Origin of the sequence: Rhodoferax saidenbachensis, assembly GCF_001955715.1 — a bacterium.
Taxonomy (GTDB): Bacteria; Pseudomonadota; Gammaproteobacteria; order Burkholderiales; family Burkholderiaceae_C; genus Allorhodoferax; species Allorhodoferax saidenbachensis.
Window position 1 is genome coordinate 1,133,035 of record NZ_CP019239.1, and the last position, 57,407, is coordinate 1,190,441.

Consider the following 57,407-nt stretch of genomic DNA (forward strand, 5'->3'; position numbering starts at 1 on the left):
ATGCGTGGTCAGTTCTGACGCGAAGTCCCTAAACGTGCTTCTGAAACCATGCACTGTCACAGTCTCATAGCCCATTCTGCGTAGCAGCATGGCCATGGCCATATTCGATAGTGGCTTGTCCGCCTTGCCGCCAGGAAAAAGATACGTACCGTTGGAAAACGGCAGCACTTCTTTAAGAATTGCGAGAGCTTTTTCCACAAGTGGAATCCGGTGCTCTTTGCCCGCCTTCATGCGCTCTTTGGGAATTACCCATATCTTCTTGTCAGTATCGATCTCTGCAATGGTCGCCCCTGTGACTTCTGAGGTGCGCGTGGCAGTGAGGATAAGGAACTCCAGCGCCCAGCGAGCCATGCCTTCTTGTTGCGCCAGTTCTTGGAGAAATTTGGGCATTTCCGCATGCGGCAAGGCGGGGTGGTGCTTGTCGGCGCGGGTTTCAGCGGTGGATTTGGCCAACAGGTGTTCAAGATGGCCTTTCCAGCGGGCAGGGTTGTCGCCGCTTCTCAACTCATGCGCCGTTGCCCAATCAATGACCGCCTCAATGCGGCCACGCACGCGCGTGGCAGTCTCGTGCTTGGTCTTCCAAATGCTATTCAGTATTCGTTTGAGATCTGCGGTGCTGATGCTGGAGATCGGTCGGTCGCCGATGATGGGCGACGCATATGTGGAGAGTGTGTTTTCCCATTGCTGAATGTGCTTGGGGTTTTTCCACTCGTCTCGGTGGTCGGCGATGTATTCGGCCGCGCATTCGTCAAATGTCTTGCCCTTCGAGGCAGCCAAGCGAGTTGCTGTTTCTGCAGCGCGCTTCGCCGTGATTGGATCATCGCCGGCAGCGATCTGTTGTCGGCATGCTTCGGCCTTGGTGCGAGCCACTTTGAGACTGACTGTGGGGTATGGACCAAGTCCAATGGCCATGGGCTTGCCCAGTCGCATGTAACGGTGTAACCACGAGGCGGTCCCAGTTTTAGTGATCTGCAGGGTCAGGCCCCCGCCGTCACCCAGCAGAATCGGCTTTCCAAGTCCTAACTTGATGGCCTTCTGCGCCTCTTTGAGTTTTGCCTCGATCTTTGTGTCGGTGAGTTTGTTGATTGGCCCGCGCAAGACTACTCCTAGAATTCACTTAGGAAGCATAACCGGTTCGACTATCGGACTTTTTGACTCAGCTATCAAATGAGCTATCAATCTAGCCATTGATATGGGTGGAAGTTGCCGATCAAAGATGGACACCCGACAGTGCCGTAAGCGTTCAGGCGCTTGCGATTGCCGCGAATGATGGATATTGATGGCGATTTTTGTGAGCGACGTCCACTCCGCCAAAATAAAAAGCCGCTGCAAAGCAATTTGCAGCGGCTTTTTTCATGTCTGTGCAGTTATTGAGTGATTGCATCAGGCTGCTGCGTTTGGGCCAGAAGCGTTGTGAACGCAGTCAGCGGCACGGGTTTGCAGAACAAATAGCCCTGGTACAGGGTACAGCCATGTTCGGCCAGGAATTCCTGCTGCAGCTGCGTTTCCACGCCTTCTGCAATCACCTCCAGCCCCAGATTGCGTGCCATGCCAATGATGGTCTGGACAATCACGCCGTCGGTGGGTTTCAGGCCAATGTTGCGGACAAAGGACTGGTCGATTTTGAGTTGGTCCAGCGGCAGCTGTGTGAGGTAGGCCAGGGATGAATGGCCGGTACCGAAGTCGTCTACCGAAAAATGCACACCCTGTGCCTTGAGTTGCCCCATCTTTGCAATGCTCTCGTCTACGTTGACCAACACGGTGGACTCGGTCAGTTCCAGTTTGAGCAAATGCGTTGGGGCGCCGGTTTCTTCCAGGATGGACAAAACCTGCGCGACGATTTCCCGTTGTTGCAATTGGCGGGCACTCAGGTTGACCGACAGTTGCAGCGCACTGGCCGCGGGTTGCGTGCGCCAGGCAGCCAGTTGCTCGCATGCTGTGCGCAGCACCCATTGCCCAATGTGCATGATGAGTTCGCTTTCCTCTGCGACGCTGATGAACTCTATCGGTGAAACCATGCCCCGTTCGGGATGGTGCCAGCGGATCAGGACTTCGGCGCCCACCACCTGGCCTTGCAGGGTGTATTGGGGCTGGTAATACAGCTCGAATTCATTGTTTTTGAGTGCCGCGTGCAGATCCCTTTCCAATTGCGCCCGCGCATTGATGGTGGCCTGCATCTGTGGATCAAAGAAGCAGAGGTCGTTGCGGCCATGGGCCTTGACCTCGTACATGGCGATGTCCGCCTGTTTCAGGAGGTCCGCGGAAGACAAGGCGGTGGCTCCAAACAGGGTGACACCCACGCTGGGTGTGCTGTGGTATTTGTGCGCAGCAAGCTGGTAGGGCTGGTTCAGTGCCTCCAGAATTTTCTCGCCGATATGGCGGGCCATGGCTGCGGCTTCCACACTGCGGCTGGACAGATCTTCCAGCATGACCACAAATTCGTCGCCACCGAGCCGGGCTACCGTGTCTTCCGCGCGCATGCAAGTCTTCAGGCGTTGCGCGACCTGCTGCAGGAGCAGATCTCCGATGTCGTGCCCCAGGCTGTCATTGAGTACCTTGAAGTGGTCCAGGTCCAGAAACAGCAGTGCGCCGTAACGACCGCTGCGCGCGTTGGAGGCGGTGGCGTGCTCCAGTCTATCCATCAGCAGTCGGCGGTTGGGCAGGTGGGTCAATGCGTCGTAGAAGGCCAGCTTCTCGATCTCCACCATGGCTTCGCGCAAGACGGTCACATCCTGGTAAACGATAACCCGGCCGCCTTCTGGCGTGCGCCGCACGGTGATTTGTATCGCTTTTCCGCTGGGCAGCGCTTGTTCGTGGGTGCCCTGGGCATTCAGCAACTGGGTCATGTGTCTCTGAATCCATTGCCGGCGCTGTTCTTCGTCGAGCTGCGGGAACTGGTCCATCGCAGAGGCATTCAGTACGGCTTCGAACGGCAGCAGGGGCTGTACGCAGGAGGCCAGCCAAGGGTAGAACTCGAGGAACCGCTGGTTCCAGCTGACCAGTTGATGCTCTGCGTTGAGCAGCACAAAACCGCTCACCATGGACTCCAGCGCCTGGTCCAGTGTGTTTTTGGAATGGGCAATGCCGAGTCTGGCGTGTTGCAAGCGTTGCATGTACCAGATCGCGAAACCCGCAGCGGCCAGGATCATCGCGGTAAATACAAGCGACACGCTAATGATGAAATCACGTTGCGTGCGCCACTCATCGAGCGCTGCCGCTTCCGGAATACTGGCCGAAATCAGCATGTCCTGGTACAAAACAGGGCGGGTGACGACAATGCCCGGCGCACCGGTCAGCCGGGTCGCCATGCGCGTCGCCTGGGTGGCCCCTTGGTGGATACCCGTAAACGGCGGCAGCCGGGTGCCTAGCAGACGCTCCTGATTGGGAACACTGGCGAGCAACTGTCCATCTGCGCGCTCCAGCGTGACCTCCAGGCCACTGATGTCTACCCCCTGTATCACGATCGATGTCAGTACGGGGATTTCGACTTGCGCAACGGCAAGCATTTTCGATGCATCGGCCATCTTGATATAACGCGCCAGGTACAACACCCTTTCAGAACTCGCGAAACTGACAACCGGTGCACTGATCGTCAAGGTCGAGACGGGTTGCGACATGGTTTCAGACAGGAAACCATCGGGCAGATTGACCTGCAGTCCAGAGCCACTGGCATGGGACGAGGCCACGACACGGCCGTTGGGGTCGACCAATGCGACATAACGCACGATGAGGCTTTGCTCGGTCACCCCGCGGATGAGGCGGCTCGCATTGTCTTCATCAATCCATTCCTGCACCAGACCGGAAAGGCCAAGCAGGCTGTCCATGCTGGCCAGTAATACATCCACGCCGAGCAGACTGCGATTGAGTGCGGCCACCGCGCCGCTGACAAAACGTACCTCCTGCTCCTCGCTGTCGGCCAGGGCGGTCTGTCGTGTAGTCCAGAGCAAGGCGGCCGCAGCCAGCGTCAGCGCCAGCAGAAAGATCCCTACCAGTCCGACGGTACCCGCAACCATGCGGTTCCGGTTGGCCAGCATGCTCATTTGGGCGCCGGTGGAGTGGCGCTTGCCATCACCCCACGCACCGGGCCTATGGTCTGGTTCCAGACGTCCGCACATTTGGTGTTGCAGCGTTGGACCCAGCGCGGAAGCACCTGGGACGCAAGAATATCCTGGCGCCTGCGTTCGTCCTGGACGGGCAGGGGCAGTTCCACCATGTGGCCCTTGCGTCCGCCTGTGCAACTGGCATCGCCCTTGTTGCAGCGCATGCCCATGGCAGTTTCACGTTCGCTCTCGGTCCAGATGGCGGTCTCCAGTTTGGGCAGTTCGCGCGCCAACACGGCTTTCAGGTCCGGTACGAGTCCGTTCCAAGCGGTGGCATTGGCACCAAAAATAGCCATGCCCCAACTGACAGGCAAGGGATGGATATGGGTGGTCACTTCGTGTAGCCCCAGAGTATTGCCGGTCATGGTGCCTGTGATGGCGCACTCGGTATTTCCGGAGGCCATGTTCGGCATGAGCTGTGCCAACGGTATCAGCACCGGTACACCGCCCAGCGCGCTGACGAAATCCGATTGCGTGGCAGAAGCGACGCGTGTGCGCCGGTTCGCCAGATCGGCCAGGCTGGACAGCGGGCGTTTGCAGAACACTACTTGGGCGGGGTACACATAGATCGCCAGCATCTCGATGCCGTGACGTTCACGCAGTGATTTTTCAAGGTAGGGGCGGTAGGCCGCCACGCTTTTGCGCAGACTGGCCATGTTGGGGTTGAGCCCCGCAAGGTCGGGTGCGGTGTATTCAGGATACTGCGCCGACAAGGAACTCATCAGCACGGTGCCAAAGGGAATCACCCCCAACTGGATCATGCGCAGCATGTCTCCACCTGGCACACCGGCCCGGTCAAAAGGAACGATTTCTGCGGTGTATTTGCCGTTACTCAGCCGTGCCAGCTCTTTGGTCCAAAAAGGCTCTTCATTGTTGACGTATTGGTTGATGCCCGCCAGGCCGCCCACAATGCGCAGCTTTTGCGATGGCTCTGTCTGTGCCTGTACAGGGCTGGACACAGCAGCTACCAACGCACACAGCAGCGCCAAAGAGCAAGCCTTGCGAGCGGTGGTAAAGAAGAAGCTGTGCATGGATATTGGGCGTCAAAAATAGGCAAATTCTGGCAGATTGCTGTCCACCCCTGGTCGGTTTCTACCGGGCCTTACAAAAAAGCGCGCAGCCAAGGCGCAACACCTCGGTGCACGAGGCGCACTATGGGCGGGCCGGGGTGTCCAACACGCAGGCTTCCAGTTCGCGGAAGGCTTCACTCACATAGTGGCTCAGGCGCTGCAAATCAGGTAACTCTTCGGTGGCAATCAGGCCAAAGAACAACTGGTCTGCATAGCTGAACAAGGTGATGTTCAGCAGGTTGCTGGGCGGCAGGGTGCTGATGGGGTGCATCTCTTCCATCAGGGCGCCCTTGATGTAGAGGTGTTCCTTGGGCCCCGGCACATTGGAGACCAGCGTGTTGCCCATAGGCGGCAAGGTGTTGCTGAGCTTGAGCACCTCGGCGATTTGCGCCACCAGTCCGCTCACGATGGTGTAGGACTCAATGGCCTCTGGGGCGACCCGATCGACCAGCGTGCGCACCCCGCGCAGGGAAAACCCGATATTGCGCAGGCGCACATACGGGTCGTCGGTAGGCGGAGAGAGCTCGACCTGGATGATGCCGATCTTGTTGCCTGCCGTCTTCTCGCCTTCCTGGCGCAGGTTGACCGGCATCTGGATGGTGATAGGGCGCTTCAGATGGACGCCCTGGTCATCCAGGTAGTGGCGCAGCGCGCCATCCAGACAGGTCAAGGCCACGTGGTTCAGCGTAGAGCGGGTGCGTTGACGCACGCGGTTGACGCGCTCCATGGAGACGGCTGCTGTGGCAAATTGCCGCCCCGCCGTGACCTGCCCGGTGAGGGGCGTCTTGGCGCTGGACACAAAAGGCAGGGCAATGGCATTTTTGGTCAGCGTGAAGCTTTCCAGCGCCAGCATGGCGGTCAGTCGCCCCAGGCCCAGCACGCGGCGGCCGTTACTGGTTAGCTCTTTCCAGAGTGTTTGGAAGATTTCTTGCTTGCGCTTTTGTGCGTGTGCGCCATGGCCCGCATGCGATTGGGTCCAGATGGGCGTCAGCGTCGTGTCGTCTGGCGTGGATGTCAGCCCTTCGGCCGTCCAGCGCGCCATGGTCACGCCGTCGGCATACGCATGGTGCATCTTCTGGTACAGCGCAAAGCGGCCATTCTCCAGGCCATCAATCACGTGGATCGCCCACAGCGGGCGCGAGCGGTCCAGCATGGGGGCATGCAGGTCGGCGACAAACTGGTAGAGCGCGGCCCTATCGTTGCTGCCAGCGGGCAACTGGTGGTAGAAAACATGCTGAGTCAGGTCCACGGTCTTGGCCGCTTTCCATTGCGGCAGCGCGCTCAGCGAAAAATGGATGACCCGGTTGAACGGTGCCTTGACCTCGGTGTGGGTCAGAAAGTCCCGGTAAATGGACTTGGCGAAAGTGGCGCTGGACTTGGGTGGCCTTTTGCAGATCAGCAAACCCCCTACGTGCTTGGGGCTGGCCTGGGTCTCTGCGATAAAAAAGCCCAGGTCGAGAAGCGAAAGAGTGCGCATTGCGTGTCCGTGAAATACTGGCCCCGGAAAATGGGGCAACAGCCTGCATTGGGAAGGCACCCATGCATCGGAGCAACTAGGGAAAACGTGAACAGCGTGCGGGCCCCATGACCCGCACGCCCATGCGGGGCTACTTGGTCACGATGGCAAAGGTGCCCGGCGCCTTGTCGATCAGGCCAAAGAAGCGCACCAGATCAATCTTGCTGCCGCCAATCTTCAGGTCGTCGCTGAGCAGTGTGTCTTTCACCCCCGCAGTCCCGGCGATCATCTTGACGAAGATGTCACGGGTCAGCGTCAACGTGGCATTGGCGTCGTCTGCGGGTGCCGCCTTCTTGAAGTGCAGCACCGAGTTTTCAATCCACAACACATACGACTCCTTCAAATCGGTCAACACCAGGTTGACCTTGAGGTTCTTGCCTTCGGCATCGGGTCCGTTCAGACCGGCGGCCATGGCTTCGAGGAAACGCTCGATGGGGGTTTGCAGCAGCATTTCCATCAACATGGCCTTGGAGGCCCCCTTGGCAGGCGGGCCATTGCGCAGTTCCAGCGCGGCCGTGAGATAGCTGTTGCGCCAGGTCGCGGCCTCTGCCACGTAACCCATCTGGTCATAGGTCTTGGCCAGTAACTCCTTGGCAGTTTTGCTCGATGGGTCACCAAAGACGGCGTGGTTCAGCAGCTCGGCCGCCCAGCGGTAGTCACCCTTGTCATAGGCCGTTTGTGCCGCCGCGACGGCCTTGTCGGCGCCGCCGATCAGCTCCAGATAACGCTTGGCCGACTCCTGCGGTGGCAGGGGGTTCAGGTTGGCCGGATTGCCGTCATAGGCACCCAGGTAAAACTGGTACACCGCCTTGACGTTGTGGCGCAAGTCACCGTAGTAGCCACGCGCGCCAAAGTATTCGGAGAGCGACTTGGGCAGCTTCACCAGGTCAGGAATTTCCTTGATGGTGTAGCCGGCGTTGATCAGGCGCACCGTCTGGTCGTGCGTGTATTTGTACACATCACGGTGCATGGTGATCAGCTTCTTGATATTGGCATTGCCCCACTCCGGCCAGTTGTGGGAGGCGATGTAGACATCGGCCTCGCGCACCTGCTCCAGCGCGTGGTCCATGTAGTTGGACCAGCGCAGCGCGTCGCGCACCTTGGCACCCCGCACGGGCAGCAGGTTGTGCATTTGTTGGCTCAGATTCTCTGCGCCGTCGTACAGCCGTTTCGCGGGAATGCTGAAGGTCATCTCGGCCGGGCATTCCGCGCCTGGGGCGTTGTAAAACACAAAGCCCACACCGTCGATGTCCATTTTCTGTTCCGGTTGGGTGACCAGCACCGTGGGCGCAATGATGCCTATGGTGCCGTAGGCCACATCCTTGCCCAAGCCGGTGTCCACATTGCCTTTGGCGTTGCGTGGCAGGTCGCGGCCAAACTGGTAGAGCGAGCGGCGCGCCATGGCCGTGCCCACCAGGATGTTTTCGCTGGTGGCTTCTTCCATGAAACCTTCGGGCGCCACCACAGGAATGTTGCGCTCGGCCACTTCCTTGGGCGTGACCACGCCCAGCACGCCGCCAAAGTGGTCGGCATGTGCGTGGGTGATGATGACCGCGGACACCGGCTTCTTACCCAGGTGTTGATTGGCAAACGCCAGTGCCGCACTGGAGGTCTCGCGCGCAGTCAACGGGTCGACGACGATCCAGCCTTTTTTGCCCTCAATCAGCGTCATGTTGGCGATGTCAAAGCCGCGCAACTGGTACACCCCTTCGGATACCTTGAACAGGCCAAAGTTGGCATTGAGCTGGGCGTGGCGCCACAGGCTGGGGTTGACGGTGTCTGCTGCCTTGCCATCGAGGAAGTTGTAGGCATCAAAGTCTTTCAGTACCGTGCCGTCTGCCGTGGTGATCTTGCCGCTAGGCTTGGCGATGAAGCCGCGCTTGGCGTTTTCAAAGTCCTGCTGGTCGTCCAGCTTGAGCTCCTGCGCAAACAGGGCATTGGCCTTGAGCGTGGTCTCGGAAGCATCGCCCGCTGCACCGCCGATGCCGGTGTTCTTGCTGCAGCCAGCCAGTATGACGAGTGCTGCAAGCAAGGTGGCGTTGAGTGTGTTGATCTTCATGGGTGTTTCCTCGAAAATACGGGGTTTAGTGTGCGGCGCGAATCAGGTCTGCGGCCTTTTCACCAATCATGATGCTGGGCGCATTGGTGTTGCCACCAATCAGGGTGGGCATGATGGACGCATCGGCCACACGCAGGCCGGCGATGCCCTTGACGCGCAACTGCGCATCGACCACGGCCATGGCGTCACTGTCCGGGCCCATCTTGCAGGTGCCCACCGGGTGGTACTGGGTATCGGCACGGTTGCGAATGTCCTGCTCCATGGCTTGTATGTCGTCCACGCGCACCGGGTACATCATCTTGCCGCGCACGGGCGCAAAGGCGCTGGATTCGATGAGGCGTTGTTGAACCTGTCCGCCCTTGAGCAGCAGTTGCATGTCGCGCTCGTCTGCCAGAAAGCGTGGGTCAATCACCGGGGCAACGCGTGGATCGGTGCTTTGCAACCCTACGGTACCGCGGCTGTAGGGGCGCAACACATCCACGTGGCAGGAGATGCCGTGACCCAGATGCGGCTTGCGCGCGTGGTCATCCACCGAGGCCAGCACAAACACCAGTTGCAGGTCGGGCACGGCCACGTCCGGATGGGATTTGAAAAATGCACCCGCTGAGGCGATGGCGCTGGTGACCATGCCGCTGCGCTGCTTGCGCCACTCCATGATCGCCCCCAAGGCCTTGCCAGTGCCGCGCAGTGACACGCCAAACGACGCAGTGTTGCTGGGCACACTCCAGCTCTGTACGTAGTCGATATGGTCCTGCAGGTTCTGGCCTACGCCGGGAAGGTTGTGGGTGACTGCAATGCCCAGCTTTTGCAAATCCTGCGCCGCACCGATGCCGGAGAGCTGCAACAACTGTGGTGAGCCAAACGCACCGGCAGAAACAACCACTTCGCGGCGCGCGCGTACGGTCTGTAACTGGTTACTTTGGTAGAACTGCACGCCGGTCGCACGGCGGTCCTGCACATTGATCTTTGCGGTGACCGCACGCGTGATGACCTTGAGGTTGGGGCGGTTCAGGTGGGGCGTCAGGTAGCCCTTGGCGGCGCTGCAGCGCTCGCCGTTCTTGTGGGTCACCTGATACAGGAAGGCGCCGTCTTGCTGGGCACCGTTGTAGTCGGGGTTGAGCGCCATGCCGTTTTGCGCAGCGGCATCCAGAAACATCTGGCTCAACGGGCTGTCAAAACGCGGGTAAGTCACGTTGAGCGGGCCGCCCTGGCCATGGAAGCTGTCCTGAAACTGCTCGTTGTTCTCCGAACGTTTGAACAGCGGAAGCACATCGTCATAACTCCAGCCCGGGTTGCCCAAGCCCGCCCAGTGGTCGTAGTCCCAGCGGTTGCCGCGCACATAGAGCATGGCATTGATGGAGCTGGAGCCGCCCAGCGTCTTTCCGCGCGGCTGGTAGCCACGGCGTCCATATAGGCCGGCCTGCGGCACGGTCTCATAACCGTAGTTGTTGATCTTGGTGGGCACCATGGCCACCACGCCGGCCGGTGCGTGGATCAGCACGCTGCTGTCCGGGCCGCCGGCTTCCAGCAGGCAGACCGTCACGTTCGGGTCTTCGCTCAGGCGCGATGCCAGTACACAACCGGCCGAGCCCGCGCCCACGACCACATAGTCAAATTCCATCTCTGCCATCACATGTCTCCCGTTCTTATGCTGGTGGATTGTGAAATCCGGCCGATAATTCGTCCAATGCATTTGATATTTCATATCAATGCGCTGAATGCATAATGCTTCGGTAGAAACACCCATACGCATGGATTTACGGCGCCTCAAACACTTGGTCACCTTGGCCGATGCACGCAACTTCGGGCGTGCGGCCTTGTTGTGCCACGTCAGCCAGTCGGCTTTCAGCCGCAGCGTGCAAGCGGCGGAAGAAGAGTTGGGACTCAAGCTGTTTGACCGTGGGTCACTGGAAGTGACCTGTACCGATGCCGGTGCCTTTGTGGTGGAACGTGCGCGCAAGCTGCTGTTCGAGAACCATTGCCTGGAGCGGGATGTCAGTCTGTACCGCGAGCGGCTCATCGGTGATCTGGCTTTTGGCGTGGGGCCGTACCCGGCCGCCACACTGCTGCCACGCCTGCTGGTGGAAACCCGCAACCGCTACCCCGGCGTGAATGTGCGTGTGGAGGTGAACAACGCGCGGTACCTGCTGGACCATTTGCGTGCGGAGGAACTGGACTTTTATCTCGCCGACCTGCGCAATGTGCCCCATGCGGTCGACCTGTCTTTCACCCGCATTGGCCGGATGGTGGCAGGCTTTTACGTGCGTGCAGGCCATCCGCTGCTGCGCGAAGCCCGCGTGCAGGCGCCGCAACTTCTCCCGTATGGCTTGGCCAGCGTGCGTGTACCGGAGTCGGTGTCGCAGGCCCTGGGCGTGTTGTTTGGCCTGGAAGATGGCAAACACGCGCCTCTGGCGCTGGAATGTGACGACCTGCATTTGCTCAAAGCCATTGCGATGGAGACCGATACAGTGCTGGCCTGCACCGATGCCGCCACCCGGCAAGAGGTCGAAAACGCAACGCTGGTGCGCCTGGATGTAGCGCAACTGCCGTCCCTGTTTTCCGACATGGGCGTGGTGTCGCTCAAGGGCAGGAGTTATTCCCCGATGGCCCAGTTCGCGGTGGACTACCTTACCGACCTGGGTGCCTTGCAAGCGATGGACTGACAACGCACCTCCACGCTGCAATTCCCCGCACAATCAGACCCATGCGCAAACACTTCTCTGAAACCACGGCACACCAGCGGATTGCCTATGGTGCGGCGGCGGGTGCTGTAGTGGCGCTTCTGCCCTTGCCATTGGCTGCGCAATCGCATGGCCTGCTGGCATGGACGGTGGGGGCCACGGTGTATCTGGGGCTGGCGTGGTGGCTGGCGCTGGAGTTTGATGCCGAACGCACCCGTGCCCGCGCGCAGATGCAGGATGCGTCGGCGCCCGTGTTGTCGGTGTTGCTGCTGCTCTCGGTGTTCGCCAGCATGGCGGCTACGGCCATCCTGTTGCAGCACGTGAAGGACCTGTCTTCCGCGCAACGCATGGGGCACTTCGCGCTCACCTTGATGGCGCTGGCGGCATCGTGGCTGTTGATGCAGACGGTTTTTGCCTTCCGTTACGCCCACATGTATTACCAGGAAGAACTGCGCGGCCACCCCAACGGCGCGGGCCTGGACTTTCCGGGCAAGCTGCCGCCCGATTATTTTGACTTTCTGTACTACGCCCACGTGGTGGGCATGACCTCGCAGGTGTCGGATGTGGTGGTCACCTCGCGCAAAATGCGCCACCTCACGCTGGTCCACAGTGTCAGCGCCTTCGCCTTCAACATGCTGGTGCTGGCGCTGTCCATCAACGTGATGGCCGGCGCCATTCAGTAAGTTATTTTTTCCGCTTGGGCAGCGTCACCAGCCCGGCAGACAGCGCGGTGCCGCAGACGATCACCAAGCCACACAACACCATCCACGGTGTGACGGATTCACCCAGCAAGACCACGCCGTACATCACGCCAAACACCGGAATCACAAAAGTCACCGCCAGCGCGCGCGCCGGGCCGGCCTGTTCGATCAGGCGGAAGAACAGGATGTAGGCCAGACCCGTGCACAACACGCCGACGGCGATCAAGGCCATCCAGCGTGTGCGCGGGGCACCTGGCTTGGCCATAGCCACAGGGAGGGCAGCAACAGGCCCAGCGTGGCGCCCAGTTGACTGCCGGTGGCCGTGACCAGCGGCGGCAGGCCGCTCAGGTAGCGCTTGGTAAAGCTGGCCGAGATGCCGTAACACAGGCAGGCCAGCAGGCAGGCCAGCACGGCCCAGCCGGTGGACATGCCGGAGGCATCGGGCTTGAAGCTGGCTTTCTCCGACGCCAGCAGCGCCACACCCAGAAAACCAATGGCCAGCCCCAGAATGCGCGAGCCGTTGGGCCGGTCCTTGAGCCACAGCCAGGCGATCACCGCGCCGAACAGCGGCACGGTGGCGTTGAGGATGGACGACAGCCCGGTGGTGATGGACAGCAACGCGTAGGAAAAGCAGGCAAACGGAATGGCCGAGTTGGTCAGGCCGACCAGAAAGGTCAGCTTCCAGTGCTGGCGCAACTGCGGCCCCAGGCCGCGCCACAACACGATGGGCAGCAGGAACAAGGAGGCCACGGCCACGCGGACTCCGGCTGTGGGAATGGCACCGAATTCGAGGGCGCCCATGCGCATGAACAGAAAGGAAGAGCCCCAGATGGCGGCCAGCAAAATGAAGTCTTGCAGCCAGGGTTTGCGGGAGGTGTTGGTCATTGTGTGAATTGTGCCTGTTCAAGTTGTAGCAAGGCCTGCTTGCGGGGCAGGCCAGCCGCGTAGCCGGTGAGTGAGCCATCGGCGCCCAGTACGCGGTGGCAGGGCACGATGACGCTCAGGGGGTTGCGGCCTACGGCGGCACCCACGGCGCGCACGGCCAGCGGTTTGTGGATGCGGGTGCTCAAGACGCCGTAGCTGGTGGTGTCGCCCGGTGTGATCTGCAGCAGCGCCTGCCACACCGATTGCTGAAACGCCGTGCCACCGCGCAGATCCAGCGGCAGATCAAAGACCTGGCGTTGCCCAGCGAAATATTCCTGCAGTTGCTTTGCTGCGCGCAGCAGCACGGGGTGTTGTGCCTGTACGGGCCAAGCAGTGCTGTTGGGCAGGTGTTTCTGGTCATGGAACCAGACGCCCGCCAGGCCGGCGTCAGACGCGGCCAGCAGCATGGGGCCCAGCGGGCTGGCGGTGCTGGACTGCACCGTGGAAGGGTGAAATTTCATGTCAAATGACTCCTGAGTCCTTATGGAATATGCGCAAGCAGCTATGAATTTGATAGTGCTGTTCGGGCGATGGACGGATCACTGGGAGTGGCCAGGCTGGCCCAGGCGCGGATGACGGCATAACTGCGCCACGGCTTCCAGGCTTGCGACGCGGCCTCCGCCGCCTTGGCCGCTTTTGCTGGGTGTTGGTTGTCTTGCACGCCCAGCGCCTTGTGCAGGGCCACGTCGCCTGCCACAAACGCATCGGGCCAGCGCAGCGCGCGCATTGCGATGTAGTTCGCGGTCCATGGCCCAAGGCCGGGCAGGGCCTGCAGGGCCATCAGTGTGGCTGGCACATCGGCGCCGGGCGACAGGCGCAACGTGCCCTGTGCCACGGCTTCGGCGAGTGCCGCAATGGCCTTCTGGCGCTGGCGCGTGATACCCAGCTCGCCCAGCACCTCGCCCGGTGTGGTGGCCAACACCTGCGCACTGGGGAACACATGGCTGAGCCCCGCCACCGGTGTGGTGATGGGCGTACCCAGTCTCTGCACCAGCCGTGAGCCCAGGGTGCGCGCCGCCTGCACGGTGATCTGTTGGCCCAGGATGGCGCGCACGGCCAGCTCGAAGCCGTCTACCGTGCCTGGCACACGCAAACCCTCCATGCCGGGAAAGCTGTTGCCCAGCGCGGCGTTAATGGCCTCTGGGTCCGCGTCCAGGTCCAGCAGCGCGCGCAGGCGCGCCAGCACGGCGGGCAGGGCGTCGACCAGCGACTCGCTCACGCGCATCTCCACCGTGCAGCGGGCAGGCACAAACTGCACCTGTACCCAGCCGTGCAGTGTGCGCCCATCGGTCTCCACGGACAGCGTGCGTGCCAGTTTGGCGCGGGCCAAGTCCACCACTTCCACGCCGTTCAGGCTGCGGTTGCCGAAGAACTGCAAGATCGCGGCGTGGTCATAGGGCGGGCGGTAGGCGGCGCGCACGGCTATCGTGGCCTGGGCCGGATGCGTACCGTCCTGCCCGGCTTTGCGCAGCGCGCGCGGCTGCAGGCGGTAGCGTTCGGCAAACACGGTGTTGAAGCGGCGCACGCTGGCGTAACCACTGAGCAGGGCAATGCGGGCGATCGGCAACTGGGTATCGGTGAGCAACTGTTTGGCCGTCAGCAGGCGCCGGGTCTGCAGGTACTGCAGCGGTGATACGCCCCAGTGCGTCTCGAAAATGCGCCGCATGTGGCGCTCGCTCACGCCCAGGCGCGCAGCCACTTGGGCCAGTGACACCAGGCCGTCGCTCCACTGGTCGGCCGTGTCCAGCAGGCGTGCTGCCTGCCCGGCCAGGATGCCTGATGCATCCTGGATGGACCAGGGCTGGCCCGAGGCCACCGACGCGGGCGCCAATTCAGGGCGGCAGCGCAGGCAGGGCCGAAAGCCTGCCGCCTCGGCCTGCGCGGCCAGCGTGAAGAACTGGCAGTTCTCGCGTTTGGGCGTGCGCACGCGGCACACCGGGCGGCAGTAAATGCCGGTGGTGGTCACGCCGGTGAAAAAGCGCCCGTCAAACCGCGCGTCCTGGGCCTTGAGGGCCAGGTAGTGGGCGTCGTCGGAGGAGGGGGCGGCTGCGGGGTGCATGGTGGGGATGATACGCAGCCGTTCGGCTAAAAGTAGCCGTTTTCGGACACGCCCCTCGCAGTGGTCCGGCCTACAATGCCAGCCACACGCCGGGCCATGGCCCAGGCGACAGCACACACAGGGTTCGCATGCAAATTTCAGCCAGTATTTTCAAAGCCTACGACATCCGCGGCGTGGTGCCCACCACGCTCACGGAAGAGGTGGCCTTGGGGCTGGGCCGTGCCTTTGGCACCGTGGCCCGCGCCCAGGGTGAAACCACGGTGGCCGTGGGGCGCGACGGGCGCCTGAGCGGCCCGGCCCTCTCGCAAGCGTTGATGCGCGGGCTCGAAGAAGCCGGTATCACCGTGATCGACGTGGGCATGGTCACCACGCCCATGTTGTACTTTGCGGCGCACACGCTTGCTACCTCCGGCATCCAGGTCACCGGCAGCCACAACCCGCGTGATTACAACGGCTTCAAGATGGTGATGGCCGGGCGCGCCATTTATGGCGACGAGATCCAGGCCCTGCGCGAAATCATGGAGCAAGAAAGCTGGACGTTGCAAACTGGTGGTGCGCGCAAGACGGTGGATGTGTTGGCCGCCTACACCCAGCGCATCGTGGGCGACATCAAGCTCACGCGCCCGATGAAGATCGTGGTGGACTCGGGCAACGGCGTTGCCGGTGCATCGGCCCCCGGCATCCTGCGCGCCATTGGCTGCGAGGTGCAGGAGTTATTCAGCGAGGTGGATGGCAATTTCCCCAACCACCACCCCGACCCCAGCAAACCCGAAAACCTGCGCGACCTGATGGCCGCCCTGGCTGCCGGTGATGCCGAACTGGGGCTGGCCTTTGACGGGGATGGCGACCGCCTGGGCATCGTTACCAAAGGTGGCAACAACATTTACCCGGACCGCCAGATGATGCTGTTCGCGCAGGACGTGCTCTCGCGCGTGCCCGGCGGCACCATCGTCTATGACGTGAAATGTTCCCAGCGCCTGGCGCCGGCCATTGAGGCCGCGGGTGGTAAGCCTCTGATGTTCAAGACCGGCCATTCGCTGATCAAGGCCAAGATGAAGGAAATCGACTCGCCGCTGGGTGGTGAGATGAGTGGTCACATCTTCTTCAAGGAGCGCTGGTTTGGTTTTGACGACGGCACCTATGCGGGTTGCCGCCTGCTGGAAATCCTGAGCCGTTCGCCCGATGCCAATGCTGTGCTCGATGCACTGCCCACCAGTTTCTCCACACCCGAGCTCAATGTCGCGTGCGCCGAAGGCGAGCCCCACAGCCTGGTGGAGCAACTCGTGGCCAAGGCAAGTTTTGCCGCACCAGCCACGATCAACACGATTGACGGCCTGCGTGTGGACTGGCCCGATGGTTTTGGTCTGGTGCGTGCCTCCAACACCACGCCGGTGCTGGTGCTGCGTTTTGAGGGCCAGACCCAGGCCGCGCTGGAGCGCATCCAGACGGCCATGCTGGCGCTGTTGCATTCCGTCAAACCCGATGCCCATGTGGGCCAGGCGGCGCATTGAGAGGATTTTTTATAGACTCCGTTCGCCCTGAGCTTGTCGAAGGGCTTCGACAGGCTCAGCCCGAACGGGGAAGGTGATCTTTTGAAAGTTCTTATCGTCAAGTTGTCCTCGCTCGGGGACGTGGTGCATGCGATGCCTGCGGTGCAAGACCTGCGCAAGGCGTATCCAACGGCCCAGATCGACTGGGTGGTGGAGGGCGCGTTTGCGCCGCTGGTGGCGCGCTGTGAAGGTGTGCGCCGTGTGATTCCCTGCGACCTGCGCCGCTGGCGCAAGTCGCTTTTTGCACAGACCACCCGGCAGGAATGGCGCGCGTTTCGCGCCAGCCTGCAGCAGGAAAGTTATGACGCCGTGATTGACCTGCAGGGCCTGACCAAATCGGCCTTGGTCTCCTGGCTGGCACGCACCACGGTCAAGGGCCTGCGTTACGGACTGGACAACCAGACCGAGGGCTCCAGCTTTGAAGCCCCCGCGCGTTGGGTGGCCGACAAGGCCATCCATCTGGAGCCGCATGTGCATGCGGTGCAGCGCTCGCGCCTGCTGTGTGCGGCGGCCTTGGGATATGAGCCTGCGGGTTCTGCGCGTTTTGGTTTGTTGCCCGGCGATCTGGCGGTGTCGCCCCCTGTGGCGCTGCATCTGGGCCAGAGTGCCAATGCATTTGCGCCGCGCAAGCCTTTGGTTGCGTTGGTGCATGGCACCTCGCGTGCCGACAAGCAGTGGTCGTTGGCCTCCTGGATCACGCTGGGCCAGCGTCTCAACCACAGCGGTTTTGCCGTGGCCTTGCCGCATGGCAGCGCCGCCGAAAAAGCCACCAGTGAAGCCATCGCCGCCGCATTGCCTGACGCCTGGGTCTGGCCCGCCATGGGGCTGGACGCGCTGACCGACACGCTGGCCCGTTGTGCCGGTGTGGTGGGGGTGGACAGCGGTCTGAGCCATATCGCCGTGGCACTGGGCTTGCCGCATGTGCAGATCTACAACTTTGACACCGCCTGGCGTACCGGCCCTGAATATCCGCGTCAGGTCAGCGTGTTTGCCACGCCGCAGCCCACGGTGGACAGCGTCTGGCAGGCCTGGGAAAGCCTGGCCACGCCGGTGTTGTGTCGGTGACCCATCGGTGAACCAGCGATGATCCGTTTCCTGTACGCCTGCGCGCTCACGCTGATGCAGCCGCTGGTGCGGCGCAAGCTGGCCCGGCGTGCCCTTGACGAGCCGGTGTATGGCGAGGCCGTGGAAGAACGTTTTGGCCACTACACCGCGCCTGCAGAAACCACGTCCAATCTGATCTGGGTGCATGCCGTGTCGCTCGGTGAAACCCGGGCCGCTGCCGTGCTGGTGGCGCAATTGCGTGCGCAACTGCCGGGCATGCGCCTGCTGCTGACCCACGGCACCGCCACGGGGCGTGTGCAGGGCCGCAGTCTGCTGCGGGACGGTGACCTGCAGGTCTGGCAGCCGTGGGACACATCGGCAGCGGTGGCGCGTTTTCTGGCCCACTTCCGCCCGCGCATAGGTCTGTTGATGGAAACCGAGGTCTGGCCGAATCTGGTGGCCGGGTGTGCCACAGCCGGGGTACCGCTGTGTCTGGTCAATGCGCGCCTGAGTGACAAATCGCTGCGCCAGGCCGAGCAACTGGGCTGGCTGTCACGCCCTGCCTACCGCGGCCTGCGCGCCGTGTGGGCCCAGTCCGAAGCGGACGCGCAACGCCTGCGCAGCCTGGGCGCACCCGTCATGGGCGTCATGGGTAATTTCAAATTCGACGCCACGCCCGATGCCACCCAACTCGCGCAGGGCAAAGCCATGCGCCTGCAAAGTGCCAAACCGGTGCTGGTGTTCGCCAGTTCGCGCGAGGGCGAAGAGGCCATGTTGCTGGAGAAATTCAAGCAAAAAGTGCCTCTAGCCACCGTGGATATTGCGCAAGCAGCTCCTGAAACCATAGCAAATACGGTGCATTGGTTGATCGTGCCACGCCATCCACAGCGTTTTGCCGAGGTGGCCAAGCTGTTCGAAGACGCGGGCCTGCGTGTATCGCGGCGCAGCAACTGGGTGGATGGTGTACCTGCAGAAGCGGATATCTGGCTGGGTGACACCCTGGGTGAAATGGCGCTGTACTTTGGCCTGGCCGATGCCGCCCTGCTGGGCGGCAGCTTTGCGCCATTGGGTGGGCAGAACCTGATTGAAGCGGCAGCCTGCGGTTGCCCCGTGGTCATGGGGCCGCATACCTTCAACTTTGCCGAGGCAGCACAGTTGGCGCAGGCCGCTGGGGCCGCATTCGTGGCCACCGACTTGGCGCAAGCCGTAGACCAGGCCATCGCACTGGTGCAGTCACCCCAAGCGCTGCAGCAGGCCGAGGACGCCGCCCTGGCTTTGGGCTTGGCGCATCGGGGTGCTGCGCAACGCACCGCCGAAGCGGTGATTGCCTTGTTACTTGGCTAGCTGCTCGTTGATGGGCTGCAGGTCGCTGGCGCTCAGGGTGCCTGCGGCTTGGCGCAGCTTGAGGCCGCCCACCAGCACGTCGTAACGCGCCTTGGCCAGTTTGGCCTTGGTGTCGAACAACTGGCTTTGTGCGTTGAGCACGTCGATGTTGATGCGCACGCCGACCTGGTAGCCCAGCTTGTTGGCATCCAGTGCGCTTTGAGTGGAGGCTTCGGCTGCTTCATAGGCCTTGACCTGGGCCTGACCGGTTTGCAGGCCAAAGAAAGCGGTGCGGGTGCCCAGCGCCACATTGCGGCGTGTGGCTTCCAGGTCGGTGCGGGCCTTGTCTTCCAGCGACAGGGTTTCGCGGATGCGGTTCTGCGCCGAGAAGCCAGCAAACAGTGGCAGGTTGAAGCTCAGGCCCACGGCCGCCACATTGGCGCGTGTGTCGTAGGTGGTCGGGCCGGTGGAGGAGCCGTTGCTGTTGGACGCGGTGTAGCTGCCGGTCAGGTCCAGCGTGGGTTTGTGGCCGGCTTCGGCCTTTTTGGTTTCCAGCTTGGCCACGTCCAGCGCGACTTCAAGTTGTTTGATGCCAGGGTTGTTGACATCGGACTGGCTGACCCATTGCTCCACATCGGCGGGTTCTACGGGGGCCAGCACCACAGGAGCTGCCAGTGGCTTGGGTGCTGCGTTTTGCAGGCCCACGGTCTGGTTGAGGGCAATGGATTTGACGCGCAGGTCGTTCTCGGCGGCCAGCTCCTGGGCGACCACCAAGTCGTAGCGGGCCTGGGCTTCGCGCGAGTCGGTGATGGTGGAGGTGCCCACTTCGAAATTGCGCTTGGCAGATGCCAGCTGTTCGGCCACAGCCGCTTTTTGGGCTTTGACGAAGGTCAGGCTGTCGGCGGACGCCAGCACATCAAAGTAAGCCTGGCTCACACGCACGATGAGGTCCTGCTCGGCGGCCGACAACTGGGCCTGGGCCAGAGCTGCCTGCTTCTTGCCCTGCTCGTACGTGGCAAGGTTGGCCGGGCGGTACAGGGGCTGGGATAGCCCCAACGTGGCCGATTGGCTGTTGTAGCTGAAATTGCTGCCACTGGGCAGTCCGGGGCGGGGCAGGACTTCCTGGTTGTTCTGGCTGGCGCTGGCGGACAGGCCTACGGTGGGCAGCAGCAGCGCCTGGGCCTGGTCGGCCTTGTACAGGGTGGCATCGTACTGCGACTTGGCCGACTGGAAGCTCGCGTCGTAGCTGCGGGCTGCGTTGTACAGGTCGGTCAGGCTTTGTGCCTGTGCGGTGGCCGCAAACCCACTACCCAGCGCGAGCAGCAAGGGAATCAGGCGGTAAGACGTGGGCAATTGGGGGCGGGACATGGGGTTCTTTCGTGGAGCTAATCGGGAGTGCGCAAATCAGGTGCGGGCAAATCAGTAGCGGGGTATCGAGGGGTCAACCTCTGCAGACCAGGCATGGATGCCGCCGGCGATATTGGCGACATGGGCAAAGCCGTGGCTCTGCAGGAAATGGGCCACCTGCATGCTGCGTCCGCCGTGGTGGCACAGGCAGGCGATGGGTTGCTCCGGGTCCAGTTCCGCCAGGCGCGGGGGAATGGTGCCCATGGGAATGGTGAGCAGCGTAAAGCCATCGGCCTGCACGCTGGCGATTTGCAGTTCATGCGGTTCACGCACATCCAGCACCACCGGCTCTCCGTGCGCACGCACAGACGCCAGCCAGTGGGACAGTTCTGCAGGGCGGACTTGGGCAATCATGGGCAATGTGTATCCAGAAAGATCAGAACGTGAAGCGCGAAGGCTCTGCGAAGTCGTGCAGGCGCGGCGCTACCGTGTCCCAGGGGTGGGTGGTGCGGTAGTCGTTGGCGCCGGTGCGGGTCACAAAGGTGGCGCGCATCATCGGCTCGTCACCCACGATGGCGCCCAGACGGCCGCCCACCTTGAGTTGGGCCAGCAGGGCCGGTGGCACTTCGGCCACCGAGCCGCTCAGCAAAATCACATCAAATGGGCCTTCAGCGGCCAGTCCCTGCGAACCATCGCCCTGGCGCACTTCCACGTTGGCAATACCTGCTTTTTGCAGGTTGGCGCGCGCCATCTGCACCAGTTCGGGCAGCAGTTCCAGAGACACCACACGCTGCGCGCGGTGCGCCAGCAGCGCGGCCATGTAACCCGAGCCGGTACCGACTTCGAGCACGGTCTCATGGATCTGCACATTCAGGTCCTGCAGCAGGCGCGCTTCCACGCGGGGCGCCAGCATGCATTCGCCACCGGGCAGGGGGATTTCCAGATCGGCAAACGCCAGGCCCTTGTGCGCCAGCGGCACGAAGTCTTCGCGCTTGACTACGGACAACAGTTGCAGAACGTCAGCATCCAGCACATCCCAGGGGCGGATTTGCTGTTCGATCATGTTGAAGCGGGCTAGTTCGGTGTTCATTTCAATACTCCAGGCTGAGGGCGAGACATTCAATCAATTTTAGCGGGCAGGGTCTTGGGCTTGCCGCTGAACAGGCTCTTGGCCCAATGGGCCAAATCATCCATGTAGCAATACACCACGGGCACGACGACCAAAGTCAGCAGCGAGGAGGTGATCACCCCGCCAATCACGGCCTGGCCCATGGGTGCGCGCATCTCGGACCCTTCGGTCAGTGCAAAGGCCAGTGGCACCATGCCGAAGATCATGGCCAGCGTGGTCATCAGGATGGGGCGCAGGCGCACCTTGGCGGCCAGCAGCAGGGCTTCGGAGCGCTCCATCCCGTCTTCACGGGCACGGATCGCAAAGTCCACCAGCAAAATGGCGTTTTTGGTCACCAGGCCCATGAGCATCACCACGCCGATGATGGAGAACATCGAGAGCGTGGATTTGAACATCATGAGCGCCAACACCACACCAATCAGTGTGAGCGGCAGCGCTGTCATCAGTGCCAGCGGCTGCAGAAAACTCTTGAACTGGCTGGCCAGGATCATGTAGATGAACACAATCGCCAGTACCAGGGCCGAGATGGCATACCCAAAGGCCTCTGCCATGTCCTTGGTGGAGCCGCTGAACTTGTAGCTGTAGCCGGGCGGCATGGCAATGTTGTCCATGGCGGTCTTGATGTCGGCCGACACTTCGCCCGCCGAGCGGCCCGAGACGTTGGCGGTGATGGACACCTCGCGTGTCAGGTCACGCCGGTTGATCTGGTTGGCGCCGGTGGATTCCACCACCTCGGCCACCTGGTTCAGGCGCACGATGCGTGGGCTGCCATCGGCATTGCTGCCCACGGTGAATGGCAACTGGCTCATGTCGCTGGTGCTGTTGCGCGCGCTGGGGGCCAGGCGCACGTTCACGTCATAGGTCTGGTCGTCGGGTGCGCGCCAGTTGCCCACCGTCTGGCCGGCCACCAGGGTGCGCAGGGCGGTACCAATCTGCGTCACCGACAGGCCCAGGTCTGAGGCCACGTCGCGTTTCACCTGCACGTCCAGCGTGGGTTTGTTGGGTTTGGCGCTGGAGTCCAGGTCCACCAGGCCGGGGATGTCGCGGATTTTTTCCAGCGCCAGCGTGGTCAGGCGTTCCAGCTCGCCGGTGTCCGCACCCTGGATGGAGAACAGGATTTGCTTTTGCCCGCCCACCGAATCCATCAGGCCCGCGTGCGTAACCGTGATGCCAGGCACCTGGCGCAGGCGTTCACGCAGCTTGACCGACATGTCCTCCACACCGAGTTTGCGGTCTTTGCGGTCCACCAGGCGGATGTAGATGCTCGCGTAGATCTTGCCCTGGGCATTGCCCGTGTTGATGGTGGACAGCGTGTAACGCACCTCGGGGAATTCGCGCACGATGGCTTCGACCTGTTTGGCCTTGGCTTCGGTCACTTCGAGCGAGGAGCCCACGGGGGTGTTGAAGTTCAGCGTGGTTTCCGAGAAGTCGGACTTGGGCACGAACTCGGTGCCCAACAGCGGCACCATGAAAATGCTGCCCACAAAAATGCCCAGTGCCAGGCCCACCGTGGCCAGCTTGTGGTGCAGCGACCAGCGCAGGATGCCCTGGTAAGCATCGGCCAGGCTTTCGGTGGCATCGTCAAACCAGCGCGTCACGCGGCCAATGGTCTTGTCGTACGGCGTGACAGGCGGGCCGCGTTTGCCATGGTTGTCAATACTCGGGTCGTGCCAGATGCTGGAGAGCATGGGGTCCAGCGTAAAACTGACAAACATCGAGATCAGCACCGCGGCCACGATGGTGATGCCAAATTCGTGAAAGAACTTGCCAATGATGCCGCCCATGAACCCAATGGGCAGGAACACTGCCACGATGGACAGCGTGGTGGCCAGTACGGCCAGACCAATTTCCTGTGTGCCGTCCAGCGAGGCCTGGTAGGGACTTTTGCCCATTTGCACATGGCGCACGATGTTCTCGCGCACCACGATGGCATCGTCAATCAGCAGGCCCACGCACAGGGACAAGGCCATCAGCGTGATCATGTTGATGGTGAAACCAAACAGGTTCATGAACAGGAAAGTGCCGATCAGCGCGATGGGCAGGGTGAGCCCGGTGATGACGGTGGAGCGCCACGAGTTCAGGAACAGGAACACGATCAGCACCGTGAGCACCGCGCCCTCAATCAGCGTGCGCCGCACGTTGTCCACCGAAACACGGATCTGGCGCGAGCCATCGGCAATGGGTTCGAGCCGCACACCCGGGGGCAGCTGCTTCTGCATCTCGCCCAGGGTCTTGATCAGGCCGTCGACTACGGCAATGGTGTTTTCATCCTGTGACTTTTGCACGGTGAGCATGAGCGTGCGCTGGCCGTTGTAGAGCGCCAGGCTTTCCACTTCCTGTGCACCATCGGTCACGCGCGCCACCTGGTCTACACGCACTGGCGCGCCGTTCTTGCGCGCCACAATGATCTTGCCAAAGTCCTCAGGGCGTTGCATGCGCGCCTCGATCTGGATCACCCGCTCCTGTTCGGCGGAGCGGATGGCGCCTACCGGGAGGTCCTGGTTTTCGCTGCGCACGGCGTTCACCACCTGGTCGGGCGTGATGCCAAAAGCCTCCAGTGCCTGCGGGTTCAGGTAGACATTGATTTCGCGCTTGGTACCGCCCACTACTGTGACCGAGCCCACGCCGCGCACGTTCTCCAACCGTTTCTTGAACGTCTGCTCGGCCCAATTGGTGAGTTCCACTGCAGACGGGGCCTTGGTTCCATCTTTGCTGTCGGGCAGCACGGCCACCGACCAGACGGCGCGTGCGGCCGGGTCAAAGCGCAACACGCGGGGTTCTTTCACCTCGGTACGCAACAGCGGTTTGATGGAGGCCACCTTCTCGCGCACGTCTTCGGCGGCTTTGCGGCCGTCTACATGCAGGCCAAACTCGATCACCACCACGCTCTGGCCTTCGTAGCTGCGCGAGGTCAGGGCATTGATACCGGCAATGGAGTTGACGCCTTCTTCAATTTTTTTGGAAACTTCTGTTTCCACAATCTCGGGCGAGGCGCCGGGGTAGTCGGCAATCACCACCACCACGGGGAAGTCGATGTTGGGGAACTGGTCGACCTGCAGGCGCTGCAGGGAGAACAGGCCCAGCACCACCAGGGCCAGCATGACCATGGTGGCAAACACCGGATTCTTGAGACTGACTTGGGTGAACCACATGGCTTATGGCGCCACCGCTTTGGTTTTCACCAGCGTGCCTTCGCGCACCGTGCCGACCGAGCCGACCAGCACACTTGCGCCGTCGCCCACGCCTTCAATGCCCACCATCGTCTGGCCTGCGACGTCGCCGCGCGTGCCCACATTCACGGTCCGGTGCACGACCTTGCCGTCGACCAGCACTTGTACATAAGGCTGGGGCTTGTCGGTGCGCACGGCGGTCAGCGGGACGGCCAGTGCGTTCACGGCGCCTGTAGCCAGCAAGCCTTCGGCAAACAGACCCTGGCGCAGTCCGGCTTCGGTGTCTATGGCCAGGTAGGCCAGCACGGCGCGGCTGCCTGCCACGGCGCTGGGGTTCACGCGCACGACGCGGGCGTTCAGGGGTTTGGCGGCGCCTTCCACCGTGAGTTGCGCAGCTTGTCCGACCTTCACGCTGAGCGAATCGGCGGCGCTCAGGCTGGCTTCCAGCTCCAGGCGGCTCAGGTCCACAATCTCCACAATGCGCGCATCCACGGCGACACGTTCGCCCGGTTGCGCTAGGCGCTGGGCGATCTGGCCGGCGATGGGTGCGCGCAGCACGGTGTCGTCCAGTGACTTGCTGGCTACGTCGGCACCGGCCTGCGCAGCACGGTAATTGGCTTCTGCGGAAGACAGTGTGGCGATGGAGGAGTCGAGTGCAGTTTTGGAGATGAAACCCTGCTCTACCAGCGAACGGTTGTTGTCAAAGGCGCGCTTGGCAATATCTACCTGCGCCTTGGCACTTTCGGCTTGTTGTTGGGCCTGGCGCACACGCGCCTGGGATTCGGTGGCGTCCACGCGGGCCACGACCTGGCCGGCTTTCACAAAGTCACCTTCACGTACGGTCAGGCCTTGCAGTTCGCCGGCGACGCGGGCTTTCACGAAAGCCGAATTCACGGCCTTGAGCGGGCCCGAGATGGCCAGGCCCTGTGACAGTTGCACGGTTTTCACGACCACCAGGTCGGTGGGCGCCAGTTCTATGGCTGTCTGCGTTTTTTGGGTGGCCTGCTGTGCTTCCAGGGCCGCTTTTTGTGCCTTGCGGTCGGACAGTATGCGCAGCGCGACTGCGGCAAGAACGGCCAGGACCAGGCCAATCACAATCCATTTCATCCAGCGTTTCATGTCTACCTTGTTGTTTTAATTGGAGAGTGGAACCTGGGGCGTGGCGCTGATGCCATGCAGAATGGTTTGCACCTGTACCGCGATGTATTCCTCAGGCACCAGGTCCAGGCGGGCGTCGCCACAGGCGCCTTTGGAGTGTTTCCACATCGTCAGGAAAATCATGGCTGCTGTGATCGCATAGACACCGTATTGCATGTCGATGGGGCGGAACTCGCCGCTGTCCACACCGCGCTGCAGTATCCGGCGGATCAGATCATCTCCGGGCTGTATGACTTCTTGTTGAAAGAAGGCGGCCAGCTCGGGGAAATTGCCAGCCTCGCTCATCATGAGTTTGGAGATGCCCGAGGCCTTGGTGGAGCCAACACGGCCCCACCAGGTCAACATGCAGTAGCGCAGCAATTCGGCACTGCTGCCCTGGTAGTTTTCCAGCTCTGTCGCCCATTCGCCAAAGCGCCCCGAGATGTTTTCGCGCACTACGGCCTTGAACAGCTCCTCCTTGCTGGAGAAATACAAAAACAAGGTACCCTTGGACACCCCAGCGCGCTTGGCCACCTCTTCGGCGCGGGTCGCCGCAAAGCCTTTTTCCACAAACAGGTCCAGCGCGGCGGCCAGCAGTTCGCCCGGACGGGCTTCCTTGCGGCGCTCACGCTTGGCCCGCACGGTGGCGGCGATCTCACAGAAATTGAGGGGGGAGGCCATGAATAATTAATGACTGATTGGTTATTAGTGTAGCTTTGCCTACCAGGAGTGTCAATCGAAGCGCCGCAAGCGTGGCTCGGTCTTCGGTAAATTTAAGCAAAGCCCATGTACTTTATAGAGCCATGGCGCGCCGCGTAAGATTCGCATGCCCCGCACGTCTTGCGGACCCTACTGGAGAAGCCCATGTCCCCTTCCCTGCCAACCATTGTTCTGGGCGGCGGTTGTTTTTGGTGCACCGAAGCCGTGTTTGTGCAGGTCCAGGGTATTACCGACGTGGAGTCGGGCTACAGCAATGGCCACGTGCGCCAGCCCAGTTACGAAGACGTGTGCACCGGCACCACCGGGCACAACGAAGTGGTCAAGCTCACGTATGACCCGGCGCAGATCTCTACGCGCGAGATTCTGGAAATCTTCTTTGTCATCCACGATCCCACCACGCTGAACCGCCAGGGCAACGATGTGGGCACCCAGTACCGCAGCGGCATTTACTTCACCACGCCTGAGCAAGAGGCTGTGGCCCGTGAGGTGATCGCGGACATGGCCGCCAGCGGCGTGTACAAGCATCCGATCGTTACCGAGGTCGTGCCCATGGACCACTACTGGCCGGCCGAGGATTACCACCAGGACTTTTTTGCCCGCAACCCGCACCAGGGGTATTGCATGGCCGTGGCCGCGCCCAAGGTGGCGAAATTCCGCAAGACCTTCGCGCGGCTGCAAAAGGCGTGATGCCCTGCCTTGTGAGTTGGTCAGGATCGGGCAAGCCAGGCGTCATTGTTCGAAGGTAGACTGAGGCGTGGCGACAAAATCGAACTCCCCCGGTCTGCTGAGCAAGATGGTGCAACTCATGCGTGCACCGGCTCGGCCGAACGCGAATGACGATGATTCGGTGCAGTCGCCCGACGCCGAGAAGGAAAGACTGGCGCTCAAGGAGCGCATCGCACAGCGGCGCCAGGACGATCTGGTGCGCAGACGCGAATTCAATTACCTGCGCCAGGTGCGCTCCATGACGCCGCAAGGGCTGGGAGGCGGGGTGCCTCGGCCTTCCGTGTTCACCAACAGCTCCGGCTTCAACCACGAAGACCAGACGCCGCAGGCGCGTGAACGCACAGTGCGCAAAATCGACGCGATTGAAGCGCACATGGCCCAGAACTGGGCGCAGAGCAAACGCGCCGACGTCACCGCCACGCGGCCCCCAGCGCCCGTGGTACAGCCGCCCCCAGTGCCGTCGCCCAGAGTCCCACCCGCAGAACTGCCGGTGTTGACCGATGCGATGGACTCGGACATGGACCTGGATTTCACCGGCATGTTCTCCGTGCCGCAGGATGTGGTGGTCACTGAACCGGCCAGCCTGGCCCCGCTGCCGCTCGTTCCCGCCGCACCCCCTGCGCCCAAGGCCAAAGCGCCCCTCGAACAACCCGAAGACGCACCGCCCAGCGACTTCTCCAGCAGTTTCTCCAACAGCCGCCTGACCTCGGTAGAGCTGGGCGAGGAACTGGGCAACCCGGCGCTGCAGGAGGCCGCTATCCGTTTTGCCGATGGTGACGATACTGGCGCTGAAGCCGTGCTGTTGCCGGTGGTGCAAGCCGCAGATGCCGACGCCGACGTGGCGGAAACCTGCGCCACGGCTTTGCTGGACCTGTACCGCGCCACCGACCAGCCCGCCAGTTTTGAAGTGGTGGCCATTGAATATGCACAGCGCTTCGGGCGCTCGGCGCCCGAGTGGTTCTCGGTGCCCGACCGGCTGCGCCGCGTCGCGGCAGTGGCTCCATCGGCACCACCAACGCCTGCAGGCGCGTCTGCGCTGGCCGGATGGGAGTGCCCTGCCGCGCTGACGCTGGCGGCTGTGGAGTCTCTGCGCAAGGCGCATACCGGCACACAAGTCCGCCACGTGCGCTGGGATGCGCTGCGCAGCATTGCGCCCGATGCGGCCCGTGCCCTCGCCGACCTGTTCACCCAATGGGCCAGCCAACCCGTGGATCTGCATTTCAGTGGGGAGGCGGTGCTGGCCAGCGTGCTGCAGGCCGCCACTCCCGCGGACACACCCGGTACCGACCCGCTGTGGTGGCACCTGCGGCTGGAGGCCCTGCGCATCCAGGGCCAGCATGAAGATTTTGAATCGGTGGCGCTGGACTATTGCGTCATCTACGAGGTGTCGCCCCCGAGCTGGCTGGAGGCGGATTGCACCTGTGTGCACGCATCCCATGGCACTGCGCCAGCCGAGATAGCGGCTGGACCCGACAGCATCTTCCCGCCACTGGAAGACACCCAGCCGCCCCCCATGCCGTTGCTGGAGCTGCGCGGCGAACTGCGGGGCGATGCGGTGCAGGCGCTGCAGGAACTGCGTGCGCGACTGCGCCCGGGCGAACCCATGGTGATCTCCTGCGCCCATTTGATCCGCGTCGATTTCTCTGCGGCTGGCAGCATGCTCAACTGGTTCTCCACCCACCTTGCAGAAACCGGCCCCGTCGAGTTGGTGCAGGTGCCGCGCCTAGTGGCGGCCTTCTTTCACGTGGTAGGCGTGGCCGGTGTAGCGGGCGTGTCTACGCTGCGTAAATAAGGCCCAACGCGGTTGGCAGCGCTAGTTGCGTCGCATGCCCGCTACCAGCTCTGTCACGTTGTTGCGCATCATCTGCAGGTAGGTGGCGCCGGGTTGGTCGGCGGTAGACAGGGCATCGGCATACAGGCTGGCACCCAGAGTGGCACCGGCATCCTTGCTGAGCTGGGCGATGAGTTTGGGGTTGCCCATGTTTTCCACAAACACCGCGCGGATCTTTTCCCGCTGGATTTGCCGGATCAGCTGGGCCACCTGTTTGGCGCTGGGTTCGGTTTCGGTGTTCACGCCCTGCGGAGCCAGAAACTGCACGCCGTACTGCGCGGCAAAGTAACCAAAAGCGTCGTGTGAGGTGATGACCTTGCGTTTGGCTTGCGGGATGCTGGCGATCTGCGCTTTGGCCCAGACGTCCAGTATCTGCAACTGTTTCACATACGCCTCGGCGTTGGCTTGGTAGGTACTCGCACCTGCGGCATCCACTTTGCTTAAGGCTGCTGCGATGTTGCGCACGTACAGCGTCACGTTATTGGGGTTTTGCCAGGCGTGGGGGTCGGTTTCCTCGTGGGCATGGCTGGCATGGCCTTTTTCTTCTTCCATGTGGCGCGCCTTCACGCCCTTGGCCGCCACCACTGCTTCTCCCTTGTAGCCAGCTGACTTGATCAGCTTGCCCGCCCACGGCTCGAAGCCCAGACCGTTGGTGACCACCAGTTTGGCGGCCAGCAGCGTTTTGGCGTCTGCGGGTTTGGCTTCAAATACATGCGCGTCTTCGTTGGCACCCACCAGAGTCGTAACGGCCACGCGGTCGCCACCCACCACGCGCACCAGGTCGCCCAGGATGCTGAAGCTGGCGACCACCGGCAGTTTGTCGGCCGCATGGGCGTGGCTGCCCAGCAATGCCAGGGCGGTGGCGCTCGCCAGCAGAAGGCGGCGGGGCAGTACAGAGAGGGGGAAGGTGTCTAGTGCGGTCATGGTCATCTAGGTGAAGTGAAGGAAAAGAGAAATGGGTTGCGTTAAGCCACGCGGTGTGAGGTGGCCCACCAGCGCGGCAACCAACCGCCCGGTGCAAGCAGCAGTGATATGGCGTAGAGCGCGCCTGCGCAGCCGATGATGGTCGGGCCAGAGGGGGTGTCGAAGTGGTAAGACAACAGCAGCCCGGCTACCCCGGCCACTGCCGCCTGCAGGCTGGCGTTGCGCAGTTGCGCGGGCAGGGTGTCGTGCCACAGGCGCGCGCTCACGGCGGGCAGCATCATCAGCCCCACGGCCATCAGCGTGCCCAGGGTCTGAAAGCCGGCTACCAGGTTGAGCACCACCAGCATGAGGAAACCCTGCTGCCACACCCAGGGCGGAACGCTGCTGCGGTGCGCGCTCAGAAAGACGGGATCAAAGGTTTCCAGCACCAGGCCGCGGTACATCAGCGCCAATGCCAATACGCTGGCCGTGGCGACTCCGGCAACCAGCAACAGGCCACTGGCGTCCACGCCCAGTGCGCTGCCAAACAGGATGTGCAGCAGGTCCAACTGCGTGCCGTGGCGCGCAATCAGTGTCACGCCCAGCGCCAGCGCGACGAGGTAAATGGCGGCCAGGCTGGCGTCTTCTTTCAGCGCGGTGAAGCGGCTGACTGCACCTGCAATGCCCGCCACCAGCATGCCCGCCAGTACGCCACCCAGCGCCATGGCGGTGAGCGATAAACCACCCACCATAAAACCAATGGCCACCCCCGGCAGCACCGCGTGGCTGAGTGCGTCACCCAGCAGGCTCATGCGCCGCAGCGTGAGGAAGACGCCCAGCGGCGCCGCGCTGAGCGACAGCGCCAGCGTGGCCACCAGCGCGCGGCGCATGAAGGCAAATTCGGCGAACGGGGCCAAGAGGGCGTCCCACACCGGGCCGATCAACATGTCCATGGGGTTCCTCAGGAGGTGGCTGCCAGGCGCTGGGCCAGCAGGGTGCCAAAGTCCTGGCCGTTGGTCTGGCCGTCGATGTCGCAAATGGCGGCGGTCTCGTCCCAGGCCTCGGCCATGGCGCGGGCGCGCGCCAAGTGGTGCTCAGTCAGCACCTCGGCCGTGGCGCCCCAGGCGATGCATTCACGGGCCAGCAGCAGGGTTTGGGGAAAGTGCGCTTTCACCTGCGCGTCGTCGTGCAACACCGCAATGACCGTGCGCCCTTGGCGGTGCCATTGCTGCACCAGGGCCAGCAGCCCGGCGGTGGTTTGGCTGTCCACCGCGTTAAACGGTTCGTCCAGCAGGATTACCTGTGCGTCTTGCACCAGCAGGCGGGCGAACAGCGCGCGCTGCAGTTGTCCGCTGGAGAGCGTGCCGACTGCTCGGCGCTCGAAACCCTGCAGTCCCACCGCCTCCAGCGCGGCGTCCACGCGCGCCAGCATGGACGCGGTGGCGCTGCCCCAGGCGCCGGTCTGCGCCCACAGGCCCATGAGCACGCAGTCGCGCACCGCCAGCGGGAAGCTGCGGTCCAGTTCGCTGTGTTGGGGCAGGTAGGCCAAACGCAAGCTCGGCGCGCGTTCGATGTGGGAGTGGCCATCCAGCGGCACCAGTCCCGCCAGGCTTTTGAGCAAGGTGCTCTTGCCCGCACCGTTGGGGCCGATGACGGCCGTGAGAGAGCCTTGGGCAAAGTGGCCACTCACATGGTGCAGCGCCGGGTAGTGGCGGTAGCTGACCGTGAGGTTGTGCAGCGCGATGGCCGGGGAGCGCGTGGGGGCGTTCATAACGGCACGGCCTCCAGGCTGGCCCACCACACGCCCAGCCACAAAAGAGCCAAGGCGGGAAGGGTGAGGGCGACCCGTTTCCACGCCGGTAAGGCGAGGCAACTGAGGCGTTTGTAAAGTTGGGTGGCGGTGTGGGGCGCGTTCACAAAGTCATTTCATAATGCAACTAAATTGCGATATAGTCTAACGCAACTTAGTTGCATTTAATGTCTTAATGCAACTGAATTGCATTTTTAAGGATGCTCTGATGGCTTCTGCAACCCCCCCGGCCCCACCCGTGCTCAAGGGCGACGACCCGATTGACGCGCTGCTGTCTGCCCACGGCCTGCGCCGCACAGCGGCTGCGCGGCGTGTGTTGGGCTGGCTGTTGGCGCACCCCGACACCAGCTACACCCATGCGCAGTTGCAGGAGTCTTTGGCGGGTGACCATGCCGAGCCGCTGGACCGCGTCACCCTGTACCGCCTGATTGACCGCCTGACGCAAGTGGGTCTGCTGTTATGCCGGGTAGACAGCCAGCGCGTGCGCCGCTACCAGGCCATGCCGGCCAGCGTGCACGCCACGCCGCACTTTGAGTGTCAGACCTGCCACCGCGACAGCCCGCTGGCCGGTGCCCTGCATGCGGTGGACCTGGAAAAGGCCGCGCAAACCGCCATCGAGTCCCTGCGCGCTTTGGGCTACACCGACATGCACCTCGACTTTGCAGTGCGCGGCGTGTGTGTGGACTGCGCCACCAGCGGTGCCAGCAGCAGCCCAGCCGCTGCCGGGTCGGCCGCATGATCCGCACCCACGGTTTGGCCTACCGCTATCCCGCAGGGGAAGCGCTGCAGTTTCCCGATGTGGACGTGGCGCAGGGCGCGGTGCTCTTGCTCAGCGGCCCCTCGGGCTGCGGCAAGTCGACCTGGCTGGCGCTGGTAGCCGGGCTGGTAGCGCCGACTGCCGGCACCATCGAAGTGGCCGGGCAAGCACTGAATGCTCTCAAATCCGTAGCGGCCGACGCATGGCGGGCGAGGGTTATTGGCTTCTTGCCGCAAAAATTACATCTGAGCGCAGCGCTCACCGTGCAGCAAAACCTGGCCATGGCGCAATGGGCGGCGGGTCAGCCCGAAGACACGGCCGCCATCCACACCGCGCTGCAGGCCTTGGGCGTGGCCGAGCTGGCGCAGCGCAAGCCCGCGCAGCTCTCGGGGGGGCAGGCGCAGCGCGTGGCGCTGGCGCGTGCCGTGCTGCTGCAGCCGCGTGTGCTGCTGGCCGATGAGCCCACCGCCAGCCTGGACGACGAAGCCGCGGCCGACGCTGTGGCGCTGCTGCTGGCCACGGCCCGCACCCACAGCGCCACGCTGGTGATTGCCACGCACGACGCACGTGTGGCGGCACTCATCCCCCCTGAGATTAATGGCCAAATTGGCAAAACCCCAAGTCCAGGCTTCCAGCCCTTGCGGTTATTGCGCAACCAGCTATCAAAAGAAGAGCAAAAAGAGGCGAGGGTGGCCGCATGAAAACCCTGTCGTTTGCCTGGCGCTACCTGTGGTCACGCCCACTCGGGGCCGCGCTCAATGTGTTGTTGCTGAGCCTGGGACTGGCCTCCATCACCTTCTTGCTGTTGGTGGGCGCGCAGCTCAGCAAAGCGTTTGACCGCGACCTGGCGGGTATCGACGTGGTGGTGGGCGCCAAGGGCAGCCCCATGCAGCTCATACTGTCGGGCGTGCTGCACATCGACGTGCCGCCCGGCAATGTGCCGCTCAAAGCCGTGAAAGAGCTGGCCAAGAATCCATTGGTGGACAGCATCATCCCCATCAGCCTGGGCGACAACTTTGCGGGTTACCGCATCGTCGGCACCTCACACGCGTACATCGACCACTACGAAGCCAAGCTGGCCCAGGGCCGCGTGTGGGAGTCGGGTGTGCCCATGCAGATGGTGCTGGGCGCCACCACGGCGCGCAAACTGGGCGCGGCGCTCGGTCAGAGTTTTGTTGGCTCGCACGGCCTGGGCGCCGGGGGGCATTTGCATGGCGACAACCCCTACACCGTGGTCGGCATCCTGGCGCCCAGCGGCAGTGTGCTGGACCGGCTGATCCTGACCGACACCGCCTCGGTCTGGAAGGTGCACGAGGACTACACCGCCTCACCCGATGACAGCGACGACGACCGCCAGGTGATGGAAGAGGAACGCGAAATCACCATGGCGCTGGTCAAGTACAAAACGCCCATGGCGGCACTCAGCTTTCCGCGCTACGTGAACACCAGCACCGAGATGCAGGCCGCCGCGCCCGCCCTGGAAATCAGCCGCCTGTTGCACATGCTCGGTCTGGGCACCGATGTGCTGCGCGCCTTTGCCGGCGTGTTGTTGCTGACCGCGGGCCTGAGTGTGTTTATCGCGCTGTGGAGCGCCGTGCGCGAACGTCGGGCTGATCTGGCGCTGTTGCGCATGCTGGGCGCGCCGCCGCGCAAAGTGGCCGCGCTGTTGCTGTGCGAGGCCCTGTGGCTCGGGCTGGTGGCCTCGGTGCTCGGTCTGCTGCTGGGGCAGGCGTGCACCGCTGCGTTGGCCTGGCTGCTGCAACTGGACAACTCGCTGCTGATTGGCGGCGTGGTTTGGCCTGTCGACCTGTGGGTCGTGCCCGCGCTGGCGTTGGGCGTGTCGCTGGTGTCGGCGCTGCTACCCGCCATAGGCGCCTACCGCGTCAGCGTGCTGGAACTTTTGCAATCTCGATGATCTGGCCCCCACGCTCCGCCGACGCACGGCCAAAGGGCCGTGCACGGTTTATTGCCGCAACGCTCTCGCATCTGCGACAGCAGATGCGAGAGCGGGTCGCTGCCCCCCAAAGGGGGCGCGTTTTGGCTGCGCCGCACACGGTGACCCCTTGGGGCGGCCCGGCGGAAAAACATTCTTTCTCAACCCTAGGAAATTTATGAAAAAATCGCTTCTAGCCCTCGTCCTTCTTGCGCAAGCAGCTACGTTTTCCATAGCAAAAGAAAGCGCTGAAGACACCAAACAGGACGTGGCCAAACACCGCGCCATCGCTGCCGCGCACCTGGCAGCCGCCACCTGCCGCGAGTCTGGCAAAGACGAAGACGTTTGCAACAAGGAACTGCAAGCCGCCTGCAAAGGCCTGGCAATTGGCAAGTTCTGCGGCATGAAACACGAACACTGATGCATTGCAGCGGGCGCACACGCTGCTCCCGCTTTAAGATAGACCGTCTGGAGCCCCCGCCATGAAACACCTTGCCCGCGCCCTTGTTCTCCCACTGACCCTTGCTGCTGCGGGCGCGTTTGCCCAATTGAGCTCCCCGCTGGCGGGCGTTCCCGCGGGCACGGGACCCGGGGTGCACAGCCCCAACAGCCCGTTCGCCCCGCTGGTGGACCGCTCCGACGTGTTGCCCTGGTCCACGCTCACCGCGGTGAAAACCAAGGTTGAGAAAAACCGCATCATGCCGATCTTCCCCGGCACGATCCAGGCGCTGAACCAGAAGAGCCAGCGCATCCAGGGTTTCATGATGCCGCTGGAGCCGGGCGAAAAACAAAAGCACTTTTTGCTCAGCTCGGTGCCGCTGACCTGTTCGTTCTGTGTGCCCGGCGGGCCAGAGAGCATGGTCGAGGTCAAGACCAAAACCCCCGTGCGTTACTCCATGGACGTGGTGGTGGTGCAGGGCCAGTTTGCCGTGCTCAACGATGACCCGTATGGCCTGTATTACCGCATCACCGACGCGGTGGCCGTGAAGTAATTTTCCGATTGTGTTGATGCCACTGGACCACCCGGTCGTCTCGTCACTGCTGCCGGTGGTGCTGCTGATCGTGGTCGGCCTGGTCACCGGCAAACTCAAGCTGATCCGCCAGGAGGCGGTGCGCGATCTCTCCAACCTCGTCTTCCTGGTGCTCACCCAGGCGCTGCTGTTTCGCACCATGAGCAGCGTGCATGTGCAGGACCTGGACTTTGAACCGGTCTCGCTGTACTTCGCCGTGGCCGCAGCCTTGTTCACCGTCATGTTGCTGGTGCAGGGCGCCAGCAGCCGCGCGGCCGTCATCGCGCTGTCGGGCACCTTCAGTAACACGGTGATGATCGGCATTCCGCTGGTCGGGCTGGCCTATGGCAAGGACGCCCTGGTGCTGTTGTTCACACTGATTTCCTTGCACGCGCTGGTGTTGCTCACCTTTGCCACGGTGGTGCTGGAACTGCTGAGCGCCCGCGAGCAGAGTGCAGAGGCAGACGGTCCACCGCGGCATCCGCTCAAGTCCATAGGCCTGGCGGTGCGCAACGCCGTGGTGCACCCGGTGCCCATGCCCATCATCGCCGGCCTGCTGTACGCCCAAACGGGCTGGGGACTGCCCGATGTGGTGGACCGCCCCTTGCAATTGCTGGGCAATGCCTTTGGCCCCGTGGCGCTGGTGTTGGTGGGGGTGACCTTGTCCAACGCCGCCATTGGCCGCAACCTCACAGGAGCACTGGTTATCTCGGCCGTCAAAACGCTGTTGCACCCCGCGCTGATGGCTTTGATTGGTTATGCGTTTGGTTTGCGCGGCATGTCGCTCACGGTGTTGGTGGTGGCGGCTTCGTTGCCAATTGGTGCGAATGTGTTTTTGTTTTCGCAGCGGTATCAGAAGGCGGAGGATTTGGTCACGGCCAGTGTGGCGGTGTCTACTTTGGTGGCGCTGGTCAGCGTTACGGTGGTGATGACCTTGGTGCCCTTGATCGCGGGCTGATATTTAGGCCTGTTCTTCCTCTTTGCTGGGTTTTGCGCTTCGTTGGTTTTTTCTTGCTTGGCGTGTCGGGATGTGCGCCCGACAGCGCACTCACTTTCTTTTGCTTCGCCAAAAGAAAGTAAGCAAAGAAAAGGCGACCCTGCTGTCTGCGACCCTCCGCTACGCTGCGGGCAACCTGCGGTGCTCGAATGCGGTGGGGTGCGCGCAAACTCGCTTCGCTCAAACATGCACGCCCCTTGATCCACCGCCTTCTGCGCTCCTCGGCGCAGCCAGAAGGGATTGAGGGGAATACAGGCCATCGCTACGCTGGGCCCAGCGAGATGAATACCCGTCCGCGCTACGCGTGGACGAAGTTCGGTATTTGGTATCCGGCTGTTGGGTTTGCGTTAGCGCCGTAATGAGGAGGCGAGTAGCGCAGGTTTGGGCGGATGAGGGCTGGCGATTGTTTGAGCCCGCAGGGCGAGTTCGAGCCAGACCCCGCTCAAACCGAGCAACGCAGCGTGCCCGCAGGGCCGACGAATCCGGCTCGCCTTTCTTTGCTTACTTTGGTGTTTGCGTAACTTCGCTAGGCGAAGTGAGCGAACCCCGCGTGCTAAGCACGCCTTTGGCGATGCAAAGAAAACCCGCTTTGCGGGTTTCTATAAAGTGAGTGCGCTGTCGGGCGCACAACCCGACACGCCCCACATCAAACAATCCCCGACAACACCAACAAACACCCCGAGAGATATCTCCCGGCGGTTACGCCAACTTGAACGGCAAACTCCGCTGCGTCTTCCCCGTAATCTTGGCAATCGCATTGGCAAACGCCGGCGCCAACGGCGGCAGCCCAGGCTCACCCATGCCCGTCGGTGCATCCGCACTGGGCACCAGGTACACCGCGATTTTCGGCATGTCAGTCAGACGCGCCACGGTGTAATCGTGGAAGTTGCTTTGCTCCACGCGCCCGTCCTTGAAAGTGATGGCCGAGCCGGGCAGGCAGGTACCCAGGCCCATCAGCGCGGCGCCCTGCACCTGGGCTTCGATGGACCGCGGGTTGACCGCCAGGTTGCAGTGCACCGCAGCCGTGACCGCGTGCAACTTGGGTACGCCTTTGGTTACAGACGCCTCGGCCACATAGGCGACCACGGTGTCAAACGATTCGTGTACCGCCACGCCCCAGGCCTGGCCCTTGGGCAGTTTGCGTTTGCCGTAGCCGGACTGCTCCACGGCCAGCATCAGCGCGGCGGTGTGGCGCGGGTGTTTGTCACCCATCAGGGCCAGCCGGTAGGCCACCGGGTCCTGTTTGGTGGCACGGGCAATTTCGTCGACCAGCGTTTCCATGACGTAGGCCGTGTGGGTCGAGCCCACGCTGCGCCACCACAACACCGGCACATTCACCTGGGGGTGGTGCACCGACAGGCGCATGGGCACGTCGTAGGGTTCGCGCATGCCTTCGACCATGGTGCCGTCGATACCGTTCTTGACCATGCCCTGGAACGGTGTGCCACCCAGAATGGACTGGCCCACGATCACATGGTCCCAGGCCAGCACGTTGCCCTTAGCGTCAAAGCCGATGTCGGCGCGGTGCACATGCATGGGCCGGTAGTAGCCGCCCTTGATGTCATCTTCGCGGCTCCACACCACACGCACGGGTGCGTCCAGCCCGGCTGCGCGCGACAGCTTGGCCACGGTGCAGGCTTCCACCACGTAGTCGGCCGTGGGCACGGCACGCCGGCCAAAGCCGCCACCGGCCATTTGCACGTTGATCTTCGTGTTGCCAGGTGCCACGCCAAGCACCTTGCTGGCCGCTATTGCGTCCAGCCCAGGCATCTGTGTGCCTAACCACAGCTCGGCTTTGGCGTCTGCGCCGCTGCCGGTGAGGGCGATGGTGCAGTTCAGCGGTTCCATGGGCGCATGGGCCAGGTAGGGGAAGACAAACTCGGCGCTGATCTTCTTAGGGGCCTTTGCCAGGGGCGTCATGTCGCCCGTAATGTGCACGGCGCCGGTTTTTTTGGACAGGGCGCGGTAGCTGGCTAACTGCGCCTTGCTGTCGACGGCTTCCACGCCACTGGTGTCCCATTCCAGCACCAGCGCGTCACGCGCCTGCTTGGCCGACCAGTAGCCGTTGGCCACCACGGCGACCCCTTCGCCACCGCGGTCCACGGGCATGCGCAGCACCGCTTTCACGCCGGGGATGGCCTTGGCCGCTGCGTCGTTGACGGATTTGAGCTTGGCGCCAAACACCGGCGGGTGCGCCACCACGGCGGTCAACATGCCGGGCAGGCGCATGTCGATGCCGTAGGACTGGTTGCCAGTGGATTTGGCCTGCGCATCCAGGCGGCCCGTGGCCTTGCCGATGATGCGGAAATCCTTGGGGTCTTTGAGCGTGACTTTCTCGGGCACAGGCAGGGCCATGGCGGCCTGCGCCAACGCACCGTAGCCGAGTGACTGGCCGTTCGGCCCCAGCACTTGGCCCGCGCTGGTGCGCAGGCTGCCGGCGTCCACACCCCACTGCGCAGCGGCGGCCGACACCAGCATGGCGCGCGCCCGCGCACCGAGTTCGCGGTACTGCAGATAGGAGCGTTTGATGGAGCCCGATCCGCCGGTGATGTGCATGCCAAATGCCGGGTCCACGTAGGCCGGGTCGGCGTCGCCGTGGCGGCTGCGCACCAGGCGCCAGTCGGCGTCCAGTTCTTCGGCCAGCACCATGGGCAGCGCGGTGGCGATGCCCTGGCCGAACTCCAGCCGGTTGACGGCCACGGTGACCACGCCATCGGGCGCGATGTGGACGAAGGCGCCGGGCTGCTGGAACGGCTTAAGGCCCGTGCTGGCCGGGGCGCCGCCTTGCGCCATGCCCACCAGCGGGTAGGCGCCCAGCGCCAGCCCGGAGGCCACGCTGACCTTGAGGAAGCTGCGGCGTGGCATGCCACTATTTGCTACGGTTTCAGGAGCGCCTTGCGCACGCCGCATAAGGGCTGCAATGCCTTTTGGCAGTTGGTCCAGGGAGTCTGTGAGGGTTTCGAAGTGCATGGTGTTTCTCCCGGGGCTCAGGCCAGTTGTTTGGCAGCAGCGTGGATGGCACCACGGATGCGGGCATAGGTTCCACAGCGACAGATGTTGCCGGCCATGGCCGCGTCAATGTCGGCGTCGCTGGGTTTGCGGTTGCTTTGCAGCAGCGCGGTGGCACTCATGATCTGACCGCTTTGGCAGTAGCCGCATTGCGCCACGTCCAGGGCCACCCAGGCTTGCTGCACAGCTTTGCCCACCGGGTCTGCGCCCACGGCTTCAATGGTGGTGATCTTTTGCCCCGCGGCGCTGGAGGCGGGGGTGATGCACGAGCGGATCGCCGTGCCGTTGAGGTGCACTGTGCAGGCACCACACTGGGCCATGCCGCAACCAAATTTGGTGCCGGTCATGCCCAGCGTGTCCCGCAGGGCCCACAGGATGGGGGTGGAGGGATCGGCGTCTACCGCCGTGTCTTTGCCATTGATATTGAGCGTGAGCATGGGGCGCGTCCTTGTTGTGCAAGGGCGCAGACTACCTGAAATCGGAAATTTCTGCCGGGAGCCTGTTTACGGTCTGTACGGGGCCACGCAAGTGCCTTTTCGGGATGGGCTGCTAGGCGCAAAACGCAACCGGGCTGGTGCCCGGTAAGGCTTTGCAACGCCGCAGATCGCCCGAAAAGGCACTTGCCCTTCGGGTTGGGACGAAATCGGGCGACTTGCCCGCCAAATTCCTTGTGTGGGCATGAGCCCACACGGCGAAATGTTGGCAGACAACTCATCCCGATTGCGTCCCAACGTGACCCCGTACAGACCGTAAACAGGCTCCTAGGGCGCCAGACGTTCCCGCAGCCAGTTCTGATCGGGCTGGATGCGGTACTGCAGCCGGTCATGCAGGCGGCTCTTGCGGCCTTGCCAGAACTGCCAGTTGTCGGGCTTGAGCCGGTAGCCGCCCCAGTGCGGCGGGCGTGGCGGTTGCAGCAAAAACTGGGCGGCGTATTTGGCAGCGTTGGCTACCAGCACACCGCGCCCCGAAATCACCTGGCTTTGTGGCGAGGCCCACGCACCGATGCGCGAATCCAGTGGGCGGCTCTTGAAATAGGCGTCGCTTTCTGCATCGCTTACTTTCTCCACCACACCTTCAATACGCACCACGCGCTCCAGTTCCACCCAATGGAACTGCAGCGCGGCATACGGGTTGCCGGCCAGTTCCTGGCCCTTGCGGCTGTCGTAATTGGTAAACCAAGTGATGCCTTGTGCGTCATACCCCTTGATCAACACGATGCGGGTGCTGGGGCGCAGGTTGCTGCCCACAGTGGCCAGCGTCATGGCGTTGGGCTCGGGCACTTGCCCGGTGATGGCTTCATTCAGCCATTGGTCAAACTGTTGGAGCGGGTCGGCGTGCGAGGCGCTTTCGTCCAGTTCGGCGCGTTCGTAGCTTTTGCGGAGGTCGGCAATGGAAGTCATGGCACCAGTATAGGAGTCTGCCTTGAGCCGTGGTGTGCGGGCGCAACCGACGAAAACTATCCGACGTATTAGGGCTTACCCGCACACTCCCCGGACGCCACAGGACTAAATTGTGGTGTGCACGACAACCAGAGGCCGCAAGCCCCATCTACCGAGGAGAGACTCCCATGAGCGTCAAATTCCAAGTCAATGGCAAGGCGGTGACCGCCCAGGCCGAACCCGACACCCCGCTCTTGTGGGTGATCCGCGATGAGCTGGGCATGACCGGCACCAAGTTTGGCTGCGGTGCGGCTTTGTGCGGTGCGTGTACGGTGCACCTGAACGGCACGCCGGTGCGTTCCTGCCAGACGCCACTGTCCACGGTGGCCGGCAAGAAGGTGGCCACGGTCGAAGGGCTGTCCCGCAACAACACCCACCCGCTGCAGGTCGCGTGGATCAAGCACGACGTGCCCCAGTGCGGTTACTGCCAGTCGGGCCAGTTGATGAGCGCTGCGGCATTGCTCGCCGGTAACAAAAACCCGACAGACGCCGACATCGACGCCGCCATGAGTGGCAACCTTTGCCGCTGCGGCACCTATCCCCGTATCAAGGCCGCCATCAAGGATGCGGCCTCCACGATGCGCAAAGCCTGAGGAGCAGCACCATGACCACCATCCAAAACGCTTCGCGCCGCGACTTCCTCAAGACCTCTACCGCTCTGGCGGGCGGCGGCCTGCTTATGGGCATTGCAGTGCCCGGTGCACTGCAGGCCGCTGGCACCGTGCACACGCCCAATGCCTGGGTGCACATTGCCGACGACAACACCATCACGCTGATCTCGGCGCGCTCCGAGATGGGGCAGGGCGTCTACACCTCCATGCCCATGTTGATTGCCGAAGAGCTCAACGTGGACCTGCGCAAGGTCAAGGTGCGCATAGCCCCGCCCAACGCCAAGCTCTATGGCAATCCGCTCTTGGGCGGCCCGCAGCTCACCGGCGGCTCGACCTCGGTACGCGATGGCTGGGAAAAGCTACGCATCGGCGGGGCCCAGGTGCGCGAAATGCTGATCAGCGCCGCCGCGAATAAATGGAATGTGGACCGCTCCACGCTCAAAGCCGCCGACGGCATGGTGATCGGCCCGAAAGGTAAAAAGGCCAGCTATGGATCACTGGCGGCCGATGCTTCCAAGCTGCCGGTGCCTGAGAAGGTGAGCATCAAGGACCCCAAGGACTTCACCATCGTGGGCAAGCGCACCAAGCGTCTGGACACCCCCATGAAGGTCAACGGCACGGCCGAGTTTGGCATCGACGTGAAGCTGCCCGGCATGGTCTACGCGGCGCTGGAGCAGTGCCCGGTGATCGGCGGCAAGGTCAAGTCGTTTGACGCGGCCAAGGCCAAGTCCATGCCCGGCGTGATTGCTGTGGTGGAGATTCCCGATGGCGTGGCCGTGGTGGCCAACAGCTGGTGGCGCGCCAACATGGCGCGCAAGACCGTCAACATCACCTGGGACGAAGGTGCGGGTGCGAGCCTGAATGAAAAATCCATGCTCGACAGCCTGCGCGGTGCGTCCAAAACCGGCACACCGATTCCGCTCAAGGCGGTGGGCGATCCCGAGGCCGTGATTGCTGCGTCCAGCAAAGTGGTGCGCGCCGAGTACGCCAGCCAGTTGCTCTCGCACTCGCCGCTGGAGCCGATGAACTTCACCGCCGACTACAACAACGGCAAGGTGCGCCTGATTGGCCCCACCCAGTGGCAGGACGCCGCGCAAAGCGCGATTGCCGCCGCCGTGGGCGTCAAGCCCGAAGACGTGAGCGTGGAAACCACCTTCCTGGGTGGCGGTTTTGGCCGACGCATTGACATCGACTTCATCATCCAGGCCGCGCAAATCTCCAAGGCGGTGGGCAAGCCGGTCAAGCTGGTGTGGTCGCGTGAAGACGACATGACACACGACTTCTACCGCCCGCAGGCCATCCACACCATGGCCGCGGCGCTGGGCGCCGATGGCAAGCCCACGGCCATGACCTTCCGGCTGACCTCGCAGTCGGTCACCGGACGCATCTTTGGCCTGCCCGCGCCAGTGCAGGACCCGCTAATGACCGAGGCCGCCGTGGCGGGCTACGAGATTCCGGCCTCGCGGCACGACGTGGTCAAGCACGACGCAGGCTTGCGCGTGGGCTACTGGCGCTCGGTCAGCCACGCGCTCAACGCCTTTGCCAACGAGAGCTTTATTGACGAACTGGCCATTGCTGCGGGCAAAGACCCCTACGCCTACCGCATGGCGCTGCTGGAGAAGCAGCCGCGCTTTGCCAATGTGCTCAAGCTCGCGGCGGACAAGGCCGGCTGGGGCACACCACTGCCCGCGGGCCGCTCGCGCGGCATTGCGCTCATGGAGGGCTACGACACCTACATGGCCCAGGTGGCCGAGATCAGCATGGAAGGTGGCGCGGTCAAAGTGCACAAGATGACCGTGGCCGCCGACCTGGGCCGCATGGTCAACCCCGACACGGTGGAGGCGCAGATCCAGTCCAGCATCGTGTTTGGCCTGGGGGCTGCCACCATGCAGGAGATCACGCTGGTCAATGGCCGCGTGCAGCAGACCAACTTCCACCAGTTCCCGCTGGTGCGCATGTACGAGACCCCGGTGATCGACATCACACTGGTCAATAGCACCGAGAAGCCCGGTGGCATTGGCGAGCCCGCCACGGCGCTGGTAGCACCCGCCATTGCCAACGCGGTGGCGGCCCTCACCGGCAAGCGCGTGCGCAAGCTGCCCATCACCGAAGCGGCGATTCGCGCGGCCTGAGCGGCAAAGCCGCTACAGTGCGCCTATGGAAAGTCTGGACCTTCGGGTATTAGGGGATGCGCTGGCCTGGAAACAGGCCGGCCACGCCGTCACGCTGGTGACGGTGGTGGAGACCTGGGGCAGTGCGCCGCGCCCGCCCGGTGCGCTTTTGGCTGTGCGCGACGACGGTATGGTCAGCGGCTCGGTTTCGGGTGGTTGTGTGGAGGACGATTTGATCGCTCGCACCAAGGCCGCGCTGAACCAGCCGTCGGAGGCCTCGCCCACCCAACCGTTCATGATGGCTTACGGCGTGAGCAAGGAAGAGGCGGCACGCTTTGGCCTGCCCTGCGGCGGTACGTTGCGCCTGGTGCAAGAGCCACTGCACGACACGGCGTGGATCAGTGAGGTGCTGCAACGCACGGCAGACCACCAACTGGTGGCACGCACCCTGACCCTGTCTACCGGTGTGGTGGCTTTGCATGACGCCGTGCGTGGCCAGGCCATGCAGTTTGACGGCACCACGCTCACCACGCTGTTCGGCCCGCGCTGGCGCCTGTTGCTGATTGGTGCTGGCCAGCTCTCGCAGGCCGTGGCCAACATGGCCACGGCGCTGGACTTTGAGGTGCTGGTGTGTGACCCGCGTGAAGAGTACGCCAGCATGGTGGGCGGCATGCCCGGCGTGCGCCGTATGGAGGGCATGCCCGACGACGTGGTGCGCACGCTGCAGCCAGACGCCCACACCGCCATCGTGGCCCTCACGCACGACCCCAAGCTTGACGACATGGCCCTGCTCGAAGCACTGGGCAGCGACGCGTTCTACGTGGGCGCCCTCGGTTCGCGCCGCAACCAGGAGACGCGCAAAAAGCGCTTGGCCGAACACTTTGATGTGAACGAGGCCCAGCTGGCGCGCCTGCACGGCCCGGTCGGCTTGAAGATTGGTGCACGCACCCCGGCAGAGATTGCCGTGTCTATCTTGGCCGAAATCATCCAGGTCAAAAACACGGTGGCCACGCCCGCCGTGGTCCACACCGCCCCCAGCTGTGCCACCTGAATCGGTGGCTACGTTGGTAACTGCAGACGAAGCACAGCACCTGCCCGTGTTGCTGGTGCTGGCCTCGGGCCGCGGCGAACGCTTCACCGCATCGGGCGGCACCACCCACAAATTACAAGCGGACTTGTGTGGCAAACCCGTGCTGCAACACACGCTGGACACCGTGCGCGCCAGCGGCCTGCGCTGGCACCTGGAAGACGCGGGCCACCCCGGCATGGGCGACAGCATCGCCGCCGCCGTGCGCGCTACGCGCGATGCTCCGGGCTGGATGGTGCTGCCTGCTGATCTGCCCTTGATACGACCGCAAACCCTGGTCGAGATTGCACGCGCGCCCATGGCCGTAAATGTGCTGGTACCCAGCTTCGAAGGCCAGCGCGGCCACCCGGTGCGCTTTGCGGCTGCGTGTGGCGACGCACTCGCCAGTTTGCAAGGAAATCAGGGTGCAGCCCCCGTGGTAGCTGCGCAAGCAGCTATGAAATTCATAGTGAGTGACGCGGGCTGTGTGGTGGATATTGATACGGTGGAGGACTTGCGCAGGGCGGCTGGGTTGTTGGCTGAGCGGGCGGAAGTTGGTGGTTCAGAGATCGCACCGCAGGCAACATACGGATTCAAAATCAAGTGAAAACAATCACTTTGCGGCTGCAAGGGAGGCAGCACTCATGACAACTGAGTCAAGTTATTTCGCATTTTTGCGGTCTATAGCAAGTTGAACATCTGAAAATGCAGTTGCTCCTTCAGAACCCTATTGTTGGTTTCCTTGTTGGCTTCCTTGGCTTTGCGTTCATCGGCTACGGGTTGGTCCATGTTGCGAGTGGTCGCTCCTTTCGAGATCAGTCGCCAAAGTCGAAGCGAACAACGGTTCTTCTTGCGCTCGCGCAGTGGCCATATTTTTTAATGCTGGCGTATAGCCTGATGCAACTAGTAGGCCGATCCCAATGAGCGCGTACATCGCAAAGTATTCTCTTGATGAGATGTGTAGCCTTTCATTGCGGTGGATCTGGGCCAGCTTCACTGGCTGGTCTGTTGAATTTAGACGTTAGTCTTCGACATATGTCGGTGCTTCAATCTCTCGCCAAACAAAAGACTGATGCGGAACTAAACCGCCAGCTCGCAGCGTTGTCGCGATCCATTGAAGCAATTTGTCATGAGCATGCAGCTCAAGGCCGCTTCAACTCTGGTGCAACGCTCAAGCGCGTTCTTGCAGCTTGCAAAGACGCGACAGAAAAGCAACGAGATACGGCAATCAAAGAATATCTATGGGCGGCAAGCCAAGCACTGCTGGCGAGTCAGTCGTGGGTTGAATGTCTTGTCCTAGATGCTTCGCAGTCAATAGACTCTTTGCACATCGAATCCGAAAAACACATCAAAGAAATCTGCGAAAAGATCGGCAAGCCTGATCTGGTCGCTCGGCTTCTTTTGGATTTAGAGTCCACGGAAGTCGCTGCAAAGAACGATATAGCTTTGGCGCTGCGCTCTGGGTTTGCAGAAAGAAGTCGAGGCTTGGTCAGAAGCGGTGCTGGTTTCGTTCTGCGGCTCCTTTCCAGGATCATAAAAGGAGGGGCAGCGTGATGACTGTCCCTTACTTCCACGCCAGATGCATCGCATCTTCATGCGCCGACTACTTCAACTCACCGTAGCGCTTTGCGTGCTGGGCATAGTCCTGTTGCTTGCCCTTCTTTTCCAGGGTTCTGCAGAGCAGTTCCCGACCGAAGAGCAAGAAGAAAAATTTCGCATCGCCATCGGTTTTCTGATCTTTCTTCTGATCACAGCTGCGGGCATAACGCTAGTGGTATTGAAGCGTTTGAAGTGGCAGTCGCTTTCACAGAAATAGCTGCTGGCAACAGCCATGACCACCCAGCGCCCCACCACCATCGCCGAATACATCCAGGCAGCCCCGGCGAAAGGGAAGCCGCATTTGCAGCGGGTGTACGCCATTCTCAAAAGTGTTGCGCCAGAGGCCGAGGAGGCGATCAAGTGGGGAACACCTTTCTTTTTGGAGCCTCGCTTCCTGTTCGCTTTCTCTGCGCACAAGGCACACCTGAACTTCACGCTCACAGAGGCGGATTGGGATGTCTTTCGCATTGAACTGGAAAAGCACAAGACGACGAAGAATTTTCTCCAGGTCCCCTATGACCAAGCTGTGCCAGAAGCGTTGATCCGCACGATTGCCGAGCATCGACTTCGCGTTGTCAGCGAACGTGAAGATGACGCATTTTGGTAAGTGCAAGAATCCAGCGCATGACAGCACCCAACCAACCCCGCATCGACTGCCACGTCCACGTCTTTGACCCGCAGCGTTTTCCCTACGCACCCGACGCCTGGTATGTGCCCAACCCCGCGGAGACCGGCACGCCCGATCTGCTGGGGCAGGTGCTGGATGCACATGGTGTGGCGCATGCGCTGATCGTCGGGCCCAACTCGGGCTATGGGCTGGACAACCGTTGTCTGTTGGACACCCTGCAGCGCGGAGCGGGGCGTTACAAGGGCGTGGCCGTGGTGCGCAACGATGCATCGCGCGCCGAGCTGCAAGACCTGCAGGCGGCGGGTGTGGTGGGCGTGGCGTTCAACGTGGCCTTGCTGGGGCTGGACTTTTACAGCGACATTGGACCACTGCTGCAGCGCCTGCGTGACCTGGGCATGTGGGCGCAAGTACAAGTGCAGGGCGACCAGTTGGCCAGCCTGCGCCCGCTGCTGCAAGACAGCGGTGCGCGCCTGCTGTTCGACCACTGCGGCCGGCCTGACCCGGGGCAGGGCGTGGGGCAGGCCGGGTTTGCTGCGCTGCTGGCGTTGGCAGAAACGCAGCGTGCCGTGGTGAAGCTGTCGTCACTGAGCAAATGTTCTGCGCAGCCTTTTCCGCACCGCGATGCCTGGCCGTATGTAGCGGCGCTGGTGCAGGCCTACACACCGCAGGCCCTGGTGTGGGCGTCGGACTGGCCCTTCCTGCGTGCGCCCGAGCGCATCGACTACGGGCTGGTGTTGCAGTTGATGGAAACGCTGCTGCCCGACGCGGCGGCGCGGCAGGCGGTGTACTGGGACACACCGCGGCGCTTGTTTGGCTTTGATGCTTGAGATTTGCTACTGAATAGATAGCTGCTTGCGCACATGCCATAAGGGCTAGAGCCCTATTTCACTTAAAAATCACGCCTTGCCCAATGGCGGCCGGCCGAACATGGTGGATGCGTTGCTGATTGGCCCGAGCTCCGCCGCGGCGGCCAAGAGCGCCGGGGCGATCTCGTGCATGCGCTCCGGCGTAAAGCGGATGCGCGGCCCGGCGATGCTGATGACACCTATGGCTTCTTTGCGCCGGTACACCGGTGCCGCCATGGCGCTCATGCCTGGGGCAAACACTTCGTCGATCATGGCGTAGCCGCGCACGCGTGCGGCGTGCAAAAAGCCCAGTAGTGCCTTGACGGTAGTGGGGGCCTTGGGGCCGTAGTCCTTGACCGCACCAAAGCCCTGTTTGGAAACCACCTCCAACGCACGCTCGTCGCTCATGGTGAGCAGCCATGCATGGCCCGATGCGGTGCACGACAGGCGTGCGTCCATGCCCATGTCGGGGTCGTAGCGCAGGCCCTTGCGCATGCCCTGCGACTTGGCCACCCAGGTGAGGCGGTCTTCGTCCACGATAGACAGGCGCACCAGCTCGCCCGAGGCTTGGGCCAGGCGTTCCATCAGCGGTTCGGCAATGTCCACAATGCCGGCGCCGCTCAGGTAGCCCAGGCCCAGCGACACCAGTTTGGTGGTGAGTTGGTATTCGCCGTGTTTGTGGGCCTGGCGCACATAACCTTGGAGTTGCAGTTCGGCCAGCACGCGGTGGCAGGCGCTTAAGGGAATGTCCAGTTCGCCGGCCAGTTGCGCCAGTGCGAAGCCGTCAGGGTGCGCGGCCATGTGCTCCAGGATGGAGAGGCCACGGGTAAGTGCGGTGCTCATAAGGGGTAAGAGGCCTTTGATTTCATATTAAGGAAAGGTTTTCCAATTTGGAAACTGTTTCCTGTTCACTCCAAATAATACTGCTCAGGAGCGAGGCACCCTTCCAGACCTCGCCCAGACACCCCAGGAGACAACACCATGCGTAGATCATTTGTACTCGGCCTCAGCGCCCTAGCTTTGGCCATCACCAGTTTCGGCGCCTCGGCCCAGGACATTCAGGAGCGGACCATCAAGTTCGGCCACCTGAACAATGCCGGCCATCCCACCAGCTTGGGCGTACGCAAGTTTGCCGAGATCGTGACGGCCAAGAGCGGCGGCAAGATCAAGGTGCAGGAGTTCGCCGCATCCGCGCTGGGCAACGAGCTGCAGCAGCAGTCGGCGCTGCAGGGCGGCGTGCAGGAGATGTTGGTGGCATCGACCACCTCGTTGAACGGCATCGTCAAGGAATTCGGCTTGCTCGACTTCCCATTCCTCTTCGCCAATGCCAAGCAGGCCGATTCCCTGGTGGATGGCCCGCTCGGAAAAATGCTCACCGCCAAGCTGCCTGAAAAAGGCGTGGTGGTGCTGGGCTTCTTCGATCTGGGCTTTCGCAATGTCACCAACAGCAAGCGGCCCATCATGAAAGGTTCCGACCTCGAAGGCCTGAAGCTGCGTGTGATCCCGAACCCTGTGTTCCTGGAAACCTTCAAGACTTTCAAGGCCAACCCCGTGCCCATGGCGTTTGCCGAACTGTATGGCGCGCTGGAAAGCAAAGCCGTCGATGGCCAGGAGAATCCTTTTGCAGTGATTGAGTCGAGCAAGCTCTACGAAGTACAGAAGTACGTGAGTGGCACCAACCACGTTTACGCGACCAATCCCATTCAGATCAGCAAGCGTTTCTGGGACCGCCTCTCACCGGTGGAACAGAAGATTATTCAAGACGCCGCCACGGAAGCCCAGAACTGGCAGCGTGTTGTCAGCCGCGAAGTTTCCAGCAAAGCCCTGGGTGAGCTGACGGCTAAAGGCATGCTCTACAACGACATCCCGGCCGCCGAGCTGGCCAAGATGCGTGCCGAAGTGCGCCCCGTCTATGACAAGTTCTCTGCCGCTTACGACCCGGCTGTCGTGACCCTTTTCAAGGCTGAACTGGAACGGGTTTCGAAGCTGTGAGTCCTATGAAAATTGTTGTCCTGCACGGCCCGAACCTCAACCTGTTCGGGCGGCGCGAACCGCATATCTACGGCACCACCACCCTGGCGGAAATCAACGCCAAGCTCGAGGCCTTGGCCAAAGAGCTGGGGGTGGAGCTGGAGATACTGCAGTCCAACCACGAAGGCACTCTGATCGACAAGCTGCATGAGCGCATCGACACGGCGGCTGGCGCGCTGGTCAACCCCGCGGGGTTGACGCAGCACGGCGTGCCGCTGCACGACGCGATCAAGGCGATGCCGTTTCCGGTGCTGGAAATCCACATGTCCAACATCGCCGCGCGCGAGACCTGGCGTGCGCATTCCATCATCTCGCCAGCGGTGAAAGCCACCATCCAGGGCCTGGGCTGGCGCTCGTACACCATGGGTTTGCGTGCGCTGGTGGAGCTGGCGACGGAAGCCGCGGCGAAGTAAATACGACTGCGTGAAAGGGCGGACCGGTGCACGTGCAATGACTGCCATGCGCCGCGTGCCGCTCTTATACTCGCGAAATGAACGAGTTGGTACATTCCACAAAATCAGTGGCCACAGGCCGCAAGACCGCAACGCCAGCCAAGGCGACCAAGGTCATTGCGTCGCGTACCAACGATCCAGTGCGCACCATGGCCGGCATTCTGGAGGTGGCGACCAAGGAGTTTGCCAACAAGGGGCTGAGCGGCGCGCGTATCGACGCGATTGCCGAAGCCACCCACACCAGCAAACGCATGATCTATTACTACTACGGCAGCAAAGAAGGGCTGTACGTGGCAGTGCTGGAGGAGTCATACCGGCGCATGCGGCAGATCGAGAGCGAACTGCATCTGGAAGACCTGGAGCCCGAAGCGGCGCTGCGCCGTCTGGTGGAGTTCACCTTCGACCACCATGCGTGCAACGAAGACTACATCCGCCTGGTGATGAACGAAAACATCGAACGGGGGAGCTACCTGGCACAGAGCAAGTCCATCCAGGAGCTCAATGTGCCGGCCATCCTGGCCATCCGCTCGCTCTACGACCGGGGCGTCCAGCAGGGCGTGTTCCGCCCGGGCCTGGACCCGGTGGACATCCACGCCTCGATCTCGGCGCTGACGTTCTTCAACGTCTCCAACCGCCATACCTTCGGGCTGATCTTCAAGGACAAGGCACAAGCCGCCATGTCTGCAGCCCGTCGCACCAGCGTCACCGAAATGGTGGTGCGTTTTGTCCGCAAGTAGGGCCTTCTAGCTCTATTCACTTTTGGCATAACAGCTATCTCTGTTATGCGCGGCGACTTCAGGGAAAACCCGAAGTATTAAAAACTAACTAGTTCGTACATTAACGGGTAAGAACCGTACTGGAGACATGCGTGATCAAAAAATTCATTGATGGTTATTGCCAGCTCATTGGCTACCTGATTGCCGCCGCCATGGCGGTCATGGTGGTGCTGGTGTTTGGCAACGTAGTGATGCGTTATGCATTCAATTCGGGCTTCACCGTGTCGGAAGAGCTCTCGCGCTGGCTCTTTGTCTGGGTGACTTTCCTGGGGGCCGTGGCCGCATTGCGCGACAAGGCCCACCTGGGTACCGACATGCTGGTGGGCAAGCTGGGTGCCAAGGGCAAGCGCATCTGCATGGGCGTGTCGCTGGTGCTGATGCTGTACTGCCTGTGGCTGGTGTTCAAAGGGTCGTATGACCAGGTCATCGTCAATTGGGACACCACCAGTGCGGTGATGGAAATTTCCATGGGCCTGTTTTACGCCTGCGGCGTGGTGTTTGCGGTGCTGAGTGCCCCCATCCTGCTGCTGGAGCTCTACAGGCTGTTGACCGGCCAGGTCGACGATGCCCACCTGGTGTTGATCCAGGAGTCGGAAGATGTGCCGCACGGCAGTACCGACACCAAGACCGCCAACTGATTCAGGAATCCGCCATGACTATCGTTATTTTTCTGGGTTCCCTGCTTGCCGCCATGGCACTGGGTGTGCCAATCGCCTTTTCGCTGCTGCTGTGCGGTGCCGCCCTGATGTGGCAGATGAACATGTTCGATGCGCAGATCCTCGCGCAAAACGTGATCGAAGGTGCCAATAGCTTCCCGCTGCTGGCTGTGCCTTTCTTCATGCTGGCCGGCGAAATCATGAATGCGGGCGGCCTGTCACGCCGCATCGTGAACTTTGCAATGGCACTGGTTGGCCATATCAAGGGTGGTTTGGGTTACGTGACCATTGTGGCGGCGGTCATCATGGCGTCACTCTCCGGCTCTGCCGTGGCCGACGCCGCTGCGCTCACGGCTCTGCTGCTGCCCATGATGGTGGCCGCGGGCCATGACAAGGCGCGCTCCGCAGGCCTGATTGCATCGGCCGGCATCATCGCCCCCATCATTCCACCGAGTATCGGCTTTGTGATCTTTGGCGTTGCCGCCAATGTGTCCATTTCCAAACTGTTCATGGCCGGCATCTTCCCGGGTGTGTGGCTGGCCTTGTCGCTGGTGGCGACCTGGTGGTGGCTGGTGCGCAGGGAAGTGGTGGTGCCGCCACCCCGCAAGTCTCTGTCTGAAGTAGTGGAGGCTTTGCGCCTGGCTACTTGGGCGCTGGTCTTGCCATTCATCATTATTTTTGGTCTGAAGTTTGGCGTGTTCACGCCCACCGAGGCAGCGGTCGTCGCTGCGGTGTACTCGCTGTTTGTTTCTACGGTGATTTACCGGGAACTCAACCTCAAAAAGCTGGTGCCCCTGTTTATGGCGGCGGCCAAGACCAGTGCGGTCGTGATGTTCCTGGTCGCTGCCGCAATGGTGTCAGCCTGGATGATCACCGTGGCCAACCTGCCCGCTCAGGTGGTGGAGTTGCTGCAACCCTTGCTCGACAGTCCGCGCCTGCTGATGCTGGCCATCATGATTTTGACCATGGTGGTGGGCACCGCGCTGGACATGACGCCCACCATCCTGCTGCTGACGCCCGTGCTGATGCCCGTGGTCAAGGCTGCAGGCATTGACCCGGTGTATTTCGGTGTGCTGTTCATCATCAACAACGCGATCGGCCTGATCACGCCGCCAGTGGGTACCGTTCTCAACGCCGTGGCGGGTGTGGGCAAGGTCAGCATGGACGAGGTCACCCGGGGTGTCATTCCTTTCATGATTGCCCAATTTGCCATCATGTTTTTGATGGTGGCCTTCCCGCAACTGGTGATGGTGCCGGCCCGCTGGTTCTATTGATTCGCAGCCGCAGGGCGCGACTGGGTACGCCGCGTCCTGCAAGCCTTGTATGCAGGCGTACAACCCTTGCAAATACTTTTTACTAGGAGACAAACCATGAAGCGTCTATTTCTGAAATCCGTTGCTGCCGCCGCTGTGCTCGCCGTGTGTGGTGTTGCCTTTGCGCAGGAACGCACCATCAAGTTCACGACCCAGAATCCCAAGGGCCACCCCCTGGTGATGGGCATGGAGAAATTTGCCGAAATCGTGCAAGCCAAGTCCGGTGGCAAGATCAAGGTCAACCTGTTCCCTGGCGGCGTGCTGGGCGGCGATGCCCAAGTCGTGTCTGCGATGCAGGGCGGTACCGTAGAGATGGCATCCCTGAATTCCGGCATTTTGGCCAGCCAGGTCAAGGACTTTGAAGTGTTTGATCTGCCCTTCCTGTTTGCCAATGGCAAGGAAGCAGATGCCGTGGTGGACGGCCCCTTTGGCAAGAAGATGCATGCCAAGCTGGAAGCCAAGGGGCTGGTTGGCCTGACCTATTGGGAGTTGGGCTTCCGCCAGATCACCAACAGCAAGCGTCCCATCACCAAGGTGGAAGACATCGTGGGTCTGAAGCTGCGCGTCATCCCCAATGCCATCAACCTGGACTGGACCAAGGCACTGGGTGCGAACCCCACGCCGCTGGCTTTCCCCGAGGTGTATGCCGCGCTGGAGCAGGGCGCCATCGACGGGCAGGAGAATCCTTTGAGCGTGATTGCCGCCAACAAATTCTTCGAAGTGCAGAAGTACGCCACGCTGACCAACCACCAGTACAACCCGCAATCGGTGTTGATCAGCAAGAAGTTCTGGGACACCTTGTCGGCCGCAGAGCAGAAGATCATCAGCGATGCTGCTGCGGAGTCCACCACGTACCAGCGTCAGCAGGCGCGTGAGCAGGCCAACACGGCCCTGGACGCCGTCAAGAAGGGTGGCATGCAGGTGAGCGAATTGTCTGCAGCAGAGCTGGCCAAGTTCCGCGAAAAAATGAAGCCGGTGATCGACAAGCATGGCGCAGCCAGCCCCGATGCGCTGGCAGAGCTCAACGCCGAGCTGGCCAAGCTGCGCAAGTAAACCTTTGTCCCGGGCCCACCACACATGATCATCAATGGCAACACCGAGCTGATTGCGCACATCGGGTTTCCCACGCACGCATTCAAGGCTCCCATGATCTACAACCCCTGGTTTGAAAAAGCCGGGGTCAATGCGGTGGTGGTTCCCATGGGCTGCAGGGATACGGATTACGCGGGCTTTTTGCGTGCGGTGTTCTCGCTCGCGAACATCCGCGGTGCGCTGATCACCATGCCGCACAAGGTCCCGACGATAGATCTTCTTGACGAGGTCATGCCCACGGCCGCCATTGCCGGTGCCTGCAATGCAGTGCGCCTGGGGCCCAACGGGCAGTTGCAGGGCGAGATGTTTGACGGTGAAGGTTTTGTACGCGGCGTGCGGCGCAAGGGTTTTGTGCCCGAAGGTGCACGGGCGCTGGTGGTCGGTTGCGGTGGCGTTGGCTCTGCCATTGCAGCGTCGCTGGCAGCCGCAGGTGTGGGTGCCATTGCGCTGTTTGATGCCCGCGCTGAGTCGGCGCAGGGGCTGGCGCAGCGTCTGACGGACCACTACCCGCTGCTGGAAGTCAGCACGGGCAGCAATGACCCCGCGGGGTTTGATCTGGTCGTGAACGGCACGCCCATGGGCATGAACGAGGGCGACCCGCTGCCCGTCGATGTGTCGCGCATTTCGCCGGACACCTTTGTGGGCGAGGTCGTGATGAAGCAGGAGATGACGGCCTTTTTGAAAGCCGTGCAGGCGCGGGGATGTCGTTTCCAGGTGGGTTCGGACATGTTGTTTGAAATGATCCCGGCCTATCTGGAGTTTTTTGATCTCCCCAGCACCACGCCTGAAGAGTTGCGTTCTATTGCCACGCTAAGTTACTGAGTGAGTTATTGAGAAAGCAGCCATGAACCCCACCACCCCCCAGCGCGAATCCGTCCCCGAAGTCCCCAACCGCCTGGGCATGGAAGGCATAGAGTTCATTGAATACGCCACCAGCCGCCCACAGGCGCTGGGGCAGGTGCTGGAGACCTTGGGGTTCCGGCCCGTAGCGCGCCACCGCTCGCGCGAGATCACGCTGTACCGCCAGGGCAGCATGAACCTGGTGGTCAACGCCCACCCCGACGATGCGCGGGTGAGCGCTACCGCAGGTGGCAACCCCGTGATTTCTGCCGTGGCCTTCCGTGTGCGCGATGCGCTCAAGGCGCAAACCCGTTGTCTGGAAGTCGGTGCCTGGGAAGTCGCCAGCCACGCCCAGGCCATGGAGCTGCATATCCCGGCCATCCACGGCCCCGGCGGCAGCCGCTTTTATTTTGTGGACCGGTGGAAAGAGTTTTCCATCTACGACATTGACTTCACGCCCATCCCCACGGTGGACCCACACCCTCCGGCGCTGGCCGGTATGAGCTACTTCGGTCTGGTGCAGTACATCGGTGCGGCACGCACGGCCGACTGGTCGGCCTATTACGAAAACATGTTCGGTTTTGTCGAGATACCGGACGAAGAACGCTTTGGCATCCTGCCCAAGGGCAAGCTCATGCGCAGTGCCTGCGGCCACTTCCTGTGGCAACTGGTGGAGCCCGACCCTGGCATGGATGACGACAGCACCGGTGAATGCCTGCAGCGCATTGGTCTGGGCGTGCCCAACGTGGCCGAGGCCGTGGTGCTGCTCAAAGCCCGCGGTGTCGAGTTTGTCGAGTCCAGCCAGTTGCACCCTGAAGACCGCGGCGCGCTGACACGCACCGTGCTGGGTTCGGTGTCGTTCGAGCTGGTTCACCAGACCCCGTGAGCGCCACCATGAGCAACACCATGGGAATACTCGACCGGTTTGGCATGGACACCATCACGCTGGCCGGCTCACTGGAGGCCAAGCTGGAGGCCATGGCAGGTGCCGGTTTTGGGCAGGTCATGCTCAGCGCTCGTGACATCGTGGGTCACCCGGGTGGCGTAGCCGCTGCGGTCAAAGTGGTGGAGGCCAGTGGCCTGCGCCCCACGGGTTTCCAGGTGCTGCGTGATTTTGAAGGACTGTCTGGCCACCTGCATGACTACAAGGTAGATATTGCCAAGTCCATGCTGGAGATGTGCCAGGCACTGGGCAGCAAGGTGTTGCTGGCCTGTTCTTCCACCTCGCGCCACGCGACGGACGACCTGGACACTATTGCCAAAGACCTGCGCAAGCTGGCCATGCTGGCGCTCCCGCTGGGCATTAAGGTGGCCTACGAAGGCTTGTCCTGGGGCCGCACGATCAACGAGTTCACCACCGCCTGGGATGTGGTCTGCCGCGCCGACTGCCCCAACTTGGGCATGGGCATTGACTCCTTCCACATCTTCGCCGCCAAGACCCCGTTGGATGCGATTGAAGAGCTGGACGCGTCCAAGATATTCCTGGTGCAACTCTCCGACTTCATGTGGAACGAAACCCCCACCTTTGAAGACCGCATGACCACGGCCCGCACCTTCCGTGTGTTCCCGGGGGAGGGCGTGCACAGCAACGCGCTGGCCGATCTGGTGCTCAAGCTCGACGGCATTGGTTACCGCGGTGACTACAGTTTTGAAGTCTTCAACGACGACTACCAGCAGCTCCCGTTGCCCACCGTCGCTGCGCGGGCACGTCGCAGTGCCCTGTGGCTGCGTGAGGATGTGTTGCACCAGGCTGTGCCGTTGCCCGGTTCGCATTTGCAAAAATAGTGTGAACAGGCCCTAAGATTTTTGATGCTTGAAATACTGGCCGTCACCGGCCCCACGTACGTCATCATCGCCCTCGGTTATTTGTGCACGCGCGGCGGTTTGTTCAGCAAAACCGACATGCGTGTGCTCGGCAAGTTTGTGCTGAACATTGCCTTGCCTGCCTTGTTGTTCAACGCATTGTCACAACGCTCGCTGCGCGAAGTCATGCACATGGACTACCTGGTCGCCTATGGGCTGGGCGCTTTGGTCGCTGTGTCGTTGGGGTTTCTGTGGGCACGGTACCTGGGCATTCGCAGTCCCAGTGCGTCCACCTATTTCGCCATGGGCGTGAGCAGCTCCAACAGCGGCTTCATGGGTTACCCCATTGCGCTGATGTTGCTGGGCCCCGAGGCCGGGGTGGCGCTGGCGCTCAATATGCTGGTGGAGAACCTGCTGATATTGCCGCTCTTGCTGGTGCTGGCAGACCGTGGGCCGGAGCACCATGGCGGCACCTTGCGTACGTTGGGTCGCATGCTCGGAGGGCTGGCACGCAATCCCATGATCATGGCTATCGCGGTGGGCTTTGCCTTTTCGGCGGCAGACCTGCAACTGCCCGGGCCGTTGGCACGCACCGTCACGCTGTTTTCGCAGGCCAGCACGGCCTTGGCGTTGTTTGTG

At 62.2% G+C, this 57,407-nt stretch carries 51 protein-coding genes and 2 pseudogenes (2 of these 53 only partly in view); 31 read left to right on the top strand and 22 right to left on the bottom strand.

Features of this window, described 5'->3' with window-relative positions; translation table 11 throughout:
* The 6 genes from RS694_RS05430 to RS694_RS05455 all read right to left on the bottom strand — a co-directional run.
* Positions 1-1,098, bottom strand: partial view of a tyrosine-type recombinase/integrase gene (locus tag RS694_RS05430; protein ID WP_241463862.1) — the 5' portion only. The gene continues 177 nt to the left of window position 1, outside the view; only the first 1,098 of its 1,275 coding nucleotides appear in the window; its start codon is at positions 1,096-1,098; its stop codon lies off the left edge, out of view.
* A 269-nt stretch (positions 1,099-1,367) separates the two neighbouring features.
* A complete protein-coding gene (locus RS694_RS05435; RefSeq protein ID WP_051391710.1) occupies positions 1,368-4,034 on the bottom strand; it encodes a bifunctional diguanylate cyclase/phosphodiesterase in 2,667 nt (888 codons plus the stop codon).
* Between the two features lie 2 nt (positions 4,035-4,036).
* Positions 4,037-5,131, bottom strand: a complete 1,095-nt coding sequence (locus RS694_RS05440; protein ID WP_029706114.1) for a TRAP transporter substrate-binding protein — start codon at positions 5,129-5,131, stop codon at positions 4,037-4,039.
* A 121-nt stretch (positions 5,132-5,252) separates the two neighbouring features.
* Positions 5,253-6,647 (bottom strand): wax ester/triacylglycerol synthase family O-acyltransferase, encoded by a 1,395-nt coding sequence (locus RS694_RS05445; protein WP_029706112.1) that lies wholly within the window; start codon positions 6,645-6,647, stop codon positions 5,253-5,255.
* 130 nt (positions 6,648-6,777) lie between these two features.
* Entirely contained in the window at positions 6,778-8,745 is a 1,968-nt protein-coding gene (locus RS694_RS05450) for an alkyl/aryl-sulfatase (protein WP_029706111.1), read from the bottom strand.
* A 25-nt stretch (positions 8,746-8,770) separates the two neighbouring features.
* Positions 8,771-10,375, bottom strand: a complete 1,605-nt coding sequence (locus tag RS694_RS05455) for a GMC family oxidoreductase (RefSeq protein ID WP_241463855.1) — start codon at positions 10,373-10,375, stop codon at positions 8,771-8,773.
* Positions 10,376-10,496: 121 nt separating this feature from the next.
* On the opposite strand from RS694_RS05455, the gene RS694_RS05460 reads away from it, so the two are divergent.
* Both RS694_RS05460 and RS694_RS05465 read left to right on the top strand, forming a co-directional pair.
* The gene (locus tag RS694_RS05460) at positions 10,497-11,408 is read left to right on the top strand and encodes a LysR family transcriptional regulator (protein WP_029706108.1); all 912 of its coding nucleotides are present in this window, start codon (positions 10,497-10,499) and stop codon (positions 11,406-11,408) included.
* A 41-nt stretch (positions 11,409-11,449) separates the two neighbouring features.
* Positions 11,450-12,109 (top strand): DUF1345 domain-containing protein, encoded by a 660-nt coding sequence (locus tag RS694_RS05465; protein ID WP_029706107.1) that lies wholly within the window; start codon positions 11,450-11,452, stop codon positions 12,107-12,109.
* A 1-nt stretch (position 12,110) separates the two neighbouring features.
* On the opposite strand, the pseudogene RS694_RS05470 reads toward RS694_RS05465, so the two are convergent.
* From RS694_RS05470 to RS694_RS05480, 3 genes and pseudogenes are all read right to left on the bottom strand, one after another.
* A pseudogene (locus tag RS694_RS05470) lies at positions 12,111-13,012 on the bottom strand (DMT family transporter).
* Positions 13,009-13,512 carry a methylated-DNA--[protein]-cysteine S-methyltransferase gene (locus RS694_RS05475; protein WP_029706106.1) on the bottom strand — a complete coding sequence of 168 codons (504 nt, stop codon included), beginning with the start codon at positions 13,510-13,512 and terminating at the stop codon, positions 13,009-13,011. Before RS694_RS05475 ends, RS694_RS05470 begins: the two are co-directional and overlap by 4 nt.
* Before the next feature lie 41 nt (positions 13,513-13,553).
* The gene (locus RS694_RS05480) at positions 13,554-15,110 is read right to left on the bottom strand and encodes a DNA-3-methyladenine glycosylase 2 family protein (RefSeq protein WP_029706105.1); all 1,557 of its coding nucleotides are present in this window, start codon (positions 15,108-15,110) and stop codon (positions 13,554-13,556) included.
* A 128-nt stretch (positions 15,111-15,238) separates the two neighbouring features.
* On the opposite strand from RS694_RS05480, the gene RS694_RS05485 reads away from it, so the two are divergent.
* The 3 genes from RS694_RS05485 (at position 15,239) to RS694_RS20430 (ending at position 19,048) form a co-directional block, all read left to right on the top strand.
* A complete protein-coding gene (locus RS694_RS05485; protein WP_029706104.1) occupies positions 15,239-16,621 on the top strand; it encodes a phosphomannomutase/phosphoglucomutase in 1,383 nt (460 codons plus the stop codon).
* Positions 16,622-16,702: 81 nt separating this feature from the next.
* Positions 16,703-17,725 (top strand): lipopolysaccharide heptosyltransferase I, encoded by a 1,023-nt coding sequence (gene waaC / locus RS694_RS05490; RefSeq protein WP_037246451.1) that lies wholly within the window; start codon positions 16,703-16,705, stop codon positions 17,723-17,725.
* An 18-nt stretch (positions 17,726-17,743) separates the two neighbouring features.
* Positions 17,744-19,048 carry a 3-deoxy-D-manno-octulosonic acid transferase gene (locus tag RS694_RS20430; protein ID WP_029706102.1) on the top strand — a complete coding sequence of 435 codons (1,305 nt, stop codon included), beginning with the start codon at positions 17,744-17,746 and terminating at the stop codon, positions 19,046-19,048.
* Here the strand turns inward: RS694_RS20430 and RS694_RS05500 are convergent.
* From RS694_RS05500 to RS694_RS05525, 6 genes are read right to left on the bottom strand one after another with little or no spacing between them, the layout of a single operon-like run.
* The gene (locus RS694_RS05500; RefSeq protein ID WP_029706101.1) at positions 19,037-20,395 is read right to left on the bottom strand and encodes a TolC family outer membrane protein; all 1,359 of its coding nucleotides are present in this window, start codon (positions 20,393-20,395) and stop codon (positions 19,037-19,039) included. The genes RS694_RS20430 and RS694_RS05500 overlap by 12 nt on opposite strands.
* Before the next feature lie 51 nt (positions 20,396-20,446).
* Entirely contained in the window at positions 20,447-20,788 is a 342-nt protein-coding gene (locus tag RS694_RS05505; protein ID WP_029706100.1) for a rhodanese-like domain-containing protein, read from the bottom strand.
* Between the two features lie 22 nt (positions 20,789-20,810).
* The gene (locus RS694_RS05510; RefSeq protein WP_029706099.1) at positions 20,811-21,464 is read right to left on the bottom strand and encodes a protein-L-isoaspartate O-methyltransferase family protein; all 654 of its coding nucleotides are present in this window, start codon (positions 21,462-21,464) and stop codon (positions 20,811-20,813) included.
* 29 nt (positions 21,465-21,493) lie between these two features.
* Positions 21,494-24,655, bottom strand: coding sequence for an efflux RND transporter permease subunit (locus tag RS694_RS05515; protein WP_029706098.1), 3,162 nt, complete (start codon positions 24,653-24,655; stop codon positions 21,494-21,496).
* A gap of 3 nt (positions 24,656-24,658) precedes the next feature.
* The gene (locus RS694_RS05520; protein ID WP_029706097.1) at positions 24,659-25,792 is read right to left on the bottom strand and encodes an efflux RND transporter periplasmic adaptor subunit; all 1,134 of its coding nucleotides are present in this window, start codon (positions 25,790-25,792) and stop codon (positions 24,659-24,661) included.
* Between the two features lie 15 nt (positions 25,793-25,807).
* The gene (locus tag RS694_RS05525) at positions 25,808-26,491 is read right to left on the bottom strand and encodes a TetR/AcrR family transcriptional regulator (protein ID WP_029706096.1); all 684 of its coding nucleotides are present in this window, start codon (positions 26,489-26,491) and stop codon (positions 25,808-25,810) included.
* 183 nt (positions 26,492-26,674) lie between these two features.
* Here RS694_RS05525 and msrA point away from each other — a divergent pair, with 183 nt between their 5' ends.
* Together msrA and RS694_RS05535 are read left to right on the top strand one after the other, a co-directional pair.
* A complete protein-coding gene (gene msrA, locus RS694_RS05530; protein WP_029706095.1) occupies positions 26,675-27,217 on the top strand; it encodes a peptide-methionine (S)-S-oxide reductase MsrA in 543 nt (180 codons plus the stop codon).
* Between the two features lie 67 nt (positions 27,218-27,284).
* Positions 27,285-29,048, top strand: coding sequence for an STAS domain-containing protein (locus tag RS694_RS05535; protein WP_152528754.1), 1,764 nt, complete (start codon positions 27,285-27,287; stop codon positions 29,046-29,048).
* A 21-nt stretch (positions 29,049-29,069) separates the two neighbouring features.
* Here RS694_RS05535 and RS694_RS05540 read toward each other — a convergent pair whose 3' ends face one another.
* From RS694_RS05540 to RS694_RS05550, 3 genes and pseudogenes are all read right to left on the bottom strand, one after another.
* Positions 29,070-30,011, bottom strand: coding sequence for a metal ABC transporter substrate-binding protein (locus RS694_RS05540; protein ID WP_029706093.1), 942 nt, complete (start codon positions 30,009-30,011; stop codon positions 29,070-29,072).
* A gap of 41 nt (positions 30,012-30,052) precedes the next feature.
* Positions 30,053-30,943, bottom strand: a complete 891-nt coding sequence (locus RS694_RS05545) for a metal ABC transporter permease (protein ID WP_029706092.1) — start codon at positions 30,941-30,943, stop codon at positions 30,053-30,055.
* Positions 30,944-30,951: 8 nt separating this feature from the next.
* A pseudogene (locus RS694_RS05550) lies at positions 30,952-31,680 on the bottom strand (metal ABC transporter ATP-binding protein); the annotation flags it as partial.
* Between the two features lie 328 nt (positions 31,681-32,008).
* On the opposite strand from RS694_RS05550, the gene RS694_RS05555 reads away from it, so the two are divergent.
* From RS694_RS05555 to RS694_RS05580, 6 genes are all read left to right on the top strand, one after another.
* Positions 32,009-32,539 carry a Fur family transcriptional regulator gene (locus RS694_RS05555; protein WP_029706090.1) on the top strand — a complete coding sequence of 177 codons (531 nt, stop codon included), beginning with the start codon at positions 32,009-32,011 and terminating at the stop codon, positions 32,537-32,539.
* Positions 32,536-33,258, top strand: a complete 723-nt coding sequence (locus tag RS694_RS05560; protein ID WP_081708540.1) for an ABC transporter ATP-binding protein — start codon at positions 32,536-32,538, stop codon at positions 33,256-33,258. The genes RS694_RS05555 and RS694_RS05560 overlap by 4 nt, the downstream gene beginning before the upstream one ends.
* On the top strand, positions 33,255-34,472 hold the full coding sequence (locus RS694_RS05565; RefSeq protein ID WP_029706088.1) for an ABC transporter permease: 1,218 nt from the start codon (positions 33,255-33,257) through the stop codon (positions 34,470-34,472). The genes RS694_RS05560 and RS694_RS05565 overlap by 4 nt, the downstream gene beginning before the upstream one ends.
* A gap of 196 nt (positions 34,473-34,668) precedes the next feature.
* The gene (locus tag RS694_RS05570; protein WP_029706087.1) at positions 34,669-34,911 is read left to right on the top strand and encodes a hypothetical protein; all 243 of its coding nucleotides are present in this window, start codon (positions 34,669-34,671) and stop codon (positions 34,909-34,911) included.
* Positions 34,912-34,972: 61 nt separating this feature from the next.
* Complete coding sequence (locus RS694_RS05575) at positions 34,973-35,482, top strand: DUF3299 domain-containing protein (RefSeq protein ID WP_029706086.1); 510 nt, start codon at positions 34,973-34,975, stop codon at positions 35,480-35,482.
* Between the two features lie 16 nt (positions 35,483-35,498).
* Positions 35,499-36,458 (top strand): AEC family transporter, encoded by a 960-nt coding sequence (locus RS694_RS05580; protein WP_420805918.1) that lies wholly within the window; start codon positions 35,499-35,501, stop codon positions 36,456-36,458.
* Positions 36,459-37,196: 738 nt separating this feature from the next.
* Here RS694_RS05580 and RS694_RS05585 read toward each other — a convergent pair.
* From RS694_RS05585 to pdxH, 3 genes are all read right to left on the bottom strand, one after another.
* Positions 37,197-39,467, bottom strand: a complete 2,271-nt coding sequence (locus tag RS694_RS05585) for a xanthine dehydrogenase family protein molybdopterin-binding subunit (protein ID WP_029706084.1) — start codon at positions 39,465-39,467, stop codon at positions 37,197-37,199.
* A gap of 17 nt (positions 39,468-39,484) precedes the next feature.
* On the bottom strand, positions 39,485-39,943 hold the full coding sequence (locus tag RS694_RS05590; protein ID WP_029706083.1) for a (2Fe-2S)-binding protein: 459 nt from the start codon (positions 39,941-39,943) through the stop codon (positions 39,485-39,487).
* Between the two features lie 324 nt (positions 39,944-40,267).
* Positions 40,268-40,906 (bottom strand): pyridoxamine 5'-phosphate oxidase, encoded by a 639-nt coding sequence (gene pdxH, locus RS694_RS05595; RefSeq protein ID WP_029706082.1) that lies wholly within the window; start codon positions 40,904-40,906, stop codon positions 40,268-40,270.
* A 167-nt stretch (positions 40,907-41,073) separates the two neighbouring features.
* Between pdxH and RS694_RS05600 the strand changes: the two genes are divergently transcribed.
* The 8 genes from RS694_RS05600 (at position 41,074) to RS694_RS05635 (ending at position 47,787) form a co-directional block, all read left to right on the top strand.
* A complete protein-coding gene (locus RS694_RS05600) occupies positions 41,074-41,538 on the top strand; it encodes a (2Fe-2S)-binding protein (RefSeq protein ID WP_029706081.1) in 465 nt (154 codons plus the stop codon).
* Positions 41,539-41,549: 11 nt separating this feature from the next.
* Complete coding sequence (locus RS694_RS05605; protein WP_029706080.1) at positions 41,550-43,688, top strand: xanthine dehydrogenase family protein molybdopterin-binding subunit; 2,139 nt, start codon at positions 41,550-41,552, stop codon at positions 43,686-43,688.
* Between the two features lie 25 nt (positions 43,689-43,713).
* A complete protein-coding gene (locus tag RS694_RS05610; RefSeq protein ID WP_029706079.1) occupies positions 43,714-44,718 on the top strand; it encodes an XdhC family protein in 1,005 nt (334 codons plus the stop codon).
* Positions 44,708-45,340, top strand: a complete 633-nt coding sequence (locus RS694_RS05615) for a nucleotidyltransferase family protein (RefSeq protein WP_241463853.1) — start codon at positions 44,708-44,710, stop codon at positions 45,338-45,340. Before RS694_RS05610 ends, RS694_RS05615 begins: the two co-directional genes overlap by 11 nt.
* A gap of 428 nt (positions 45,341-45,768) precedes the next feature.
* A complete protein-coding gene (locus tag RS694_RS05620) occupies positions 45,769-46,287 on the top strand; it encodes a hypothetical protein (RefSeq protein WP_029706077.1) in 519 nt (172 codons plus the stop codon).
* A 25-nt stretch (positions 46,288-46,312) separates the two neighbouring features.
* Complete coding sequence (locus RS694_RS05625; RefSeq protein ID WP_029706076.1) at positions 46,313-46,549, top strand: hypothetical protein; 237 nt, start codon at positions 46,313-46,315, stop codon at positions 46,547-46,549.
* 15 nt (positions 46,550-46,564) lie between these two features.
* A complete protein-coding gene (locus RS694_RS05630) occupies positions 46,565-46,939 on the top strand; it encodes an iron chaperone (protein WP_051391683.1) in 375 nt (124 codons plus the stop codon).
* Positions 46,940-46,956: 17 nt separating this feature from the next.
* On the top strand, positions 46,957-47,787 hold the full coding sequence (locus tag RS694_RS05635; RefSeq protein WP_029706074.1) for an amidohydrolase family protein: 831 nt from the start codon (positions 46,957-46,959) through the stop codon (positions 47,785-47,787).
* Between the two features lie 69 nt (positions 47,788-47,856).
* Here the strand turns inward: RS694_RS05635 and RS694_RS05640 are convergent, their stop codons facing one another.
* A complete protein-coding gene (locus tag RS694_RS05640; RefSeq protein WP_029706073.1) occupies positions 47,857-48,648 on the bottom strand; it encodes an IclR family transcriptional regulator in 792 nt (263 codons plus the stop codon).
* Between the two features lie 138 nt (positions 48,649-48,786).
* Here RS694_RS05640 and RS694_RS05645 point away from each other — a divergent pair, with 138 nt between their 5' ends.
* The 10 genes from RS694_RS05645 to RS694_RS05690 all read left to right on the top strand — a co-directional run.
* On the top strand, positions 48,787-49,797 hold the full coding sequence (locus tag RS694_RS05645; protein WP_029706072.1) for a TRAP transporter substrate-binding protein: 1,011 nt from the start codon (positions 48,787-48,789) through the stop codon (positions 49,795-49,797).
* A gap of 5 nt (positions 49,798-49,802) precedes the next feature.
* On the top strand, positions 49,803-50,249 hold the full coding sequence (locus RS694_RS05650; protein ID WP_029706071.1) for a type II 3-dehydroquinate dehydratase: 447 nt from the start codon (positions 49,803-49,805) through the stop codon (positions 50,247-50,249).
* 77 nt (positions 50,250-50,326) lie between these two features.
* The gene (locus tag RS694_RS05655; protein WP_029706070.1) at positions 50,327-51,025 is read left to right on the top strand and encodes a TetR/AcrR family transcriptional regulator; all 699 of its coding nucleotides are present in this window, start codon (positions 50,327-50,329) and stop codon (positions 51,023-51,025) included.
* Between the two features lie 131 nt (positions 51,026-51,156).
* On the top strand, positions 51,157-51,702 hold the full coding sequence (locus tag RS694_RS05660; RefSeq protein ID WP_029706069.1) for a TRAP transporter small permease: 546 nt from the start codon (positions 51,157-51,159) through the stop codon (positions 51,700-51,702).
* A gap of 14 nt (positions 51,703-51,716) precedes the next feature.
* Positions 51,717-52,994, top strand: a complete 1,278-nt coding sequence (locus RS694_RS05665) for a TRAP transporter large permease subunit (RefSeq protein WP_029706068.1) — start codon at positions 51,717-51,719, stop codon at positions 52,992-52,994.
* Positions 52,995-53,090: 96 nt separating this feature from the next.
* On the top strand, positions 53,091-54,086 hold the full coding sequence (locus RS694_RS05670; protein WP_029706067.1) for a TRAP transporter substrate-binding protein: 996 nt from the start codon (positions 53,091-53,093) through the stop codon (positions 54,084-54,086).
* Positions 54,087-54,113: 27 nt separating this feature from the next.
* Entirely contained in the window at positions 54,114-54,947 is an 834-nt protein-coding gene (locus RS694_RS05675; RefSeq protein ID WP_029706066.1) for a shikimate dehydrogenase family protein, read from the top strand.
* 22 nt (positions 54,948-54,969) lie between these two features.
* A complete protein-coding gene (locus RS694_RS05680; RefSeq protein WP_029706065.1) occupies positions 54,970-55,851 on the top strand; it encodes a 4-hydroxyphenylpyruvate dioxygenase in 882 nt (293 codons plus the stop codon).
* 20 nt (positions 55,852-55,871) lie between these two features.
* Positions 55,872-56,750 (top strand): sugar phosphate isomerase/epimerase family protein, encoded by an 879-nt coding sequence (locus RS694_RS05685; protein ID WP_029706063.1) that lies wholly within the window; start codon positions 55,872-55,874, stop codon positions 56,748-56,750.
* Between the two features lie 24 nt (positions 56,751-56,774).
* On the top strand, positions 56,775-57,407 hold the 5' portion of the coding sequence (locus tag RS694_RS05690; RefSeq protein ID WP_029706061.1) for an AEC family transporter. 318 nt of this gene lie beyond the right edge of the window; 633 of the gene's 951 nt are visible here — the first part of the coding sequence; the start codon lies at positions 56,775-56,777; its stop codon lies off the right edge, out of view.

Coding starts and splice junctions, on each gene's coding strand:
- RS694_RS05555 (WP_029706090.1), top strand. CDS start 32,009: ATGGCTTCTGCAACCCCCCCGGCCCCACCCGTGCTCAAGGGCGACGAC.
- RS694_RS05520 (WP_029706097.1), bottom strand. CDS start 25,792: ATGAAACGCTGGATGAAATGGATTGTGATTGGCCTGGTCCTGGCCGTT.
- RS694_RS05635 (WP_029706074.1), top strand. CDS start 46,957: ATGACAGCACCCAACCAACCCCGCATCGACTGCCACGTCCACGTCTTT.
- RS694_RS05575 (WP_029706086.1), top strand. CDS start 34,973: ATGAAACACCTTGCCCGCGCCCTTGTTCTCCCACTGACCCTTGCTGCT.
- RS694_RS05600 (WP_029706081.1), top strand. CDS start 41,074: ATGAGCGTCAAATTCCAAGTCAATGGCAAGGCGGTGACCGCCCAGGCC.
- RS694_RS05630 (WP_051391683.1), top strand. CDS start 46,565: ATGACCACCCAGCGCCCCACCACCATCGCCGAATACATCCAGGCAGCC.
- RS694_RS05585 (WP_029706084.1), bottom strand. CDS start 39,467: ATGCACTTCGAAACCCTCACAGACTCCCTGGACCAACTGCCAAAAGGC.
- RS694_RS05545 (WP_029706092.1), bottom strand. CDS start 30,943: ATGGACATGTTGATCGGCCCGGTGTGGGACGCCCTCTTGGCCCCGTTC.
- RS694_RS05475 (WP_029706106.1), bottom strand. CDS start 13,512: ATGAAATTTCACCCTTCCACGGTGCAGTCCAGCACCGCCAGCCCGCTG.
- RS694_RS05655 (WP_029706070.1), top strand. CDS start 50,327: ATGAACGAGTTGGTACATTCCACAAAATCAGTGGCCACAGGCCGCAAG.
- RS694_RS05565 (WP_029706088.1), top strand. CDS start 33,255: ATGAAAACCCTGTCGTTTGCCTGGCGCTACCTGTGGTCACGCCCACTC.
- RS694_RS05455 (WP_241463855.1), bottom strand. CDS start 10,375: ATGGCAGAGATGGAATTTGACTATGTGGTCGTGGGCGCGGGCTCGGCC.
- RS694_RS05510 (WP_029706099.1), bottom strand. CDS start 21,464: ATGAACACCGAACTAGCCCGCTTCAACATGATCGAACAGCAAATCCGC.
- RS694_RS05645 (WP_029706072.1), top strand. CDS start 48,787: ATGCGTAGATCATTTGTACTCGGCCTCAGCGCCCTAGCTTTGGCCATC.
- RS694_RS05435 (WP_051391710.1), bottom strand. CDS start 4,034: ATGCTGGCCAACCGGAACCGCATGGTTGCGGGTACCGTCGGACTGGTA.
- RS694_RS05570 (WP_029706087.1), top strand. CDS start 34,669: ATGAAAAAATCGCTTCTAGCCCTCGTCCTTCTTGCGCAAGCAGCTACG.
- RS694_RS05680 (WP_029706065.1), top strand. CDS start 54,970: ATGAACCCCACCACCCCCCAGCGCGAATCCGTCCCCGAAGTCCCCAAC.
- RS694_RS05505 (WP_029706100.1), bottom strand. CDS start 20,788: ATGATTGCCCAAGTCCGCCCTGCAGAACTGTCCCACTGGCTGGCGTCT.
- RS694_RS05580 (WP_420805918.1), top strand. CDS start 35,499: ATGCCACTGGACCACCCGGTCGTCTCGTCACTGCTGCCGGTGGTGCTG.
- RS694_RS05445 (WP_029706112.1), bottom strand. CDS start 6,647: ATGCGCACTCTTTCGCTTCTCGACCTGGGCTTTTTTATCGCAGAGACC.
- RS694_RS05625 (WP_029706076.1), top strand. CDS start 46,313: ATGCATCGCATCTTCATGCGCCGACTACTTCAACTCACCGTAGCGCTT.
- msrA (WP_029706095.1), top strand. CDS start 26,675: ATGTCCCCTTCCCTGCCAACCATTGTTCTGGGCGGCGGTTGTTTTTGG.
- RS694_RS20430 (WP_029706102.1), top strand. CDS start 17,744: ATGATCCGTTTCCTGTACGCCTGCGCGCTCACGCTGATGCAGCCGCTG.
- RS694_RS05465 (WP_029706107.1), top strand. CDS start 11,450: ATGCGCAAACACTTCTCTGAAACCACGGCACACCAGCGGATTGCCTAT.
- RS694_RS05620 (WP_029706077.1), top strand. CDS start 45,769: ATGTCGGTGCTTCAATCTCTCGCCAAACAAAAGACTGATGCGGAACTA.
- RS694_RS05605 (WP_029706080.1), top strand. CDS start 41,550: ATGACCACCATCCAAAACGCTTCGCGCCGCGACTTCCTCAAGACCTCT.
- RS694_RS05540 (WP_029706093.1), bottom strand. CDS start 30,011: ATGACCGCACTAGACACCTTCCCCCTCTCTGTACTGCCCCGCCGCCTT.
- RS694_RS05450 (WP_029706111.1), bottom strand. CDS start 8,745: ATGAAGATCAACACACTCAACGCCACCTTGCTTGCAGCACTCGTCATA.
- RS694_RS05610 (WP_029706079.1), top strand. CDS start 43,714: ATGGAAAGTCTGGACCTTCGGGTATTAGGGGATGCGCTGGCCTGGAAA.
- RS694_RS05480 (WP_029706105.1), bottom strand. CDS start 15,110: ATGCACCCCGCAGCCGCCCCCTCCTCCGACGACGCCCACTACCTGGCC.
- RS694_RS05500 (WP_029706101.1), bottom strand. CDS start 20,395: ATGTCCCGCCCCCAATTGCCCACGTCTTACCGCCTGATTCCCTTGCTG.
- pdxH (WP_029706082.1), bottom strand. CDS start 40,906: ATGACTTCCATTGCCGACCTCCGCAAAAGCTACGAACGCGCCGAACTG.
- RS694_RS05485 (WP_029706104.1), top strand. CDS start 15,239: ATGCAAATTTCAGCCAGTATTTTCAAAGCCTACGACATCCGCGGCGTG.
- RS694_RS05515 (WP_029706098.1), bottom strand. CDS start 24,655: ATGTGGTTCACCCAAGTCAGTCTCAAGAATCCGGTGTTTGCCACCATG.
- RS694_RS05640 (WP_029706073.1), bottom strand. CDS start 48,648: ATGAGCACCGCACTTACCCGTGGCCTCTCCATCCTGGAGCACATGGCC.
- RS694_RS05685 (WP_029706063.1), top strand. CDS start 55,872: ATGGGAATACTCGACCGGTTTGGCATGGACACCATCACGCTGGCCGGC.
- RS694_RS05560 (WP_081708540.1), top strand. CDS start 32,536: ATGATCCGCACCCACGGTTTGGCCTACCGCTATCCCGCAGGGGAAGCG.
- RS694_RS05650 (WP_029706071.1), top strand. CDS start 49,803: ATGAAAATTGTTGTCCTGCACGGCCCGAACCTCAACCTGTTCGGGCGG.
- RS694_RS05460 (WP_029706108.1), top strand. CDS start 10,497: ATGGATTTACGGCGCCTCAAACACTTGGTCACCTTGGCCGATGCACGC.
- RS694_RS05440 (WP_029706114.1), bottom strand. CDS start 5,131: ATGCACAGCTTCTTCTTTACCACCGCTCGCAAGGCTTGCTCTTTGGCG.
- RS694_RS05525 (WP_029706096.1), bottom strand. CDS start 26,491: ATGGCCTCCCCCCTCAATTTCTGTGAGATCGCCGCCACCGTGCGGGCC.
- RS694_RS05665 (WP_029706068.1), top strand. CDS start 51,717: ATGACTATCGTTATTTTTCTGGGTTCCCTGCTTGCCGCCATGGCACTG.
- RS694_RS05590 (WP_029706083.1), bottom strand. CDS start 39,943: ATGCTCACGCTCAATATCAATGGCAAAGACACGGCGGTAGACGCCGAT.
- RS694_RS05670 (WP_029706067.1), top strand. CDS start 53,091: ATGAAGCGTCTATTTCTGAAATCCGTTGCTGCCGCCGCTGTGCTCGCC.